The 43,677-nt window shown below is 66.6% G+C and carries 44 protein-coding genes; 23 read left to right on the top strand and 21 right to left on the bottom strand.

Annotated elements, in window-relative coordinates:
* Positions 1 to 189 precede the first annotated feature (189 nt).
* The 3 genes from pdxR to BG61_RS30670 are packed head-to-tail and all read right to left on the bottom strand — an operon-like array spanning position 190 to position 3,422.
* Positions 190 to 1,641, bottom strand: a complete 1,452-nt coding sequence (gene pdxR / locus BG61_RS30680) for a MocR-like pyridoxine biosynthesis transcription factor PdxR (RefSeq protein WP_035928156.1) — start codon at positions 1,639 to 1,641, stop codon at positions 190 to 192.
* 46 nt (positions 1,642 to 1,687) lie between these two features.
* Positions 1,688 to 1,969: a helix-turn-helix domain-containing protein gene (locus BG61_RS30675; protein WP_035928153.1), complete on the bottom strand. Its 282-nt coding sequence runs from the start codon at positions 1,967 to 1,969 to the stop codon at positions 1,688 to 1,690.
* 43 nt (positions 1,970 to 2,012) lie between these two features.
* On the bottom strand, positions 2,013 to 3,422 hold the full coding sequence (locus tag BG61_RS30670) for an aminotransferase-like domain-containing protein (RefSeq protein WP_035928150.1): 1,410 nt from the start codon (positions 3,420 to 3,422) through the stop codon (positions 2,013 to 2,015).
* 163 nt (positions 3,423 to 3,585) lie between these two features.
* Between BG61_RS30670 and BG61_RS30665 the strand changes: the two genes are divergently transcribed.
* Positions 3,586 to 5,898, top strand: a complete 2,313-nt coding sequence (locus BG61_RS30665) for an FdhF/YdeP family oxidoreductase (protein ID WP_035928146.1) — start codon at positions 3,586 to 3,588, stop codon at positions 5,896 to 5,898.
* Positions 5,899 to 6,094: 196 nt separating this feature from the next.
* A complete protein-coding gene (locus BG61_RS30660) occupies positions 6,095 to 7,126 on the top strand; it encodes a LysR family transcriptional regulator (protein WP_370818049.1) in 1,032 nt (343 codons plus the stop codon).
* A gap of 6 nt (positions 7,127 to 7,132) precedes the next feature.
* Here BG61_RS30660 and BG61_RS30655 read toward each other — a convergent pair whose 3' ends face one another.
* A complete protein-coding gene (locus BG61_RS30655; protein ID WP_035928143.1) occupies positions 7,133 to 7,429 on the bottom strand; it encodes a YciI-like protein in 297 nt (98 codons plus the stop codon).
* Between BG61_RS30655 and BG61_RS43005 the strand changes: the two genes are divergently transcribed.
* Together BG61_RS43005 and BG61_RS30650 are read left to right on the top strand one after the other, a co-directional pair.
* The gene (locus tag BG61_RS43005; RefSeq protein WP_161783717.1) at positions 7,424 to 7,600 is read left to right on the top strand and encodes a hypothetical protein; all 177 of its coding nucleotides are present in this window, start codon (positions 7,424 to 7,426) and stop codon (positions 7,598 to 7,600) included. The genes BG61_RS30655 and BG61_RS43005 overlap by 6 nt on opposite strands.
* 134 nt (positions 7,601 to 7,734) lie before the next feature.
* A complete protein-coding gene (locus BG61_RS30650) occupies positions 7,735 to 8,610 on the top strand; it encodes a lipid A biosynthesis lauroyl acyltransferase (RefSeq protein ID WP_035928140.1) in 876 nt (291 codons plus the stop codon).
* On the opposite strand, the gene BG61_RS30645 is transcribed toward BG61_RS30650, so the two are convergent.
* Positions 8,607 to 9,095 carry a hypothetical protein gene (locus tag BG61_RS30645; protein WP_035928138.1) on the bottom strand — a complete coding sequence of 163 codons (489 nt, stop codon included), beginning with the start codon at positions 9,093 to 9,095 and terminating at the stop codon, positions 8,607 to 8,609. The two genes, BG61_RS30650 and BG61_RS30645, sit on opposite strands and share 4 nt — an antisense overlap.
* A gap of 256 nt (positions 9,096 to 9,351) precedes the next feature.
* Here BG61_RS30645 and BG61_RS30640 point away from each other — a divergent pair, with 256 nt between their 5' ends.
* Complete coding sequence (locus tag BG61_RS30640; RefSeq protein WP_035928136.1) at positions 9,352 to 9,606, top strand: GlsB/YeaQ/YmgE family stress response membrane protein; 255 nt, start codon at positions 9,352 to 9,354, stop codon at positions 9,604 to 9,606.
* 148 nt (positions 9,607 to 9,754) lie between these two features.
* On the opposite strand, the gene hutI is transcribed toward BG61_RS30640, so the two are convergent.
* The 3 genes from hutI to BG61_RS30625 all read right to left on the bottom strand — a co-directional run bounded on the left by hutI (position 9,755) and on the right by BG61_RS30625 (position 13,700).
* On the bottom strand, positions 9,755 to 10,960 hold the full coding sequence (gene hutI / locus BG61_RS30635) for an imidazolonepropionase (protein ID WP_035928134.1): 1,206 nt from the start codon (positions 10,958 to 10,960) through the stop codon (positions 9,755 to 9,757).
* Between the two features lie 18 nt (positions 10,961 to 10,978).
* A complete protein-coding gene (gene hutU, locus BG61_RS30630; protein ID WP_035928204.1) occupies positions 10,979 to 12,667 on the bottom strand; it encodes a urocanate hydratase in 1,689 nt (562 codons plus the stop codon).
* Positions 12,668 to 12,845: 178 nt separating this feature from the next.
* Entirely contained in the window at positions 12,846 to 13,700 is an 855-nt protein-coding gene (locus BG61_RS30625) for a LysR family transcriptional regulator (RefSeq protein ID WP_174479752.1), read from the bottom strand.
* A gap of 80 nt (positions 13,701 to 13,780) precedes the next feature.
* On the opposite strand from BG61_RS30625, the gene BG61_RS30620 reads away from it, so the two are divergent.
* Positions 13,781 to 14,785 carry a zinc-dependent alcohol dehydrogenase family protein gene (locus BG61_RS30620; RefSeq protein WP_169743327.1) on the top strand — a complete coding sequence of 335 codons (1,005 nt, stop codon included), beginning with the start codon at positions 13,781 to 13,783 and terminating at the stop codon, positions 14,783 to 14,785.
* Here BG61_RS30620 and BG61_RS30615 read toward each other — a convergent pair.
* Entirely contained in the window at positions 14,782 to 15,291 is a 510-nt protein-coding gene (locus BG61_RS30615; protein WP_370818048.1) for an Lrp/AsnC family transcriptional regulator, read from the bottom strand. The genes BG61_RS30620 and BG61_RS30615 overlap by 4 nt on opposite strands.
* Positions 15,292 to 15,373: 82 nt before the next feature.
* Here BG61_RS30615 and BG61_RS30610 point away from each other — a divergent pair, with 82 nt between their 5' ends.
* Entirely contained in the window at positions 15,374 to 16,000 is a 627-nt protein-coding gene (locus tag BG61_RS30610; RefSeq protein WP_035928130.1) for a LysE family translocator, read from the top strand.
* Positions 16,001 to 16,030: 30 nt separating this feature from the next.
* Here BG61_RS30610 and BG61_RS30605 read toward each other — a convergent pair whose 3' ends face one another.
* From BG61_RS30605 to glgC, 4 genes are all read right to left on the bottom strand, one after another.
* On the bottom strand, positions 16,031 to 16,300 hold the full coding sequence (locus BG61_RS30605) for a hypothetical protein (RefSeq protein WP_035928127.1): 270 nt from the start codon (positions 16,298 to 16,300) through the stop codon (positions 16,031 to 16,033).
* Between the two features lie 2 nt (positions 16,301 to 16,302).
* Positions 16,303 to 17,124 (bottom strand): hypothetical protein, encoded by an 822-nt coding sequence (locus BG61_RS39460; RefSeq protein ID WP_129572074.1) that lies wholly within the window; start codon positions 17,122 to 17,124, stop codon positions 16,303 to 16,305.
* 181 nt (positions 17,125 to 17,305) lie between these two features.
* Positions 17,306 to 18,772: a glycogen synthase GlgA gene (gene glgA, locus BG61_RS30595; protein ID WP_035928125.1), complete on the bottom strand. Its 1,467-nt coding sequence runs from the start codon at positions 18,770 to 18,772 to the stop codon at positions 17,306 to 17,308.
* A gap of 41 nt (positions 18,773 to 18,813) precedes the next feature.
* The gene (glgC, locus tag BG61_RS30590; RefSeq protein ID WP_035928123.1) at positions 18,814 to 20,088 is read right to left on the bottom strand and encodes a glucose-1-phosphate adenylyltransferase; all 1,275 of its coding nucleotides are present in this window, start codon (positions 20,086 to 20,088) and stop codon (positions 18,814 to 18,816) included.
* Positions 20,089 to 20,990: 902 nt separating this feature from the next.
* Here glgC and pdxY point away from each other — a divergent pair.
* The 3 genes from pdxY (at position 20,991) to BG61_RS30575 (ending at position 24,442) form a co-directional block, all read left to right on the top strand.
* On the top strand, positions 20,991 to 21,872 hold the full coding sequence (gene pdxY, locus BG61_RS30585; RefSeq protein WP_035928120.1) for a pyridoxal kinase PdxY: 882 nt from the start codon (positions 20,991 to 20,993) through the stop codon (positions 21,870 to 21,872).
* A gap of 264 nt (positions 21,873 to 22,136) precedes the next feature.
* Positions 22,137 to 22,937 carry an SDR family oxidoreductase gene (locus tag BG61_RS30580; protein WP_035928118.1) on the top strand — a complete coding sequence of 267 codons (801 nt, stop codon included), beginning with the start codon at positions 22,137 to 22,139 and terminating at the stop codon, positions 22,935 to 22,937.
* A 56-nt stretch (positions 22,938 to 22,993) separates the two neighbouring features.
* Positions 22,994 to 24,442: a dihydrolipoyl dehydrogenase gene (locus tag BG61_RS30575; protein WP_035928116.1), complete on the top strand. Its 1,449-nt coding sequence runs from the start codon at positions 22,994 to 22,996 to the stop codon at positions 24,440 to 24,442.
* A 109-nt stretch (positions 24,443 to 24,551) separates the two neighbouring features.
* On the opposite strand, the gene BG61_RS30570 is transcribed toward BG61_RS30575, so the two are convergent.
* From BG61_RS30570 to BG61_RS30560, 3 genes are all read right to left on the bottom strand, one after another.
* Entirely contained in the window at positions 24,552 to 24,899 is a 348-nt protein-coding gene (locus tag BG61_RS30570; RefSeq protein ID WP_035928114.1) for a hypothetical protein, read from the bottom strand.
* 272 nt (positions 24,900 to 25,171) lie between these two features.
* Positions 25,172 to 26,059, bottom strand: coding sequence for a 3-hydroxyisobutyrate dehydrogenase (gene mmsB, locus BG61_RS30565; protein ID WP_035928112.1), 888 nt, complete (start codon positions 26,057 to 26,059; stop codon positions 25,172 to 25,174).
* Positions 26,060 to 26,308: 249 nt separating this feature from the next.
* Positions 26,309 to 27,844: a CoA-acylating methylmalonate-semialdehyde dehydrogenase gene (locus tag BG61_RS30560; RefSeq protein ID WP_035928110.1), complete on the bottom strand. Its 1,536-nt coding sequence runs from the start codon at positions 27,842 to 27,844 to the stop codon at positions 26,309 to 26,311.
* Between the two features lie 190 nt (positions 27,845 to 28,034).
* On the opposite strand from BG61_RS30560, the gene BG61_RS30555 reads away from it, so the two are divergent.
* On the top strand, positions 28,035 to 28,997 hold the full coding sequence (locus BG61_RS30555; protein ID WP_035928108.1) for a LysR family transcriptional regulator: 963 nt from the start codon (positions 28,035 to 28,037) through the stop codon (positions 28,995 to 28,997).
* A 122-nt stretch (positions 28,998 to 29,119) separates the two neighbouring features.
* Here BG61_RS30555 and BG61_RS30550 read toward each other — a convergent pair whose 3' ends face one another.
* On the bottom strand, positions 29,120 to 29,710 hold the full coding sequence (locus tag BG61_RS30550; protein ID WP_051672894.1) for a hypothetical protein: 591 nt from the start codon (positions 29,708 to 29,710) through the stop codon (positions 29,120 to 29,122).
* 420 nt (positions 29,711 to 30,130) lie between these two features.
* Here BG61_RS30550 and BG61_RS30545 point away from each other — a divergent pair, with 420 nt between their 5' ends.
* From BG61_RS30545 to infA, 6 genes are all read left to right on the top strand, one after another.
* Positions 30,131 to 31,108 (top strand): M23 family metallopeptidase, encoded by a 978-nt coding sequence (locus tag BG61_RS30545; RefSeq protein WP_035928106.1) that lies wholly within the window; start codon positions 30,131 to 30,133, stop codon positions 31,106 to 31,108.
* Complete coding sequence (locus BG61_RS30540) at positions 31,095 to 31,463, top strand: hypothetical protein (protein ID WP_035928104.1); 369 nt, start codon at positions 31,095 to 31,097, stop codon at positions 31,461 to 31,463. Before BG61_RS30545 ends, BG61_RS30540 begins: the two co-directional genes overlap by 14 nt.
* An 89-nt stretch (positions 31,464 to 31,552) precedes the next feature.
* A complete protein-coding gene (locus BG61_RS30535; protein WP_035928102.1) occupies positions 31,553 to 31,975 on the top strand; it encodes a bactofilin family protein in 423 nt (140 codons plus the stop codon).
* Between the two features lie 182 nt (positions 31,976 to 32,157).
* Positions 32,158 to 33,135: a magnesium/cobalt transporter CorA gene (gene corA / locus BG61_RS30530; protein ID WP_035928099.1), complete on the top strand. Its 978-nt coding sequence runs from the start codon at positions 32,158 to 32,160 to the stop codon at positions 33,133 to 33,135.
* A 497-nt stretch (positions 33,136 to 33,632) separates the two neighbouring features.
* Complete coding sequence (locus tag BG61_RS30525; RefSeq protein ID WP_035928096.1) at positions 33,633 to 33,923, top strand: hypothetical protein; 291 nt, start codon at positions 33,633 to 33,635, stop codon at positions 33,921 to 33,923.
* Positions 33,924 to 34,009: 86 nt separating this feature from the next.
* Entirely contained in the window at positions 34,010 to 34,276 is a 267-nt protein-coding gene (gene infA, locus BG61_RS30520) for a translation initiation factor IF-1 (RefSeq protein WP_035928093.1), read from the top strand.
* Positions 34,277 to 34,524: 248 nt separating this feature from the next.
* On the opposite strand, the gene BG61_RS30515 is transcribed toward infA, so the two are convergent.
* The 3 genes from BG61_RS30515 to zwf all read right to left on the bottom strand — a co-directional run bounded on the left by BG61_RS30515 (position 34,525) and on the right by zwf (position 37,824).
* The gene (locus BG61_RS30515; RefSeq protein WP_035928089.1) at positions 34,525 to 35,415 is read right to left on the bottom strand and encodes a Cof-type HAD-IIB family hydrolase; all 891 of its coding nucleotides are present in this window, start codon (positions 35,413 to 35,415) and stop codon (positions 34,525 to 34,527) included.
* Positions 35,412 to 36,200, bottom strand: coding sequence for an ROK family protein (locus BG61_RS30510; protein ID WP_035928087.1), 789 nt, complete (start codon positions 36,198 to 36,200; stop codon positions 35,412 to 35,414). The genes BG61_RS30515 and BG61_RS30510 overlap by 4 nt, the downstream gene beginning before the upstream one ends.
* A gap of 67 nt (positions 36,201 to 36,267) precedes the next feature.
* The gene (gene zwf, locus BG61_RS30505) at positions 36,268 to 37,824 is read right to left on the bottom strand and encodes a glucose-6-phosphate dehydrogenase (protein ID WP_035928084.1); all 1,557 of its coding nucleotides are present in this window, start codon (positions 37,822 to 37,824) and stop codon (positions 36,268 to 36,270) included.
* Between the two features lie 252 nt (positions 37,825 to 38,076).
* Here zwf and BG61_RS30500 point away from each other — a divergent pair, with 252 nt between their 5' ends.
* From BG61_RS30500 to BG61_RS30475, 6 genes are all read left to right on the top strand, one after another.
* The gene (locus BG61_RS30500; protein WP_035928081.1) at positions 38,077 to 38,916 is read left to right on the top strand and encodes an arylamine N-acetyltransferase family protein; all 840 of its coding nucleotides are present in this window, start codon (positions 38,077 to 38,079) and stop codon (positions 38,914 to 38,916) included.
* A 91-nt stretch (positions 38,917 to 39,007) separates the two neighbouring features.
* Complete coding sequence (locus BG61_RS30495; RefSeq protein WP_035928079.1) at positions 39,008 to 40,711, top strand: peptidoglycan D,D-transpeptidase FtsI family protein; 1,704 nt, start codon at positions 39,008 to 39,010, stop codon at positions 40,709 to 40,711.
* 103 nt (positions 40,712 to 40,814) lie between these two features.
* Positions 40,815 to 41,144: a hypothetical protein gene (locus BG61_RS30490; protein ID WP_035928076.1), complete on the top strand. Its 330-nt coding sequence runs from the start codon at positions 40,815 to 40,817 to the stop codon at positions 41,142 to 41,144.
* A gap of 12 nt (positions 41,145 to 41,156) precedes the next feature.
* Positions 41,157 to 41,438 (top strand): hypothetical protein, encoded by a 282-nt coding sequence (locus tag BG61_RS30485; RefSeq protein WP_035928073.1) that lies wholly within the window; start codon positions 41,157 to 41,159, stop codon positions 41,436 to 41,438.
* A 244-nt stretch (positions 41,439 to 41,682) separates the two neighbouring features.
* Positions 41,683 to 41,991, top strand: coding sequence for a hypothetical protein (locus BG61_RS30480; RefSeq protein WP_035928188.1), 309 nt, complete (start codon positions 41,683 to 41,685; stop codon positions 41,989 to 41,991).
* A gap of 265 nt (positions 41,992 to 42,256) precedes the next feature.
* Positions 42,257 to 42,601 (top strand): hypothetical protein, encoded by a 345-nt coding sequence (locus BG61_RS30475; RefSeq protein WP_063741142.1) that lies wholly within the window; start codon positions 42,257 to 42,259, stop codon positions 42,599 to 42,601.
* Between the two features lie 63 nt (positions 42,602 to 42,664).
* Here the strand turns inward: BG61_RS30475 and BG61_RS30470 are convergent, their stop codons facing one another.
* Entirely contained in the window at positions 42,665 to 43,540 is an 876-nt protein-coding gene (locus BG61_RS30470) for a formate/nitrite transporter family protein (RefSeq protein ID WP_035928183.1), read from the bottom strand.
* Positions 43,541 to 43,677 lie beyond the last annotated feature (137 nt).

The raw sequence follows: 43,677 nt of genomic DNA, 5'->3' as shown, positions 1-43,677 counted from the left end.
CTTGGGCCTTGGGCCTTGGGCCTTGGGCCTTGGGCCTTGGGCATTGGGCCTTGAGCGTTAGGCCCTGAGAGTTGGGCGTTAGGCGTTAGGCCTTGAGCCTTCAGGCCCGAACGGCAAGACCCGAAGCTTCGGCCCCGAAGCATAAGCCCCAGACCTCGCCCCCCAAGCCGTTTGATTCACCCCCCCCGCTCACGCCTTGAGCGTCGGCATCAGCGCGGCGAGCGCGGCGACACCGCCGCGAACCGTCTCGACATCCGTGCCGCCATAACCAAACAGCACGCCCTGCTCGCGCCGCTCGCCCGCGTGGAACGCGCCGATTCCATACAGGCCGATCGACGCGTCGCGGGCCGCATTCACGACCGCTTCCTCCTGCCACGGCGACGCGAGCCGCGCGACGAGGTGGATGCCGGCCGTCGCGGGCATCGGTTCGAACCAGCGGGCAAGCGCGCCCGTGAGGCCGCCGGTGAGCGCCTCGCGCCGCTGCGCATACGCCTTGTGCATGCGTCGCAGGTGCTTCGCGAACTCGCCGTCGAGCATGAACGTGCCAAGCGCCGTCTGCGTCAGCATGCAGCTGTGCCAGTCGCCGGCCTGCTTCGCCCGCCAGAGCGGCTCGCGCAGGGACGCCGGCGGCACCGCGTAGCCGATCCGCAAGTCCGGGAAGATCGTTTTCGAGAACGTGCCGACGTACGCCACCAGCCCCGCGCGGTCGAGGCTCTTGAGCGGTTCCATCGGCCGCCCCTCGAAGCGGAATTCGCCGTCGTAGTCGTCCTCGACGATCACCGCGCCGCGGCGCTCCGCCCACTCCAGCAGTTCGACACGCCGCTCGAGGCTCATCGGCATGCCGAGCGGAAACTGGTGCGACGGCGTCACGTAGACGAGCCGCGCGTTGCGCGGCAGCTTGCGCACGATCAGGCCCTCGCCGTCCACCGGCACGTGGGCGATCTTCGCGCCGAGCGCCGCGAAAAGCGCCCGCGCGGGCGGATAGCCCGGCTCCTCCACCGCGGCGACATCGCCCGGCTGGAGCACGACGCGCGCGATCAGGTCGAGCGCCTGCTGCGCGCCCTGCGTGACGATGACGTCCTGCCAGTTGCACACCACCGCCCGGCTGAACGCCAGATAGCGCGCGATGCCGAGGCGCAGCTCCTGCTCGCCGCCCGGGTCCCGGTACGACGCGACGCCGCCGCCCGAGCGCTGCTGCGTGCGCAGCGCCTGGTTCACGCAGCGCCGCCAGACGTCGTGGGGAAAGAGCGCGCGATCGGTCACGCCGCCCTTGAAATCGAACGTGAGCGGAGGACCGGGCCGCTCCACCGGCATCGCCATCGGCGCCGGCATGCTGCGCCAGACCCCGGCCGCGCGCGCCCGTGCCGACGACGGCGCAGGCGGCGCCGACGGCAGCCGCGCGAGCCCTGCGGTGACGAACGTGCCGTCGCCGGCGCGCGTATGCAGGAAGCCTTCGGCGATCAGCCGCTCGAACACGTCGAGCGTCGTCTTTCTCGACACGCCCAGTTGCGCGGCGAGATCGCGCGTGGAAGGCAGGCGCGCGTTGGCGGCAAGGCGCCCGTCGACGATGCCCGAGCGCAATTGCCGATAGATCTGCCCCGTGAGATCGCGGCGGCCATGCAGCGTGACGTGAATGTCCACTTCGTCCGACCCGTCCAGTGGTTACCCGGAATTCACCATTTTAGGGCTAATGCAGCACGCCACCGGACGCCGCGCCGCCGAACAGTTCCTCGCACAGGCCGCGGCCCGCGTCGCTCAGGCGGACTGTGCCGGTTCCCTCCTCGCTGAACGCCGTCTCGACGATTCCCGCATCGGCAAGCGCCGTGAGCTGGCGGCGCAGGCCGCTCATCGGCAGGCCGGCCTGCTTCGACAGCTTCGCGAGCGACCACGCGCGCCCGGGCGTCTCGTGCTCGGCGCGCCACAGCTGCGAGAGGATCGCAGCGAGCGCGGGATCGATCTGGTCGTTCATCGGTGTCTCCTGTTTCGGATCATCGGATCGTCGAATCATGGCCTCAGGCCATCTGCGCCACCAGTTCGCCGAGCGTCCTGAGGGCGCTTTCCGTCTGCGCGGTCCACTCATAGCTGTAGTTCAGCCGGATGAAATGGCGGAAGTCGTTCTTCGTCGAAAACATGTATCCCGGGCCGATGGTGATGCCGTGCGCGAGCGCCGCCTGATAGAGGCGCATCGAATCGACGCGCTCGGGCAGTTCCACCCACAGCACGTAGCCGCCCTGCGGCGCCGACGTGCGCGTGCCCGCGGGGAAGAACCGCTGCACCATCGCGGTCATGATGCGCGCCCGCTGGCGGTATGCCTTGCGCACCTGCCGCAGATGCCGGTCGTAGCCGTCGTGGCGCAGGTAGTCGGCGACCGCGACCTGCGGCACGGACGGCGTCGTCAGCGTGTTCAGGAACTTGAGCTTCTCGACCTGCGCGCGATACCGCCCCGGCATCGCCCAGCCGATCCGGTACGACGCCGTCAGGCTCTTCGAAAACGACGCGCAGTGCAGCACGAGGCCGTTCGTGTCGAAGTTCTTGAGCGTCGAGGCAGGCGTGTCGCCGAAATACAGCTCCTGGTAGACGTCGTTTTCGATCACCGGGATGCCATGCGCGGCGAGCAGTTCGACGAGGCGCTTCTTCCTCGCGTCGGGCATCTGGAAGCCGAGCGGATTCTGGAAGTTCGGCATCACCATGCAGGCGGCCACCGGCTGCCTGCCGATGATCTCCGCGAGCGCGTCGATGTCGATGCCATCGGCGGGATGCGTCGGCACTTCGATCGCGCGCATGCCGAGGCGCTCGATGGCGTGGAGCATCGCGTAGTACGTGGGCGACTCGACGGCCACCGTGTCGCCCGGCTTCGCGACCGCCTGCAGGCTCAGGTTGATCGCCTCGGTCGCGCCGACCGTGATGATGATTTCGTCCGGATCGACCGGCACGCCGTTTTCCGCGTAGCGCCGCGCGATCTGGCGGATCAGTTCGGGGTTGCCCGGCGGCAGGTCGTCGATCAGGTTCCAGCTGGAATGGCGCCGCGCGATCGCGTTCGCGTACTGGTTGATGCGCCGCCACGGAAAGAGCGAGGGATCGGGATACGGCGAGCCGAAGGGCACGGCGTCGTTCGCGCGGATGCTGCGCAGCGTGGAGAGCACGAGCCGGCTCACGTCCACTTCCGACGCCACCGCGCCCGCCAGCGCCGTCTTGCGCGCGGCGCGGGGCGCGGCGCTCTCGCGCACGAAATAGCCCGACTGCGGCCGCGTTTCGACCACGCCGCGGCTCTCCAGCAGCGCATACGCGTGCAGAACCGTCTTGATGCTCACGCCGTGATGCTGGCTCGCCTGGCGCACCGAGGCGATCCGCTCGCCGGGCGCGAACACGCCGCGCCGCACGGCTTCCTCGATTTCATCGGCGAGTTTTTCGTAGAGGTTCAAGAGGCGGAAGACGCAACGTATCGCAAGTGGAATGACCGGAGTCTATGACAAATATCAACAACTGTATCCCTCGATTTTCGCCTTTTCTGTGTGCCGCGCCGGTTTTGGAACACAGTAGCCTTGAGTCCATCGGCGCAATCGCCTGTTCTCGGCACTCAGGGTCATGAAGAAACCAGAAGCACGCATCGAACCGTACACGCATCCGGCCGCAGGCTGGGGCGCGCTCAAATATGTCGCGATCAACCTCATCAAGGAAAAGGTGACGGGCGGCAACTATCGCACGCTGCTCTCGCAGAACCAGCCGGACGGCTTCGACTGCCCCGGCTGCGCGTGGCCCGATCGCGAACACGCGTCGACGTTCGAATTCTGCGAAAACGGCGTGAAGGCCGTGGCCGCCGAGGCAACCAGCAAGCGCGTGACGCCCGAGTTCTTCGAGCAGCACAAGGTCTCCGACCTGATGGCGCAGTCCGATTTCGAGCTCGAGCAGCACGGCCGGCTGACCGATCCGCTCGTCTACGACGCCAACAGCGACCGCTACGTGCCGATCGACTGGGACCAGGCGTTCGGGCTGATCGCGCGCCACCTGCAATCGCTCGGCGACCCCGACCGCGCCGCCTTCTACACCTCGGGCCGCGCGAGCAACGAGGCCGCGTTCCTGTATCAGCTCTTCGTGCGCATGTACGGTACGAACAATTTCCCCGACTGCTCGAACATGTGCCACGAGGCGACGAGCCGCGGCCTGCCGCATACGGTCGGCGTCGGCAAGGGCACCGTCACGCTCGACGACTTCGAGCACGCCGACACCCTGCTCATCTTCGGCCAGAATCCCGCGACCAACCATCCGCGTATGCTCGGCGAGCTGCGCGAGTGCGCCAGGCGCGGCGCCACGATCGTCTCGATCAATCCGCTCAAGGAGCGCGGGCTGGAGCGTTTCGCAAGCCCGCAGCATCCCGTCGAAATGCTGACGATGGGCAGCACCCAGATCAGTTCGCTCTTCATCCGCCCGAAGGTCGGCGGGGATTTCGCGCTGCTGAAGGGCGTCGCGAAGCGCGTGATCGAACTGGACGACGCGGCCGCGGCCGCCGGCCTGGAGCGCGTGCTGGACGTGGACTTCATCGCCGGGCACACGGTCGGGTTCGACGCGTTCGCCGCCGACCTGCGCGAGGAAAGCTGGGAGACGATCGTCGAGGAATCCGGCGTGCCGCGCGCGGACGTGCTGCAACTCGCCGATGTCTACGCGAAGGGCCGCGCCGTGATCGCCACCTGGGGCATGGGCCTCACGCAGCACAAGAACTCCGTGCCGACCGTGCAGCTGCTGTCGAACCTGATGATGATGCGCGGCAATATCGGCCGGCGCGGCGCGGGGCTCTGTCCGGTGCGCGGGCATTCGAACGTGCAGGGCGACCGCACGGTCGGCATCGAGGAGCAGCCGTCGCAGGCGTTTCTCGACCGGCTCGGCGAGGTCTATCGCTTCGAGCCGCCGCGCGAGCACGGGCTCGACGTCGTGAACACGATCCAGGCGATGCTCGACGGCCGCGTCAAGGTGTTCATCGGCCTGGGTGGCAATTTCTCGATCGCGACGCCCGACACGCCGCGCACCTGGGAAGCGATGCGCTCGTGCGACCTGACCGTGCACATCACGACGAAGCTCAACCGCAGCCACCTCGTGCACGGCCGCGACGCGCTGATCCTGCCGACGCTCGGGCGCACCGAGATCGACCTGCAGAACGGCATCGCGCAGGGCGTGAGCGTCGAGGATTCGATGAGCATGGTGCACATCTCGTACGGCATGAACAAGCCGGCGTCGCCGAACCTGCTCTCGGAGATCGCGATCGTCGCGCGCATGGCGCACGCGACGCTCGGCAGCGAGAAGGTGGACTGGCTCGCGCACGCGAACGACTACGCGCTGATCCGCGACGGCATCGCGCAGGTGATCGAAGGCTTCGAGGACTACAACGAGCGGCTCAGGCACCCGGGCGGCTTCCATCTGGGCGTCGCGTCGCGCGAGCGGATCTGGAAGACGGAAAGCGGCAAGGCGCAGTTTCTCGTCAACCCGATTTCACTCGACACGCCGATCCACCGCGCCCGCGCCCGGCACGGCGAGCGCCTGATGACGCTCATGACGACGCGCTCCCACGACCAGTACAACACGACGATCTACGGGCTGGATGACCGCTATCGCGGCGTGTACGGCCAGCGGCGCGTGCTGTTCGCGAACAAGGAGGATCTCGCGATGCTCGGCTTCGCCGCGGGCGAGCGCGTGGACATCACGAGCGTGTGGGACGACGGCGTGAAGCGCCGCGTGGACGGGTTCCTGCTCGTCGAATACGACATCCCGCGCGGCTGCCTCGGCGCGTACTATCCGGAGACGAATCCGCTCGTGCCGCTCGAGTCGGTGGCGGACGGCGCCGGCACGCCGACCTCGAAGTCGATTCCGGTGCTGCTCACGCCCTCGGTGGTGGCGATCGCCGCGTGAGAGCGCGCGGCGGCCGCGCGGCTGCCGCGACCCACGACAGAACTAGGCAATAATCTGCGACTTTTGTGTATTCACGCGAGGCGTCCCGGTGCTTAGGATGTGACCATCGCCGGCGACCGTCGACGCCTCGCACCTCGCGAACGGCGGCGGCCCGTCACATCCGTATTCATTCATCACCGGACAGGAAACTCACGTGATCGATCGCGTCCATGCGATGCGCGTCTTTACGCGTGTCGTCGATACGAACAGTTTTTCGCGCGCCGCCGAGTCGCTTGGCCTGCCGCGCGCAAGCGTCTCCACGACCATTCAACAACTCGAAGCGCTCGTCGGCGTGCAGTTGCTCGCCCGCACCACCCGGCGCCTGAACCTGACCGTCGACGGCGCCGCCTACTACGAGCGCTGCGCCCGGATTCTCGCCGACATCGACGAGCTGGAATCCGGCTTTCACACGGGCGAGGACCGCCTGCGCGGACGGCTGCGCGTCGAGATGCCGGACACCGTCGCGACGTCGGTCGTCGTGCCGGCGCTGCCGGACTTTCATGCACGCTATCCGCACATCGACCTGTCGATCGGCATCAGCAACCGGGCCGTCGATCTGGTCGGCGAAGGGGTGGACTGCAGCGTGCAGTTGGGCGAATTGCCCGATTCGGGCCTGATCGCGCGGCGGCTCGGCAGCTTCGAGCACGTGACGTGCGCGAGCCCCGCGTATCTGGAGGAGCACGGCACGCCCGCGACCCTCGACGACCTCGCGGGCCACGTCGCCGTCAATTGCGTGTCGGACCGCACGGGGCGGCCCGTCGACTTCGATTTCGAAGTGAACGGCAAGACAGTGACCGTGAAGATGCCCGGCTTCGTGCAGGTGACGAACGAGCACGCCTATCTCGCATGCGGCGTGCAGGGGCTCGGCCTGATCCAGCCGCCGCGCATCGCCGCGCTGCCGTATCTGCGCTCGGGCCAGTTGCGCGAGGTGCTGCCGCAGTGGAAGTCGATGCCGATGAAGGTATCAGTGGCGTTCCTCAAGACCCGGCAGGCGACGCCGCGTGTGAGCGTGTTCGTCGACTGGCTCGCAGACCTGTTCGAGCGCTCGCAGCAGATGGAAGACGCGCTGACGAAGCTGTATGGCGCCGCGCGGCGCCCGCTCGGCGCCGCGCCGCGTGCGCCCCGGGCGTCGCGTGCATCTGATGCGCGCGGCGAGAACGAAGAGGCGCAGACCGCCGACGAGGGCTGAGCCGCCTCACCGCACCGGATTGGCCGCCGTCGCGCCGACGACGGTGTTCCACCGGCGCACTTCCCAGTGCGTGACGAGCCCGTTGATCACATACGGATCGTTGCGCGCGAACGATTCGGCCGCGGCGGGCGAATCGGTGTGAAACAGCAGCATCGCGCGGTCGACGGGCTCGTCGAGCGCGCCGGCGAGCACGATCTCGCCACGCTCGACCGCCTCCCAGGCGAGCGTGAGATGGGCGTCGCGGAACGCGACGCGGCGTTCGAGGTAGTCGGAGCAAAGGTCGTACATGAGCAGGTAGTGCATGGCGAATTCTCCGTTCGGGCCGCGTCGGGCGGCGCGGTTCTGATTATCGCGGGTCGCGGCAAGCTCGGGCAAGCGCGCGACCGGAACGCTTCAAACGGCCCGTTTCAAGCCATCTTCTCCGGCATTCCCGCGCAATGTGAGATCATGTCGCCTTCCGCGGCGCCATTCTGATCCCGCCGCATGTCATCCGTCACGCCTCGCCCTTCTCCGTCTGGCCCGCGCCAATTCGACGAAGCCCGTTTCCGCACCTTCGCACTTCCGCGATTCCAGAGCGCCCCCGCCGCGCCTGACCTCAAGGAACTCATTTGAACAGAATCGGCTTTGCGTTCCTCGTGGCCCTGCTGCGCATGTTCGCCGTTCTCCCTTACGGCCTCGTCGCGCGCTTCGGCGCCCTGCTCGGCGCGTGTCTCTACGCCATTCCCAGCCGCCGCCGGCGAATCGTCCTCGTGAACCTGAGGCTGTGCTTTCCCGGCCGCACCGAAAGCGAGTACGAACAACTCGGCCGCGCCCATTTCCGCCACGTGGTGCGCAGCTATGTCGAGCGCGGCGTGCAGTGGTTCGGCTCGGCGCGCGACATCGAACAGCTGGTGCAGCTCGAAAGCCGCATCGATCTCGACGACCCGAATGCGCCGCCCACCATCTTCATGGGCTTTCACTTCGTCGCCATCGAGGTGGGCTGCATGCTCTATTCGATGAAGCTGCCGATCGCCTCGCTCTACACGCCGATGTCCGATGCGCGCATGTGCGCACTCGCGAGGTCGCAGCGCGGCCGTTTCGGCGCCGACATGATCAAGCGCTCCGACAGCGCCCGCAAGGTGCTCAAGCTGCTGCGCGCGGGCAAATCGGTGATGCTCGCGGCCGACATGGATCACGGCGTCGAAAACTCGGTGTTCGTGCCGTTCTTCGGGGTGCCGGCCTGCACGCTGACGTCGGTGTCACGGCTCGCGCGGCTCGGCGGGGCGCGTGTCGTGCCGTTCGTCACCGAAGTGCTGCCCGACTATCAGGGCTACAAGATGACGATTTTCGAGCCGCTCGCCGATTTCCCCTCGGAGGACGACACCGTCGACGCCCGCCGCATGAACGCGTTCCTGGAAACCCAGGTGCTGCGCTTTCCGGACCAGTACTACTGGGTGCACCGGCGGTTCAAGCATCGTCCCGAAGGCGTGCCGGCCGTGTATTAGCCGGGCCGCTGGAAGTCGCCTTCCACCCAGGCCTGCGCGCTCGCGTGGCTCAGCTTGAACCCCGCCGACACGCGCGCCTGCGCGAGCTGCGCCCCGAACGGATCGAAGGCCTTGAGATCGGCGTAGGGATCGTCCTCGTCGGGAACGATGTCGAGCGTGACCGTCACGTCTTCGCCGCGCACGTTCACCGTGATGTTCTTGTGCAGCATGGCGTGGCGCTGCTGCTCATGGCGGCGCAGCACTTCCGACGCCGTCTTGACGAGCGTGCGGAACGCCGCCGCGTCGAGCGGCTTCGGGTTCTTCTTGTCGCGGCCCATCGTCCACGGGCCGACGAGCGCGGGCTCCGCCTCGCCATCCTTGATCATCTCGACGGCCCAGCCGTCGTCGTCCTCGTTCTTGATCACACGTGCGGTCCAGCCGTCGTCGCGCCACAGGCGGTCTTCGTGGACGGCTTCGGCGGACGGGTCGAGTTCGGAATCGGTCATATTTAGTTGAATTCGGTGCAGGAAGCCATCGGTCAGGCGCAAAGCGGTTGCGCATCCGAGCCGCGAATTCTACCCTGCGCGTCCACGCGGCATCGTCCGGGCATCGAAGGATCGGCCGACCGGACGATGCGGCGGCAAGCGCGGCGGCTGCGGGCACGGACCCTGCATCCGCATCCATACCCAAACCCCGGCTGCCGTGCTACTTTGCATCTACCGGGACGCCCCCGGGCAGCCAAACTCTGAAAGGAGCAACCGCATGCTTGCATTCATCGGGACTTTGATCGTCGGACTGGTTGTCGGGCTCATCGCGCGAGCGGTCAAACCGGGCGACGACAAGATGGGCTGGATCATGACCATCGTGCTCGGCATGGCCGGCTCGCTGATCGCGGGCTACGTGGGCCGCGCGCTCGGCTGGTATCACCCGGGGCAGCCGGTGGGGTGGATCGCGTCCGTGATCGGCGCCATCGTGCTGCTGGTCCTGTGGGGTCTCTTCACGAAGCGGCGCGCCTGATCGACTGATGGCGTGATCGCCGGGCGTTCTCAGCCCCGCCGTCACACTGCCGTCCCACTGCGGTCCCACTGCCGTCACGCGACGGCAACAAAAAGCCTCGTCCGGAACCACTCGGCTCCGGACGAGGCTTTTTTTAACCTGAACCGCTTCAAACGCGGACTTCGTCCCCGCTGCGCACCACCCGGTTCGGCAGCGCGCCGCCGAGCCAGTAGGCCAGTTCGGCCGGCCGGCCGATCCGCCACGCGACGAAATCCGCCGCCTTGCCCGCCTCGAGCGATCCATGCGTTTCGTCGAGCCCGAGCGCGCGCGCCGCGTGGATCGTGACACCCGCGAGCGCCTCCTCCGGCGTCATGCGAAAGAGCGTGCAGCCCATGTTCAGCATCAGCCGCACCGAGAGCGCGGGCGACGTGCCCGGGTTCAGGTCGCTCGCGAGCGCGACCGGCACGCCGTGGCGGCGCAGCGCATCGAGCGGCGGCAACTGCGTCTCGCGCAACATGTAGAACGCGCCTGGCAGCAGCACGGCGACCGTGCCCGATTGCGCCATCGCGGCGGCGTCGTCGTCGGTCATGTATTCGAGATGATCCGCCGAGAGCGCTCCATAGCGCGCCGCCAGACTCGATCCATGCAGCGACGACAACTGCTCCGCGTGCAGCTTCACCGGCAGGCCGAGTTCGCGCGCCGCCTGGAACACGCGCTCGACCTGCGCGGGCGAGAACGCGAGATGCTCGCAGAAGGCATCGACGGCATCGACGAGGCCCTCCCGGCCAAGCGCCGGCAGCATCTGAGCGCACACGTAATCGATGTAGTCGTCCGCGCGGTTCGCGAACTCCGGCGGCAGCGCGTGGGCCGCGAGGCACGTGGCGCGCACGGTGAGCGGCAACTGTGCGGAAAGGCGCCGCGCCACCTTCAGCATCTTGCGCTCGTTCTCGAGGTCGAGGCCGTAGCCCGATTTCACCTCGAGGGTCGTCACGCCTTCGCGCAGCAAACCCTGCGCGCGTGCCTTTGCGCTCGCGAAGAGCGCGTCCTCGCTCGCTTCGCGCGTCGCGCGCACCGTGCTCGCGATCCCGCCGCCGCCCGCCGCGATCTCGGCGTAGCTCACGCCTTCGAGGCGCTGCTCGAATTCGCCGCTGCGATCGCCGCCGAACACGAGATGCGTGTGGCAATCGATGAAGCCGGGCGTGACCCAGGCGCCTTCGAGATCCGTCGTTTCGTGCGCGCCTTGCGGCGGCATCTCGCCGCGCGGCCCGATCCACGCGATGCGCCCGCCTTCGGTCACGATCGCCGCGTCCTCGACGATCGAATACCGGCCGCCCTTCATCGTGGCGGCGTGACAGTTCTGCCAGAGTCGTTTCATCGGCGGTTCGCCCGTGGTTCAGCGCTTCGGTGCCGCGCCGCCGATCATCGGCAGATCGAGCCCCTTCTCGCGCGCGCATTCGATCGCGATGTCGTAGCCGGCGTCCGCGTGGCGCATCACGCCCGTGGCCGGATCGTTGTGCAGCACGCGGGCGATGCGCGCGGCGGCCTCGTCGGTGCCGTCGCAGACGATCACGACGCCCGCATGCTGCGAGAAGCCCATGCCGACGCCGCCGCCGTGGTGAATCGACACCCACGTCGCGCCGCTCGCGGTGTTCAGGAGCGCGTTGAGAAGCGGCCAGTCGGAGACGGCGTCAGAGCCGTCCTGCATCGACTCCGTCTCGCGGTTCGGGCTCGCGACCGAGCCGGAATCGAGGTGGTCGCGGCCGATCACGACAGGCGCCGACAATTCTCCCGAGCGCACCATCTCGTTGAACGCGAGGCCGAGCTTCGCGCGCTGGCCGAGCCCGACCCAGCATATCCGCGCGGGCAGGCCCTGGAAGCTGATGCGCTCGCGCGCCATGTCGAGCCAGCGGTGCAGATGGGCGTCGTCGGGGATCAGTTCCTTGACCTTCGCGTCCGTCTTGTAGATGTCTTGCGGATCGCCCGAAAGCGCCGCCCAGCGGAACGGCCCGACGCCGCGGCAAAAGAGCGGCCGGATGTACGCGGGCACGAAACCGGGGAAGTCGAACGCGTTCTGCACGCCCTCTTCCTTCGCCATCTGGCGGATGTTGTTGCCGTAGTCGAAGGTCGGGACGCCCGCCTGCTGGAACGCGAGCATCGCCCGCACGTGCACGGCCATCGACTGCTTCGCGGCCTTCACGGTGCCCGCCGGGTCGCTCTGCGCGCGGTCGCGGTACTGCGCCCACGTCCAGTCCTTCGGCAGATAGCCGTTGAGCGGATCGTGCGCGCTCGTCTGGTCGGTGACCATGTCCGGGCGCACGCCGCGGCGCACCAGTTCAGGCAGGACGTCGGCGGCGTTGGCGCACAGCGCGATCGACACGGCGCGGCCTTCGGACGTGTAGCGCTCGATGCGCGCGAGGGCGTCGTCGAGGTCGGCGGCCTGTTCGTCGACGTAGCGCGTCTTCAGGCGAAAGTCGATGCGGCTCTGCTGGCATTCGACATTGAGCGAGCACGCGCCCGCGAGGGTCGCCGCGAGCGGCTGCGCGCCGCCCATGCCGCCGAGGCCCGCGGTCAGCACCCAGCGGCCCTTGAGGTCGCCGCCGTAGTGCTGCCGCCCCGCTTCGACGAACGTTTCGTACGTGCCCTGCACGATCCCCTGGCTGCCGATGTAGATCCAGCTGCCGGCCGTCATCTGGCCGTACATCGCGAGGCCCTTCGCGTCGAGTTCGTTAAAGTGCTCCCAGCTCGCCCAGTGCGGCACGAGGTTCGAGTTCGCGATCAGCACGCGCGGCGCGTTCTCGTGCGTCCTGAACACGCCGACGGGCTTGCCCGACTGCACGAGCAGCGTCTCGTCGGCTTCGAGGCGCTTGAGCGTCTCGACGATCTTGTCGTAGCACGCCCAGTCGCGCGCCGCCCGGCCGACGCCGCCGTACACCACCAGTTCCTTCGGATTCTCGGCAACTTCGGGGTCGAGATTGTTCATCAGCATGCGCAGCGGCGCTTCGGTCAGCCAGCTTTTGGCATTGAGCGTGGTGCCGCGCGGCGCGCGGATCTCGACATCGCGAAAACGGGAAGATTGGTCCACGGAGAACTCCTGCGCTTGAGGTTGATTGGCCGGCCGCGAGCAGCCGTACGTCGATAGGCGCATGTTCTTGTATATACAAGTTTGCGTGTATTAGGGAATTCCCGATCGTGCGTGCGCCCTATGACAGAAGCGCCGCGCGGCGTCAGGCGGCTTCTTGTATAGACAATAAGGCGAGCAATCAGACGTTCGCCAGCCGGTCGATGACGAAATCGAGCAGCGCCCGCAGCCGCGCGAGACGGCGCAGGTCGCGGTGATAGCCGAGCCAGACGTCCCGGCCCGGCGGCGCTTCGCCCAGGTCGATGCGCGCGATGCCCGGCGTACTGTCGCCGAGCGGGCACGGCAGCACCGCGAGGCCGCCGCCCGCCGCGCACATGCGCGCCTGCGCGCCGCGGTTGTTGCTGCCGAACGCCACGTGCGCGTTCGGCAAGAGGCGCCTCAGCCACGCGACGTCGGGCAAGGTGCCGAACGCGCTGTCCATCGTGACAAGCGCGGTGCCGGCGCCGTCGCCCGGGCGGGGCGGCGCCGCGCCCGGGAGGCCGTAGAGCGCATAGTCGATGTGCATCAGCCGGCGCTGGATCACATCGGCTTCGTCGAACGGCGTGATGCGAAACACCAGATCGGCCTCGCGGCGCGCGAGGTTGTAGCGCCGGGCGTCGGTGAGCAGTTCGATGGAGACCTTCGCGTTCGCGCGCAGGAAATCCGCGAAAGCAGGCGTGAGCACGTGAATGCCGAACCAGTCCGACGACGACACCCGCAGCATCCCCGTCAGATGCCGTTCCTTCCCCGCCAGTTCGCGCTCGAAGGCGAGCGCTTCGTCCTCCATGCGCTCAGCGCAGGCGAGCACGGCGGTGCCTTCGTCGGTGAGCACGAAGCCGTCGCTCGTGCGCTGAAAGAGCGTCTGGCCGACCGCCTGCTCGAGCGCGCGCAGGCGGCGGCCCATCGTCGGCTGGGTCTGGCCCGTCTGCCGGGCCGCCGCCCCGAGCGTGCCCGTGCGGGCGATCGCGAGAAAAATGCGGATGTCGCTCCAGTCCATCACCGTCCCATGCAAAAACGTTTGATCGACGTTCATTATCGTGGATTTACATGCGATTCGGCATGGTCGAAGATGCACTCATGTCATCTCCTTTCGAGGCAACGATCATGAAGGCACTGGTGCTCAATCGCTACAACGGCCCGCTCGAACTCGTCGAGCTGTCCCGCCCGTCACCGCCGCGCGGCGAAGTGCTCGTGCGCATCAAGGCAAGCGCCGTCAATCCGCTCGACACGAAAATCCGCGCCGGCGCCGCTGCGCACGCGAAGCACCCGCTGCCGGCGGTGCTCGGCATCGACCTGGCCGGGGTCGTCGAAGCGGTCGGCGCGGATGTCACCGCGTTTCGCCCCGGCGACGAGGTGTACGGCATGACGGGCGGCGTCGGCGGTCTGCAGGGCTCGCTCGCGCAGTTCGCCTCGGTCGACGCCGACCTGCTCGCCGTGAAGCCCGCGAACCTGTCGATGCGCGAGGCCGCCGCGCTGCCGCTCGCGTTCATCACGTCGTACATGGGGATCGTCGACCGGGCGCGGCTCCAGCCCGGCCAGACGGTGCTCGTGCAGGGCGGCGCGGGCGGCGTCGGGCACGTGTCCGTGCAACTCGCGCGGGCACTGGGCGGCGAGGTGTTCGCGACCGCCAGCGCACGCGACGCCGCGACGATCGAGCGCTTCGGCGCGACGCCGATCGACCGTGCCACGCCGGTCGAGCAGTACGTGGCGAAGCACACGCGCGGCGAAGGCTTCGATCTCGTCGTGGATACGGTGGGCGGAGCGGCGCTCGACGCGTCGTTCGCGGCGGTGAAGCAGTTCGGCCACGTGGTGAGCGCGCTCGGCTGGGGCACGCACGCACTCGCGCCGCTGTCGTTTCGCGAGGCCACCTACTCGGGCGTCTTCACGCTCGCCGCGCTGCTGACGGGCCGGTATCGCGCGCACCACGGCGAGATATTGCGCGAGGCAACGAAGCTCGCCGAGCGCGGCCTCATCACGCCGCTCATCGATCCGCGCCGGTTCGACCTCGCCACGGCCGGGGCCGCGCACGAAGCGCTGACGTCGGGCCCGGCGCGGGGCAAGATCGTCGTCGATATCGGCTAGAGCAGCGGCAGGCCGGTGTCGCGCTTGACCTCGCGCAGCGACAGCATCGATTCGACGGCCGTCACGCCGGGCAGCGCGCGCAGCACGTCGCGCATGAAGATGCCGTACTCGTCGAGATCGCGCGCCGCGACCTGCAGCAGATAGTCCGCGCTGCCCGAGATGTTGTGGCACGACACAATGCGCGCGATGCCCTGGATTTCGCGCTCGAAACGGTCGGACAGCGTCCGGTCGTGGATGCTGAAACGCACCTGCGCGAACGCGATCACGCCGAGGTCGAGCGCCTTTCTCGACAGCACCGCGCGATAGCCCTCGATGTAGCCGTCGCTTTCCAGCCGCTTCAGGCGCCGGGCGCACGGCGTCTCGCTCAGGCCGACGCGCTCGGCGAGCTTCGCCACCGGGATGCGGCCGTCCAGCTGGATGGCGGCCAGAATCGCGCGGTCGATCTTGTCGAGGTCGCTCACGATGGTTTCCTCCTGCTTTCTTTGATTTTTAGCGCTTTCCGCCATGAATGGCGTTCCGGATAGCTCAATATGCCAGAAAACGCTCGTCGATCGGCGGCAACATGGAGTCTTCTGAACGGAGGTCATCATGGTTTCGCTTCATCTGCTCGCAATGTTCGTCGGCACGCTCGCCGTCGTGTATGCGCTTCCCGGGCCGGACATGGCGCTCGTGCTGCAGACGAGCGCGACGCGCGGCCTGAAACACGGGTTCGCGACGGCCGGCGGTCTCGCATTCGCGCGCGCAACGCATGTCACGCTCTCGGCGCTCGGCGTCGCCGCCCTGCTGCGCAGCGCGCCGTGGCTCTATGAAGGCATACGGATCGCGGGCGCGCTTTATCTCGGCTACGTGGCGGTGCAGATTTTCCGTTCGCCTTCGTTCGGTCTCGGCGACGGCACGCACAACGCCTCCGACTTCACGCTGCGCACCGCCGCTCTCAAGGGCGTGCTGAGCAGCATCCTGAATCCGAAGGCACTGCTTGTCTGTTCCGTGCTGCTGCCGCAGTTCGTGCATCCGGAAGCGGGCGCGGCCTGGTCGCAGATGGTCGAACTCGGCGTGGTGCTCGTGGCGTTCGGGGTGGCGTTCGATGTGACGCTCGCCGTGGGGGCGGTCAGGATTTCGGGATGGCTGCGCGTTCATCCGCGGGCGCAGGTCGTGCAGCGGTGGGCGTTTTCGGGGGCGCTCGCGGCCTTTGCGGTGCGGCTTTCGCTTGATTGACGCCTGGTCGGGCGCTGGATTGGCGAGCAGTCAGTCCATGGGGCTGTCGGTCGTGATCTGTAGGCGTGCGCGCAGCTCCGGATAGCTTGCCGCAAGGATCATATAGATCATCCCGCCCAATTTCCGCGCGTCCTCATCTTTGATTGGCGCCTCCGAGAACGCCTCGGCGTCAGGAGGCACGCTGATCCCCGAAGCACGATCGATTGCCGCCTGAACATGCGACCGCAATACCGTGCAGTTGCGCATCGTCTGCGTGTCGGCGTCATAGTAGGTGATACATACTGGCTCATAAGCTGCCATGCTCAATATCCTCGACAACGTTGGTAGTGTTCAAAGGCTCGTTGCTTGCAGAACAAGTAGGTCCGCATGTCGCCGCCGAACAAGGCCTTCGCAGCTTGGCATTCAGCCATGTCGAAAGCATATTGCGCGTCGCATTCCGCCTCTTCCGCTTCGCTGACGCCGCGCGCCGCCATATCCATGACGTCGTCTGATAGCGTGCTCTCGCCCAACTCGAAGCCTTCCGCATCGCCAAGCGGCGTTGATTCTGCCCGCGCAAAGCCTTCCGACAAGTCAGGCACACCGTAGCGGCTGATCCATCCCGCTTTGGCGAACATGGGAAGAAACAACGCAGGCGCGCCGCGAACCGCCGCGTGCATCATGGCCTGATTGTTTGCGTCGTGCCAAATGTCCCAATCGGCCGCTGACGTGTCGGGCACTTCGGGCCAGGGCTCTTTTTCAAATGGTACTTCGTCATCGTTGTCCACGCCCCGGAAGCCTGACTGCTTTCGCACGTGCGGCGCGACGTAGCCGCCGCAAAACTCGGGTTCGCGCTCGACAATGAACACCTCACCTTTCCAGACTGCTCGACGCAGCGCATCGAGCGTATGGTGCGCGTTGCCTTTGCGAAAGTGCGGGAACGAGGCGATCAAAAAGTGCTCGACGCGATCAACCAGTTCGGCATTTCGCTCCCACACGTCCGGATAAACCGCGTCGAGCATCTTGCGGCCCGCGTCAGCGGCCGCTTTCCTTTCGGGATCGGGATTGAAGAGCGAGCCGATGCGATAGCAGCTCGCGAGGTCCATCGTGTAGCGGCGTCCGCCATAGTGGGTCAATAAAGCGGTCATATTCCCTTTCAGAAACACGAGCCGCTAACGAACGCATACGGTGACCTCACGCCGGGATGGCGTTTTTGGGCGCCGCGACTCGAATCCCGCCCGAAGGGAAATGATCATACTTATTCCCCCCAGGGCCGAAACGAGTCAATTCCGAAACCGCAACCGTGCGTAGTCGGCCCGGCCGCCCTCCCTACCTCCGCACGATGTCCCCGTAGACCTCCCCATACCGCAACGCCGCCGCTTCCCAGCCGAAGTTCTGCGTCATCGCCCGCCGCACGACCGCCTTCCAGTCCGTGCGGCGCGATCTCAGCGCGAACGCCCGACGGATCGCCGCGACGATGCCGTCGCGATCGAACGTCTCGAAAACGCAACCGGTCGCCAGCTGATCCGCGAGATTTTCGAGCGACGCATCCACGACCGTGTCCGCGAGGCCGCCCACGCGATGCACGAGCGGCAGCGACCCGTACGCGAGCGCATAGAGCTGCGTGAGCCCGCACGGCTCGAAGCGCGACGGCACCATCACGATGTCGCTGCCCGCGATGATCGCGTGCGACAGCGTTTCGTCGAACCCCAGCTCCACCGCGACCGCACCCGGGTGCGCGGCCGCCGCGTTCTTCATGCCGGTTTCGAGCGCCGGGTCGCCGGTGCCGAGCACGGCCAGTTGCCCGCCGCGCTGCACGATGTCCGGAATCGACGACAGCAGCAGATCCAGCCCCTTCTGCTCCGTCAGCCGGCTCACGACGCCGAACAGCAGCGCGTCGTCGCTCTTCGCAAGGCCCATGCGCTCCTGCAGCGCAGCCTTGCATTTCGCCTTGCCGGCGGGCTTCGCCGCCGTGTAGCGCGTGTCGATCGTCGTATCCGCCGACGGATTCCAGATCGCATAGTCGACGCCGTTCAGAATGCCGCTGATGTCGTGCGAACGCGTCTGCAGGAGCCCGTGGAGGCCCGCGCCCTGCGCCTGCGTCTGGATTTCCCGCGCGTAGGTGGGACTCACCGTGGTGATGCGCTCGGCGTAGAACAGCCCCGCCTTCAGGAACGACACGTGTCCGTAGAACTCGACGCCATCGATCGAATAGAAGTCGTGCGGCAGTTGCAGCACGCCGAAGTGCTCCGCCGCGAACGTGCCCTGATACGCAAGGTTGTGCACTGTCATCACCGACGGCACGCGCGGCCTGCCGCTCTGCCGCTCGAACGCGCGCAGGTACGCGGGCGCGAGACCGGCGTGCCAGTCGTGCGCGTGCACGATGTGCGGCGTCCAGCCGGGATCGGCGCCCGTCGCGATGCGCGCCGCCGCCCAGCCGAGGAGCGCGAAACGGCGGTCGTTGTCGGCGTAGGGATGGTGCGACGCGTCCAGATACGGATTGCCCGGCCGGTCGTAGAACGCATCGGCGCGCACGACGTACACCACGACGCCGTGCGGCGCGAGCACGCCGCGCTCGAGCCGCACGGCGCCCGCGCCGAACACGGCGCCCAGGTCGGCCACGGGTTCCAGATCCGCGAGGCCGCCCAGCACGGCGGGAAATCCCGGCAGGAGCACCCGCGCATCCGTGCCGAGCTGCGATTGCGCGGGCGGCAACGCGCCCACGACGTCGGCGAGTCCGCCGGTTTTCAGCAACGGATACATCTCAGCTGCGACATGCAGCACGCAAACGGTCATCGGCGCTCCCGTCGATTATTTTTGTCGGTATGGCGCGAAGGCTAGCGCTCGGACAGCCGCCGCAACGCGTCCTGCGTGACGAGCGTGATGCCGTTCTCGGTGCGGAAGAAGCGCTCGGCGTCGTACTCGGGGTCCTCGCCGATCACGAGCCCTTCCGGCACCGTGCAGCCGCGGTCGATCACCACGCGCTGCAACCGGCACGACGGCCCGATCGTCACCTGCGGCAACAATACTGCATCGTTGATGTTACAGAACGAATGCACCCGTACCGCGGACGAGAACACCGACTTCGACACCTGCGAGCCCGATATCACGCAGCCGCCGCACACCAGCAGATTGGTGATGGCGCCCTGCTGGCCGTTCAGGTCGCGCACGAACTTGCCCGGCGGCAACTGCTCCTGGTTGGTCCAGATCGGCCACTTGCGGTCGTAGAGGTCGAGTTCCGGAATGGTCGACGCGAGGTCGAGGTTGGCCGCCCAGTAGGCGTCGACCGTGCCGACGTCGCGCCAGTACGCGGGCGCGTTGGGATCGCTGTCGGACGTCACGCACGACATGCCGAACGGATGCGCGATCGCCCGCCCGCTCGTCACCACGCGCGGAATGATGTCCTTGCCGAAGTCGTGATCCGTGTTCGACGCCGCGATGTTCTCCTCGAGCAGCTGGAACAGGTACTTCGCGCTGAACACGTAGATGCCCATGCTCGCGAGCGCGATGTCCGGCTTGCCGGGCATCGCGGGCGGATCGGCGGGCTTTTCGAGGAAAGCGGTGACGCGGCGCTCTTCGTCGACGTGCATCACGCCGAACGCCACCGCCTCCATGCGCGGCACCTCGATGCAGCCGACCGTGCAGTCCGCGCCGCTCTCGACGTGATCGAGCACCATGCGCGTGTAGTCCATCTTGTAGATGTGGTCGCCCGCCAGCACGACGATGAATTCCGGCGCGATCGAACGGATGATGTCGAGGTTCTGGAACACGGCGTCGGCAGTGCCGCGATACCAGCTCGAATCGACGCGCTGCTGCGCCGGCCAGATGTCGATGAACTCGTTGAATTCGCCGCGCAGGAAGCCCCAGCCGCGCTGCAGGTGGCGCAAGAGCGAGTGCGCCTTGTACTGCGTCACCACGGCGATGCGCCGGATGCCGGAATTCAGGCAGTTCGACAATGCGAAGTCGATGATCCGGTATTTGCCGCCGAAATGGACCGCGGGCTTGACCCGCTTGTCGGTGAGCGGCCCGAGCCGGGTGCCGCGCCCGCCAGCGAGAACGATTGCCAGCGTGGACTTCTGCAAATCGGTGCGATTCTTTGCCTGCGTCTCCATTCGAGCCTCCTGATTTGACCTGCGATTTTTGGTATCGGTCTGTCGATTGCCACCCGTATTCATCGTATGAAGCGAGGCCACCGCGCTCTCGCGGCGCGTGTTGGGGCATTATCCGGCCCGTTGCGGAATCAGTGTGCCGGCTATACGCGGTATTTCCCGCGTGCTTTCCAGCGGCGTCGGACGCCGCATTCGATCGCTCGACTGAATATTCCGTATTCCAAACATGGGCGTGCCGGCAGGCGGCAAGCGCCGGCGGGCGAGGCGCGCAGCAATCTGGTTTCCAGCAAGCGACGTGCCGTTCGGTGCCGCGCCCGGCGACGCCATGCCGAAGACGCTATTGTCTGTCCGCCCGGCCGCTGCGCCCCGTCCGATCGCCAATGATCCGTTCGCTACCGCACCGTCCCGTAGCGCGGCCGGACGCAGCTGCGCTTCGCCTGTCAGGCGCAACATCAACTCACGCTGGAATTCAACTTTTAATCCGTGTTTTCCAGTAATTGCATGGCTTTAAATCCGGCTTTTAGTTAATGCGCGGGTTGATTAGTATCAATCAATCGGTTTCCGTACTTTTTTCGTCGTGGTTTTGTACCGTGATTCTCGCGCCGTGCGGGGCAGCCGGACGCCCCGCGCTGCGCGGTTGCGGTGTTGCAACGGCGCGACCGTTGCGGCTGTGCAATAAACGCATCGCTCGACAACGCCGCCTTGTCAATTTATAACGGCTCGCAGTGCCATAGTGCGTCGCGGCACGGCACAATACGACGGATACACCGCACGGCCCGCTTCGGGCCGTGTACCGGACGTTTCATGCACTTAAGAACCTGACGAACCTCGCGCTGCCTGCCCGAGACTTTTGAACCTATCGCGCATCGGACCGCACGGGTCGCCGCCTGCATCGGAATCAGATCATGAACAACGTCCTCAGCATTCAGTCGCATGTGGTCTTCGGGCACGCGGGAAACAGCGCGGCGGTGTTTCCGATGCGCCGCCTCGGCGTCAACGTCTGGCCGCTCAACACGGTGCAGTTCTCCAATCACACGCAATACGGGCGCTGGACCGGCAGCGTATTCGACGCGGACGAGCTGCAAAGCGTGATCGAGGGCATCGGCGCCATCGGCGTGCTGGCGCGCTGCAATGCCGTCCTGTCCGGTTATCTGGGCGCGACCGAGCAGGGACGCGCGGTCGTCGAAATCGTCAAGATGGTGAAGGCCGTGAACCCGCGGGCGCTCTTTTTCTGCGACCCGGTCATGGGCGCGACGGGGGGCTGCACGGTCGAGCCGGGCATCGAGGACTTTCTCGTCACGACGATGCCCGAAGTGGCCGACGCGATGATGCCGAACCACCTCGAACTCGAAAAGCTGGTCGGCCGCACGATCGAGACGGTGGAGGAAGCCGTGGACGCCTGCCGCGAAGTGCTCGCGCGCGGCCCGCGGATAGTGCTGGTCAAGCATCTGATCGACCGCAACAGCCGCGCCGACACGTTCAACATGCTGGCCGTGAGCGAGACGGAGGCGTGGTTCGTGCAGCGGCCGCTCTATCCGTTCGCGCGGCAGCCGGTTGGCGTGGGCGACCTGACGAGCGGCATTTTCGTCGCGCGCACGCTGCAAGGCGATTCGCTGCGCGACGCGCTCGAACACACGCTCGCGGCCGTCAACGCGGTGGTGCGGGCGACTTACGACGCGGGGCGGTACGAGCTGGAAATCGTCGCGTCGCAGGACGAGATCGCGCATCCGACCGACCGCTTCCCGGCAATCCGGGTGACAGGGCAGGAAGTCGGACGGTGGGCGTGAGCGGGCGGATGACCGGCTCACGCGCGTTGGCGTGGCGCCGCTTCGTGCCGCCGCGAGCCTGAACGTCACACGCACCGTACGGCGGCTCCAACGGCCGTCTGGAGCCTTCCCTCCCGGCGCTCGAAATCGCGGCTGACTGCGGCTGTCGATTGGCGGCCTCCGCCCTTTCCGACCACCCTGCAACGAAAGCCCGTGGGTCCGTGGCTTGCTTGGGGCGAAGCCACGAACCGCAATCCGCGGTCATCGCCCCGATCGAGGACCGCCATGACCCAGGATCTTCAAGGCCAGATCGCTCTCGTGACCGGCGCAAGTTCCGGCATCGGCTTCGGCGTCGCACAGGCGCTCGCCGATGCCGGCGCCGCCGTCGCGATCAACTATCACTCGCACGGCGAAGCGGCGGAAGATCTCGCCGCCGACATCCGCAAGGCCGGCGGACAGGCATTCGCCGTCGGAGCCGACGTCGCCGACGAAGCCCAGATCGACGCAATGTTCGACTCCGTCATTCAGCATTTCGGTACGATCGATATCGTCGTTGCGAATTCCGGGCTGCAAAAGGACGCGCCGTTCGTCGACATGACACTCGCGGACTGGCACACAGTAATGAACGTCAATCTCGCGGGCCAGTTCCTGACCGCGCAGCGCGCGGTGCGCGAGTTCCTGCGGCGCGAGCCGCGTCCGGTTTCGATGGCGCTCGGCAAGATCATCTGCATGAGCTCGGTGCACGAGCTGATTCCGTGGGCCGGCCACGTGAACTACGCAGCGTCGAAGGGCGGCATCCAGATGATGATGAAGTCGCTCGCACAGGAGGTCGCGCCGCACCGCATCCGCGTCAACGCGATCGCGCCCGGCGCGATCCGCACGCCGATCAACAAGGCGGCGTGGGACTCGCCGCAAGCGCTCGACAAGCTGCTGAAACTGGTGCCGTACGGACGAATCGGCGAACCCGGCGACATCGGCCGGGCCGCCGTGTGGCTCGCCTCGGACGAAAGCGACTACGTGGTCGGCACGACGCTCTTCGTCGACGGCGGCATGTCGCTTTACCCCGGGTTCGCCGACAATGGCTGAATCTTGCCGCATCGCGCGCCGCATCCCGCGCAGCCAGACAACCAGGGAAATAGGACATGAAAACGACCAGGGTGGATGTCGCCGTGATCGGCGCGGGCACGGCCGGCATGGCCGCCTTTCGCGCGGCGCGCTCGGCGGGCCGCCATACCGTGCTGATCGAAGCCGGCGAATTCGGCACGACCTGCGCGCGCGTCGGCTGCATGCCGTCGAAGCTGCTGATCGCCGCGGCGAACGGTTTGCATGAAGCGCGCGCGCTCGCGCCGCGCGGCATCGAAGGCACGCACGCGCTCGAGGCCAACGGCGCCCAGGTCCTCGACTACGTGCGCCGCGAGCGCGACTACTTCGTCGCGAGCGTGCTCGAAGAAACGGATGCGTTCGCCCCGGAGTCCGTCGTGCGCGGCCGGGCGCGCTTCGAGCCGGGCACGCCGGCGCACCACGTTCTCGCGATCGACGACGAACGGCGCATCGAGGCGCGCAGCGTGGTGATCGCGAGCGGCGCGGTGCCCGCCGTGCCCGATGCGTTCAGGGTGTTCGGAGAGCGGCTGATCACGAGCGACGACATCTTCGAGCTGAAGACCCTGCCGAAGCGCGCCGCCGTGTTCGGCGCGGGGCCGATCGGGCTGGAGCTCGGTCAGGCGTTCGCGCGCCTCGGCGTCAAGGTGTTCATGTTCGGCCAGGGCGGACGGATCGCGGGGCTGTCGGATACGCCCGTGCGCGATGCGCTAGTGGCGGCGCTCGCCGGCGAGTTCCATTTCGACCCCGACGCGAAGATCCTCGACATGTCGCTGCGCGACGGCACGCCGACGATCCGATTCACGTCGCGCGACGGACGCGAGCGCACCGAGCAATTCGACACGGTGCTCGTCGCGACCGGCCGCGCGCCGGCCTTGAAGCCGCTGCAACTCGCGAATGCCGGCATCGCGCTGAACGACAAGGGCGTGCCGCGCTTCGACGAAACCTCCATGCAGTGCGGCGACAGCAGCATCTTCATCGCGGGCGACTGCGACGGCACGCGGCCGTGGCTGTCGGACGCGGCCGACGAAGGCAAGCTCGCCGGCGACAACGCGGCGCGCTTTCCCGACGTCCAGCACGTGAAGCGCAAGGTGCCGCTGTCGCTGGTGTTTTGCGAGCCGCAGGTGCTGATCGCCGGCGCATCCTACGACGACCTGGACAAGCAGATGACGGTGACGGGTTCCGCGTCGTTTGAAACGCAGGGGCGCAGCCGCGTCATGCGGCAGAACCGTGGACTGCTGCACGTGTACGCCGACGCGAAGACCGGCAGGCTGCGCGGCACGCAGGCGTGCGCTCCGGCCGCCGAACATCTGGGCCATCTGATCGCGTGGGCGCTGCAGCTGGAACTGACCGTCGACGAAACGCTCAGGCTGCCCTTCTATCATCCGGTCGTGGAAGAGGGCTTGCGCACCGCGCTCAAGGACGCGAACAGGAAGTGCTACGAGGAGCGCGCGGAAACGGCGCCCGCCCTGCCGGGCGCAGCGGGCTGCTGAATCCCGGGCGCATCAAAGAACACAACAAAAGAAAAAGGCCGGTTGCATTGCAACCGGCCTTTGGCGTTCCGAACCATTCCGAACGAACGAGTCGAGTTTCTTTCAGCGATCAGATCGCATATTGCAGCGCGAGATCGAAACCGAGCACGACCAGCGAGCAAAAAATTCCGAGCATAAGATTGCTCAGACGATGCCCCAGATCATGATGCTTGGTGAGCCACGCGCCCGCGAGGAACGCGATTTCGACGATCACTTGCATGGCGAACACAGCGAGCATCAGCGCGAACTCGTAGCCCATCGACCGGAAGTTCATGAAGTTGAAGCCGTTGACTGCCACCCACGACCCCACACGCCACACTTCGTATGCCAACAGAAGCAACGGGAACAGATAGCTGGCCACGTAAGTAGGCACCGTGGCATGCCGCAATTCCATGTTCAAGTGACGGGTTACTTGCATAGCGTTCTCCTTTTTTGCCGCGCGAAAGCCGGCGATTTGCCGCATTCCATCGCTCCTGCCCGCACGTTCCAGGCGTCTTTGGGGACGCTTCGGTTTGAACGGCGCAAGAACGTCGTGCTTTCAGAATAGGACAAATTTAGGGAAAGCGAATCATCGTATTCCCGATGCCCACGCTGGTTAAGGCGCAGCGAGACGCGTTGTGCAGTGCAGCTTAATAAAGCAGTTATATCCTGACCCTTTTTCGGCACGCACGTGCGTGCCGAAAAAGGTTTCTACTCCTTCCCATAGAGCTTGATGATGCCCGAGAAATCCAGGTCGCCTAGCCCCTGCTGGCTCATCGACTGATACAGCTGTTGTGCCAGCGCGCCGAGGAAGACGGGCTGCTTCGCCTGACGCGCGGCATCGACGGCGAGGCCCAGGTCCTTGAGCATCAGATCCGCGCCGAATCCTCCCGAATAGCCGCGCGACGCGGGTGCATTCGGCAGAATATTCGGATAGGGATTACACGTATCCGAACTCCAGCAGCGCCCCGTCGACGTGTTGATGATGCTTGCCAGCTTGGTCGGGTCGATGCCGAGCACCTCGCCGAGCTTCATCGCCTCCGCGACGCCAATCATCGAGATCGCGAGCAGCAGGTTGTTGCAGATTTTCGCGATCTGGCCGGTGCCCGTTTCGCCGCAGCGCACCATGTTTTTGCCCATGCCGGCGAGCACCGGTTTCAGCGTTTCGAAGAGAGCTTCGTCCGCGCCGACCATGAAGGTGAGCGTGCCCGCCTGTGCGCCGACGACCCCGCCCGATACGGGCGCGTCCGCGAACGAATTGCCGTGTGCGCGCGCTGCGTCCGCGACGAGCCGCGCGGTCGCCGGGTCGATCGTGCTGCTGTCGATGAGCGGGACGCCCGCGCGCGCGCCTGCGAGCACGCCGTCGTCTTCATTGAGATAGACCGCCTTCACGTGCGCCGCGGCTGGCAGCATCGTGATGACGGTTTCGCTCGCCTCGGCGGCGGCGCGTGGCGACGCTGCGACCTTCGCGCCTGCCTTCTGCGCGTCTTCCAGCGCTGCCGGTGACAGATCGAAAACCGTCAGCGCGTGACCTGCCTTCAGCAGGTTCGCCGCCATTGGTCCGCCCATGTGTCCCAGTCCGATAAAGCCGATTTGCATCGCGGTCTCCTGTCGACCAGAGTTGGCGCTTCAGCGCCTTACTCTGGTCCCATGCAACGCAGTTGCGGTCGACCAGAGTTGGCGCTTCAGCGCCTTACTCTGGTCCCATGCAACGCAGTTGCGGTCGGCCAGAGTTGGTGCTTCGGCGCCTTACTCTGGCCCCATGCAACGTAGTTGCGGTCGACCAGAGTTAGCGCTCCAACGCCTTACTCCGGCCCCATCCAACGTAGCTACCCCTTTCCCGACCTCTCACCGCAGCGAAATCGTCGTATTAACGCCGTCGTTGACGGTGGCGTCGTCGAACCAGCGCGCGGTCACGGTCTTGGTCTGCGTGTAGAACTGCACGACCTGCTTGCCGTAGGGCCCGAGGTCGCCGAGCTTCGAGCCGCGCGAGCCGGTGAAGCTGAACGACGGCACCGGCACCGGAATCGGAATGTTGATGCCAACCTGCCCGATGTCGATTTCGCTCTGGAACCTGCGCGCGGCCGCGCCGCTTTGCGTGAAGAGCCCGACGCCGTTGCCCATCGGATTGCGGTTCACGAGCGCGATGGCTTCCTCGAGGCTCGCCGCTTCGAGCACGCAGAGCACCGGGCCGAAGATTTCCTGCTTGTAGATCGTCATCTCGGTGGTGACATTCGAGAAGATCGTCGGGGCGATGAAATTGCCCTTTTCATAGCCCTTCACGGTTACGCCGCGCCCGTCGAGCGCGAGCGTCGCGCCTTCCTCCACGCCCTTCTCGATCAGCCCGAGAATGCGCTCCTTCGCCGTGCGGGACACGACCGGCCCGAGATCGGTGGCAGGCTCGGTGCCACCGTTCACCGTGAGCCCGCGCGCGCGCTCGACGAGGTCCGGCAGCCACTCTTTCGACGCCCCCACCAGCACCACCACCGACGTCGCCATGCAGCGCTGCCCCGCAGCGCCGAAGCCCGCGCCGGCGAGCGCGTTGAGCGTCTGCTCCTTGTTCGCGTCGGGCAGCACGACCGCGTGGTTCTTCGCGCCCATCATCGACTGCACGCGCTTGCCGTGCTGGCTCGCGAGGTTGTACACGTGCGTGCCGACGTGCGTCGAGCCGACGAACGAAATCGCCCTGATATCGGGATGCGTGCAGATCGCATCGACCACTTCCTTGCCGCCGTGCACGACGTTCAGCACGCCCGGCGGAATGCCCGCCTGCACGGCCAGTTCGACGAGTTCCATCGTGGAAAGCGGGTCCTGCTCCGAGGGCTTCAGGACGAACGTGTTGCCGCAGACGATCGCCATCGGGAACATCCAGAGCGGAATCATCGCGGGGAAGTTGAACGGCGTGATGCCTGCGCAGACGCCGATCGGCTGGCGCAGCGTGTACGTGTCCACGCCGCCCGCGACGTTCTCCGCGAACTCGCCCTGCTGGAGCGTGCTGATCGAGCACGCGTGCTCGACGACTTCCAGCCCGCGGAAGATGTCGCCTTCGGCGTCGGGCAGCGTCTTGCCCTGCTCGGCGGTGAGCGTCTGGGCGACCCGCTTCATGTTCTGCCGCACGAGGTCCTGGAACTTGAGCATCAGCCGCATGCGCGCGCCGAGCGGCGTCGTGCGCCAGGTCTGAAACGCCTTGTGCGCGGCGGCGACGGCGGCGTTCACTTCCTCGGTCGTCGCAAACGGCACGCGGCCGATCACTTCCTGCGTCGCGGGATTGACGATGTCGCGCCATTCGGTGGACTTCGACTCGACGAATTCGCCGTCGATCAGCAGTTTGGCGGTGCGCACGCCTTGAGCGGCTTGCGCCGGGTGTTCAGCAGCGATGTTCACGGATGGCTCCTTTCAGGACGAGACACGACGGACGGGGAGATGACGCGCGGCGGCGGACGCCTGGGATGGCGCCGGAGGGAAAAGGCATGTCGTCTCCGTTTTTTATGCCCGCTGACCGAGCGGCAGGTCGATAGCATTGAGTATAGTTATGCAAATCTCCATCAAGTATCGATAAAAATACCCGACAGACATGCAAAAAAGCATCAAGCCCGATCCCACGAAACTGAACTGGGACGACCTGCGCTTTTTCCTCGAAGTCGCGCGGACGCAGCGCGCGAGCGGCGCGGCGAAGCGTCTGGGGGTCGATTACACGACCGTCGCGCGCCGCGTGCGTGCGCTGGAAGACGCGCTCGGCACCCTGCTCTTCGACAAGTCGCGCAGCGGAGGATTCGTGCTGACCGCGGAGGGCCAGCGGCTCGTCGGATATGCCGATTCGATCGAGACGACCGTGCAGTCGGCGACCGAGCAGATCGCCAATACCGGACACGCGCTTTCCGGGCATGTGCGGGTCGGATCGACGGAGGGTTTCGGCTGCTTTTTCCTCGCGCCGCAGCTCGCGCGCTTTCAGGACGCGCACCCGAACATTTCCATCGATCTGCTGCCGGTGCCGCATTTCGTGAGCCTGTCCAAGCGCGAGGCGGACATCGCGGTGACACTCGAGCGTCCCGAGCAGGGGCAGTACGTCTATACGAAACTGTGCGACTACCGGCTGAAACTCTACGCGACGCCCGGCTATCTGGCGCGCCACGCGCCGGTGGAATCCGCCGACGATTTGCGAGCGCATCGCTTCGCGAGCTATATCGACGACCTGGCGTTCAGCTACGAACTGCTGTATCTCGAACGCGCAGTGCCGGGCGCGGAGTCGCGCTGGCGCAGCACGAGCGTGATCGCGCAGTACTTCGCGGCGCTGCAGGGGCGCGCGCTCGCGATCCTGCCGTGCTTCATGGCCGCGCAGGACCCGCGGCTCGTGGCCGTGCTGCCGGATGACATCGTGGTGACGCGCGGGTTCTATCTGTCGTGCCGCGAGGATCTGCGCAAGCTCAAGCGCATCACGGCCGTGTGGGACTTTCTGCGGGCGGCGGCGGAGTCCAATCGCGCGCTGCTCATGGGTGACAGCGGCGAGATGGTGTGGGTTCAGCCCGGCGTGGTCTGAACACAGAACGCCTGAATGAAGCGGCGACCGGGGTGGCGCATGCCGGGTCCCGGTTGCGGGTGTCTTGCGGGTGTCTGGATGCGGTGAACCGTTCACCGCATCGGCTGAAACGGCAGCTTCGCCTATTGCACCGGCGTCACGGCAACGGAGACGGCTTCCGTATACGCGATCGTCACCTGCTGACCCGCCTTCACGTGCGCGAGCCTGGCGCGGTCGTGGACCTGCACGTCGAGCAGATTGCCCTGCGGACCTTTCAGGCTGACGAGGCCGCTCTTGTGATCCACCTTCACGATGTCCGCGACCACCGTCAGATGGCGCGCGATCTCGCCCGACGGCTTCGCGCCGGCGGGCGCGCTCGCGACGGTTTCCGTCTCCGTCGCGCTGCGCACGTCGCCCTTCGAGAGCGCGACGATCACACTACGCGTGAGGCGCACGCGCACTTCGTCGCCTACGTTGATCTGCGAGAAGTTCTTGGCGTCGGGGCCGACCGCGAAGGTGGTCCGTCCGCCATTCTTGTCGAGCACGGATACTTCGCGCGTCTCGCGGTTCACCGACTCGATCTTGCCCGTCGCCTCGACCAGGCTCACGCCTTCGATCGGCTGCGCTGCTGCCGCCTTGACGGCCGCAGGCTGCGCCGCGTGGGCGATGGAGATGATCGCGGGAGAAATCGAAATGAGCGCGCCGGCGACGATGGAAATGGTCTTTTTGTGCATATGTCCTCGAGTCGTGAAAAGGTGCTGCGGGTTGAAGTTCCGGGCGGAGTCCGGTTTCGCGAATCCGTCCGTGATCCGAATTATTCGACTACCGAATCTAAAGGGCGCAGTTTGTTTTTCGAGACAGCGTTTGTCAACGCCGTGCCTTGATTCCTCGTCACTTCGTACCCTCGCCTGAAAGCAATGGGGAAAGCGCCCCTGTGCCGCCTTCCGTTTTCCCGTTCACGCTACTTGTATTGCAATCCTTATAATTTGAGATGAGCGTCGCCGGACCCGTTGCATAATCGCCGGCTGATTCATCCTTGTCGCCGTGGCATGCCGCGGCGTTTTCCCCGACGTGACGCTCACCTCCTTCCAGCCGGCCTTTCGCCTCGCGCGCGCCGCACGCGCAATCCACTCCGCTCCGGGCGAGGCCCGCTGATGGCGTTCGTCATCTGGTCACGGCGATCGGTGTCGCGCCAGCGCGTGCGCTTCGTGGAAGCGCGCACCGCCCGCGCGATCGCGGTGATCGCGGTCGTCGCGCTGATCCTCGCGGCGCTCGCGCTCGGCATCGCGATCGGTTCGACGCTCGGCCGCAGTCACGCCGCCGAGGAAGGCGCGCAGCTCGCGCGCCGCTCCTACGAGCTGGAGGAGCTCGGCAAGATCAGCGCGACGCTCGCGCAGATCGAGCCGCGCGTCGGGCAACTGAGCGCGCAGGTGAACGAACTGCGCGAATTCGACGATCATCTCGCCGCGTCACGCAAGTCCACCGGCCCCGATGTGCACCTCGTGCCGCCGCTGCCGGACAGCGCCGAGGCGCCGCCGCTCGACGGCGCGGGCGGCCCAGCGCTGCCGCCGCGCGTGTGCGACGCCGCCCGCGCGGCGAGCAGCGGCAGCGCGCAGCAGCAGTTGAAGCGCACGCAGAAGGCGATCGATTGCCTCGGCGACACGCTCTCGCAACTGCAAGCCGTCGCGAATGCACACTTCTCCGCCTACATGGCGTTCCCGGGCCGCGACCCCGCGCCGGGGGCGCGCATGGGCTCGCCGTACGGCAACCGCGCCGATCCGTTCAGCGGGCGCGGGAGCTTTCATCCCGGAATCGACATGGTCGCGCCGGCGGGCGCTTCCATCGTCGCGACCGCCGGCGGCCGCGTGATCCTGTCCGGCCCGCACGGCGGCTATGGCAACGCCGTTGACATCCGCCACGGCGACGGTGTCGTCACGCGCTACGCGCATGCGTCGAAGATCCTCGTGCGCACGGGCGACATCGTGATGCCGGGCCAGAAGATCGCCGAAGTCGGCTCGACCGGGCGCTCGACCGGCCCGCACCTGCACTTCGAGGTGATCGTCGATGGCGCGCAGGTCGATCCGAAACCCTATCTCGCGCTTTTCAGGCTGATGTCCCATGCAGAGAGTTGACACGAAGCGGGCGACGCACCGGCTCACCCGCCATACCTATTCGCTGTCCGCGCGACGCGGCCCGAACCTGCTGCTCGGCGGCATCGCCGCGGCCTGCGCGGTGTCGGCGCTCGTCGCGGCCGGCTTCGCGCTCAAAGGCTCGCGCGAGTACAACGCGCGGGTCGAGGCGACGTGCGCACCACCCGTGTCCGAGCGCGAACTGCGCGACGAACTCGCGCGGGCCCGGCTCGCGGGCGATCACGAAGCCGCGACGCGCGCCGCGCTCGAGCAGCAGGCCGCTGCGGCGGCCGCCGAACTCGCGCGCCTGCGCACGGATCTCGCGTTCTACCGGCGTCAGCGCCGCGGGTCCGATTGAATGCGCCGGAATGCGCCGGAATGCCGCCCGGAGTGCGGCCGTCCCGGCAGCAGTCGAAGCAACCCCATCCCAGCAACCGAAGGTTCCACATGTTCACGAAGAAGAAATCCGCGGGCGTAAGCCATGCCAAGCTCGCCACGCTCATCGCTCACGACGTCCACATCAAGGGCGATCTCGAATTCAACGACGGCCTGCGCATGGACGGCCACGTGACCGGCAACGTCGCGGGACGCGCGGGCGAAGAAACGCTGCTCGTCGTAAGCGACCAGGGATCAATCACAGGCAACGTGAGCGCGTACGACATCGTCATCAACGGCACGATCACCGGCGACGTGACCGTCGAGCATTTCGTCGAGCTGCAGTCGAACGCGCACGTGAACGGCAACATCTACTACCAGCAGTTGCGCATGGACGTCGGAGCGTCGGTGGAAGGCAAGCTGACCAAGCGCGACAGCCCGGCCGCGGCAAACGCGATGCCGCGCGACACGAGTGCCGGCCTCGCAACGGACTGAGCGAACCAGCGCAATCACAAGCATCGCAACAGGCCGACACGGCGTGCGTCGCAGCGCGCGCTTCTGGTCGGCGATTCGGGACAAATCCGCTAAGATGCCAGGGAAAGGCTGCCCGCACGGCGCCGTCGCGACGGACGCGCCGATGCGCTGCCTTTCCCCACCGTCATTCAGGGCAATCACACATGCTGGTCAATTGCGCGGCCTATCAGAACGGCCGCAAGCTCGCCGACGTCCAGATCGACGAAATCAATGCTTACCGGGACCTGCCCGACTGCTTCATCTGGGTCGCGCTGAAGGAGCCCGGCCCGGGCGAACTCGCGCACATGTCGCAGCAGTTCGGCCTGCACGAACTCGCCGTCGAGGACGCGCAGCACGGCCATCAGCGGCCGAAGATCGAGGAGTACGGCGATTCGCTCTTCGCGGTGTTCCATACCGTCGAGTTCGACGACGAAGGTGAACTGCTCGTCGGGGAAATCAATGTGTTCGTCGGCAAGAACTACGTGCTCTCGGTACGCAACCGGACGACGCAAGGCTTTCAGGATGTCAGGTCGCGCTGCGAGCGCGAGCCGCATCTGCTCAAGCACGGTCCTGCGTTCGTGATGTACGCGCTCCTCGACAACGTCGTCGACCGCTATTTTCCCGTGCTCGAAACGCTCGCCGCGGAACTCGACGAAGTCGAGGAACGGATCTTCGAGCGCAACGGCTCGGCGGCGGCGCGCGCGGTGATCGAAGACCTGTACTCGCTCAAGCGCCGGCTCGTGCTGCTCCAGCACCACACCGCGCCGCTTCTGGAAGCCGTCAGCAAACTGTATGGCGGCAGGCCGCCCGGCGTGTGCTCAGGCATGCAGGACTATTTCCGCGACGTGTACGATCACCTGCAGCGCATCCTGAAGACCATCGAAGGGCGCCGCGAAATGATCGTCACGGCGATCCAGGTGAATCTCGGCCTGATCTCGCTCGCGGAAAGCGAAGTGACCAAGCGCCTCGGCTCGTTCGCGGCCCTCTTCGCCGTGCCGACGATGATCGCGGGCATCTACGGCATGAACTTTCACCGCATCCCCGAGCTGGACTGGGCTTACGGCTACCCGGCGGTGCTTGTGGTGATGCTCGTCGTCGACGTGACGCTCTACTGGAAGTTCAAGAAGGCAGGTTGGTTATAATGGATGCTTCGATGCGTTGAACGCGTCCCTTTTTGCGGCATCGAGAGGCGGGCTACCGGCGGCAGCGGAACTTTTTTCCGGTTTCGGCTGTCAAACACAACCGTGGTATGAAAACAGGCCACGATTCACCCGGCAGTAGCGAACCACCCAGCATTTCAGCGCCCGCCTGGCTGCACGCCCGGGCTTGCAAACAGGCGCTGAATGTCATCGCCCCGGCAATGTCGGCGCAGGTATCCCCGGCATTCGTCTTCAAGTTTTGGCTCAGTTTTGAGCAATAGCGACGCCGGCGGTCATGTGACCGCCGCGTTCTTCATCACCCGCAGCCTAATGAGCGACTGCGCCACGAGGCGCCGCGCTTTTTGTTTTTTGCTCGCGACAACGAGGCTGGCAAACGCCGCTTGCAGCCGTCCGCAACCCGGGACGCCCTGCGGCGGGCACGCGCATTCGCTGCGCACGTGCGGTGCAAGTGAGCGAGCGCAACACAGGACATACGGAACATGAAAGAAACGGTCAAGACGTACAAGGGCTATGAGATTCACCCGCTGATCTATCCGCGCGGCGCGCGCGACGGCATCGCCGTGCGCGCGGCGGATGCCGGCTACGAGGCGTCCGTGCGCATCCGCCGGGCCGTGCCCGAGGGCGAGGAAGCCAAGGGCGACAGCCGCGTGTTTCGCGTCACGCAGCCGGGCGCGTTCGAAAACGGCGGCCAGGCGCGCCGTGCCTGCATGCAGCACGCCGAGAAGCTGATTGACGGTCAGATCGACGGCCAGACGGTCGCCGATCTCTGATTCGCCACTGAAATCCGCTGACGCGGGAGCGCAAAGCGCCCGCGTCACCTACAATCTCATTATTACTATCCATAGAGGAGCTTTATATGGCGAAAGAAGAACTCATCGAACTAGACGGCATTGTCGACGAAGTGCTTCCCGATAGCCGCTACCGCGTGACGCTCGACAACGGCGTCGTCGTGGGTGCCTACGCTTCGGGCCGCATGCGCAAGAACCACATCCGCATTCTCGCGGGCGACCGCGTGACGCTGGAACTCTCGGTGTACGACCTGACCAAGGGCCGCATCAACTTCCGGCACAAGGACGAACGCGCAGGCGGCGGAGCTCCGCGGCCGCAAATGCGTCGTCGCTGATGCCACATCGTTGAGCGGACAAGCGCTCAACCGGCCAACGCCACGAAGAGCACGTTTCGACGCTGCCATCGCATGCTGCAAGCCAGCCGTGCGAGCGCGTCGATGCCGCTCTCCGGTTTCCTTCCCGTTTTTCTCTGCTTTCCCTCGCTTTCCCCGTTTCATCGCATCCTGCGGGCGGTCCGACGACCTGCAAGCCGGTCCAGGCTCATCCGCCCAAAACACGCCGGCGCCTGCCCTGCTTCCCCGCGTCAACCCGCGGGCGCGGCGCGCGCGGCTAGCAGCGCGTCGATCGCGACGGCGAATCCCTCGTCGTCATTGGCCGCCGACACGAGCCCCGCACGCGCCTGCACGGCATCGGAAGCCTGTCCCATCGCGATGGCGAGCCCGGCCATGTCGAACATCGGGATGTCGTTGGACATGTCGCCGAGCACGGCCACGCGCCCGAGCGGCACGCCTGCGAGCCGCGCCAGTTCCTGCACGGCGACGCCCTTGTGGGCGAGCGTGCTCGTGATGTCGAGGTAGTAGTTCTGCGAGCGCGCGGCAATCGCGCGGCCTTCCAGCGTCGCCTGCAAGCCGGTTTCCACGCGCGCGAGCAGCGGCTCGTCCACCGTCGAGCCGACGATCTTGTCGACCGCGTCGAGATCCACCTCATCGAAACTTCGCACCAGCACGCCTTCGTAGCCCACGGTGCGCGTCTCGAGCGCCAGATAGGCGGCCTTCGGATTGGTCAGATACCAGACGTCGCCGATGAACACCCACGCGTCGATGCCCTCGCGCGCGAGGCCGGCAAGCGCCGTATCGACGGCATCGCGCGGCAGCTTGTGCGCGCCGAGCACCTCCCACGTGCGCGGCGCGACGATATTGCCGCCGTTGTACGCGGCGAAAGGCAGATCCACCGCGAGCCTCTCCACGATCCAGCGCATGCCCGCGCCCGGCCGGCTGCTCGCGACCGTGAACTTGACGCCCGCCGCGCGCAGGCGGGCGACGGCGTCTTCGGCGGCGCGGCTCATCGACTTGTCGGTGTGCAGCAGCGTGCCGTCGCAATCCGTGATCACGAGGTCGATCTGCGCGAGCATGTCGAAGGCCGCCTGGCCGGCGCCAGGCACGGGCCGCAATCCGAACCGGCTGTTCGCATTCATTCGAACGCCCCCGTGCGCTGGTTCGCCGCGGGAAGCTGGCGCGACTCGCGCACCGAGCGAGGATGCCAGAGCTTCGCGCCCCCCTCGATGCCCGCCGCATTCGACACGACCGCCACGTTCGGCGGCAGCTCGAACTTCAGGCGTGCGGCGTTGCCGCCGCCGATCCAGAGCCGGTCGTAGTTCACGAGCGACGCGAGCACGCCGATGATCTTCTCCACGCGCCGGTTCCAGCGCTTGTTGCCCGCCTTCATGCGCGCCTCGTTGCCGATGTACTCGTCGTAGGCCTTCTTTTTCGCGACCGGATGATGGGCGAGTTCGAGATGCGGCATCAGTTCGCCGTCGCGAAAGAGCGCGGTACCCGCGCCGGTGCCGAGCGTCAGCACGAATTCGATGCCGTGCCCTTCGATCGCCGCGAGCCCCTGCATCTCGGCGTCGTTGATCATGCGCACCGGCAGCCCGCCCAGGCGCTTTGCGAGCATGTCGGCGACCGGCACGTCGTGCCACCCCTCGTCGCCGAAATGCGGCGCCGTCAGCACGCGGTTGTTGCGCACGACGCCGGGAAAGCCGATCGACATGTGCGTCGCCGGCGGCTTCATGAGCGGCTCGACCAGCTTCGCGAGCGTCTCGACCAGCTGCTCGGGCGTGCATGGATGCGGGGTGTCCACGCGCAGCCGCTCGGTTTTCATCTGACCATTCGCATCGATGATCGCGGCCTTCAGCCCCGTGCCGCCGACATCGATTGCGAGAATCCGCTCTGCCTTGCTGCTTCCTTTTCCTGTCGCCACGGCGAGTCCCCTTTCTTGTTGGTTCAGTGACCCTTCAGTGCCCTTCAGTGCACCCTTCAGTTCCGCTTCAGTTCCTCTGGCCCGTGCCGGACAGCGACCGCCACGCGCGGCCGTCGGCGGCGAGGAGCGCGTCGGCCTCGGCCGGCCCCTCGCTGCCCGCCGCATACCCGTGCACGGGAAGCGGCCCGTCCTTCGGATGCAGCACCGGATCAGCCACGGCCCAGCTCGTCTCGATGCTGTCGGCGCGCTGGAAAAGCGTTTCGTCGCCGAGCATGCAGTCGTACAGCAGCGTCTCGTAGCCGACGTTCGGCCGTTCCGTGAAGAAATCGCCATAGCTGAACGACGACTGCGCCGCGCCGATCTGCATCACGGGCCCGGGCACCTTCACGTTGAAATCGAACGACGTGCCGTGCGCCGGATCGATGCGCAGCGTGAGCACGTTGGGCGTCAGCCTGTCGACGGGCGTATCGCGGAACAGCCGGAACGGCACTGTCTTCAATTGCACGCAAAGCTCCGTGCGCCGCGCGGCGAGGCGCTTGCCCGTGCGCACGTAGAACGGCACGCCGGCCCAGCGCCAGTTGTCGATATGGACGCGCGCCGCCGCGTACGTCTCCGTGCGGCTGTCGGGCGCGACGTCCGGCTCCTCGCGGTAGCCCGGCCCCGCCGGGCCCTTCTCGTACTGCCCGAACACGACATCGCGTGCGGCGAGCGGCTGGATCGCGTCGAACACTTCGGCCTTCTTGTCGCGGACCGTCTCCGCGTCGAAGGAATTCGGCGGCTCCATCGCGATCATGCCGAGCAGCTGGAACAGGTGGTTCGGCACCATGTCGCGAAACGCGCCCGTCTGCTCGTAGAAGCCCCCGCGGGCTTCCACGCCGATCGTCTCGGCCGCCGTGATCTGCACGTGATCGATGTACTCGCGCCGCCACATCGGCTCGAAGAGCGCGTTGGCAAAGCGCACGGCGAGGATGCTCTGCACCGTGTCCTTGCCGAGAAAGTGGTCGATGCGGTAGATCTGCGGCTCGCTCGCATAGCTCAGGATCTGCGCGTTGAGATCGCGTGCCGAGGCGAGATCGGTGCCGAACGGCTTCTCGATCACGATGCGCCTGAAGTTGCCGCGCTCCTCCTTCAGCAGCCCCGCGCGCCCCAGATGCTCGACGATCGGCCTGAAGAACCGCGCGCTCACCGCGAGATAGAAGACCACGTTGCCGCTCGGCGCCTGCGCGAGCAGTTGCCCGAGGCTTTCGAACGTCGCGTCAGATTCGAACTCGCCCGCGAAGTACTGCAGGCGCTGCACGACCCAGTCCCACGACTTCTCGTCGAGCTGCGACGTGTGGAACGTGCTCGCGCGGTCGGCGGCGAAGCGGCGCAGCGACTCGGTCAGCTCGGTGCGCCACTCTGCCGTCTCGCGCTCGCCGTGGTTCACTCCGACAATGCGCATGCCGTCGTCGAGCAGGCCGTCCGCCGACAGGTTGTAGAGCGCCGGCATCAGGAGGCGCTTGGTGAGGTCGCCGCCCGCGCCGAAGATGACGAGCGTGCAGGGCGGCGCCGGCCGCTTGCCGGCAAGGGGCGCGGCATTCGCCGCGGAGGCGTTCGGGTCGGGTTCGGCGGGTTCGGTAGGCATGGCGATCCGTCCTCTTGAGGGGGTGGACTGGAGAAACAGGCGCGCAAAACAGTACTTGGGAAGACTCCGCGCAACGCGGCACAGTTCAAAAAGCCCCGGATGTCGCGCCGGACGCACATCGGCGGGCCGTCATCCGTATGCTTTTTGTAATTTCTAACCTTTCGTGTCGTAAAATGTGCGCCATTCCGGTGCCTTCGTGACTGCGGCCCGGCTGCGGCCCGGCTGCGACCTTTTACGGACACCCATTCGAAAATGAACGCACATTCTCCGCGGATCGACCTCGACGCGTACTTCGAGCGCATCGGTTTCGACGGCCGGCGCGAGGCGTCGCTCGAAACGCTCTCCACGCTGCATCTTCTGCATCCGCAGGCGATTCCCTTCGAGAATCTCGATCCGCTGCTCGGCCGCCCGGTGCGCCTCGATCCGGAATCGATCCAGAAGAAGCTCGTCGCGGCCGGACGGGGCGGCTACTGCTACGAACACAATCTGCTGTTTCAAAGCGTAGTCGATGCGCTCGGTTTCCGTACGCGCGCACTCGCCGCACGCGTCGTGTGGGGCCGCGCCGCCGATGCCGGAATGCCGCCGCGCACGCACATGCTACTGCTGGCCGATCTTCCTGGCGGCACTTATCTCGCGGATGTCGGCTTTGGCGGCATGACGCTCTCGGCGCCGCTCGCGCTCGAGCCCGGCCGCGCGCAGGAAACGCCCCACGGGCTGTTCAGGATCGACGCCCTCGACGACGCGCACTTCCTGCTCCAGACAAGGCTCGAAGACACCTGGATGCCGGTCTACCGCTTCGATCTCGAGCCGCAGTTCGCCGCCGATTTCGAAATGGCGAACCACTTCGTCGCGACCCATCCGGCGTCGAGTTTCGTGCGCAACCTGATGGTCGCGCGCCTCGGTCCGAACACGCGCTACGGCCTCCTGAACCGGCGTCTGAACGTCTACGGCGCGAACCGCGAAACGCGCGAAATCGCGAGCGTGGCTCAGTTGCGCGACCTGTTGCAGACGCGCTTCGGCATTCGTCTGCCCGACGCCGCCGGCGACGTGAGCACGGCCGAACTCGACGCCGCGCTCGCGCGCCTGCCCTGACGCGGCGGCAACCGCACTGACCAGACGAAAGCCCCGGGCACACGAAAACCCTGACGCACGACAACCCTAACCGCACGACGACAAGACCACGATGTTCAAGAAGAAGACCCGGGGCGGCGACGCGTTTCACACGCCCCACAAGAATCCGATGCTCGATGCCCGCCTGCCCGCATGGCGCTCGAAGCTCGTCGTGCTGCTGATGTTCGCCGCGTTCGCCACGCTCGCCGGCCGCGCGCTGTGGGTGCAGGTGATCAACCAGGATTTCTACATCAACGAAGGCCAGAAGCGGTATCAGCGCACGCTCGAGCTGGAAGCGACGCGCGGGCGCATCGTCGATCGCAACGGCGCCATGCTGGCCGTGAGCCTCTCCACCTACGAAATCTGGGCGACGCCGAAGCTCTTCAACGCCGGGCAAGCGGCCGACATCGCGCGCCTCATCGACATGCCGCCGAAGGAACTGATGCGGCGGGTGAACGCGGGCCGATCGTTCGTGCTGCTCAAGCGCCAGGTCGATGCCGACACCGCCGCCAAGGTCGCCGACAAGGGCCTCGCGGGCGTCACGCTCGTACCCGATACGAAGCGCTTCTATCCGGAAGGGGAGTCGGCGGCGCATGTCGTCGGCTTCACGAACAACGAGGACAACGGCCAGGAAGGCATCGAGCTCGCGGCCAATTCGCGCCTGACGGGCGAACAGGGCCAGCGCGAGGTGATCCGCGACCGGCTCGGGCGCGTGATCTCGGAAATCGGCGAAGCCGAACTTCCGCAGAACGGCGAGACGATCCAGCTGACCATTGACCGGCGCATCCAGCAGCTCGCGCACACGCAGCTGAAGGCGGCGATCGTGCGCCATCAGGCGCGCGCCGGCAGCGTCGTCGTGCTCGACGCGCGCAACGGCGAGATTCTCGCACTCGCGAACTATCCAACCTTCGACCCGAACGACCGCGCCCGCCTGACGGGCGAACAGTTGCGCAACCGCGCCCTCACCGACACGTTCGAGCCCGGCTCGACGATCAAGCCGCTCGTCGCCGCGCTGTCGATCGATGTGGGCATCGCGCGGCCCGACACGCGCATCGATACGTCGCCGGGCAGTTTCAAGCTCGGTCCCAACGTGATCCACGACACCTCGAACCACGGCGTCATCACGGTGTCGCAGGCGGTGCAGATGTCGAGCAACATCGCGCTCACGAAGCTCGCGCTGCAGCTCAAGCCCGAAACGATGTGGGAGAAGTATCGCCAGTACGGCATCGGCAGCGCGCCCGAACTCACGTTTCCGGGCGCGGCAACCGGGCGGCTGCGCGCCCATGAACGCTGGAAGCCGATCGAGCAGGCGACCATGGCGTACGGCTACGGCCTGTCGCTGTCGCTCTTGCAGATCGCGCAGGTCTACACGGCCTACGCGGGCGACGGCCGCTTCCACCCCGCCACGCTCGTGCTCGACGACAGGAAGCGCGCACCGGTCGCCGTCACGAAGCCGACGACGGCAACCGCCATCCGCTACATGCTCGAAATGGCGATGGGACCCGACGGCACGGGCCGCGCAGCGGCCGTCGCGGGCTACCGTGTCGGCGGCAAGACCGGCACGGCGCGCAAGCAGATCGGCCGCGAATATGCGAAGAACAAGTACCGCGCGTCGTTCGTCGGCATGGCTCCGATGAGCGATCCGCGCGTGATCGTCGCGGTGATGATCGACGAGCCGTCGGGCGGCTCCTACTACGGCGGCACGGTCGCGGGGCCGGTGTTTTCGGGCGTCGTCGGCGGCACGATGCAGCTGCTCGGCGTGCCGCCCGATGCGTGAGCGCGGCGCGGCGGGCGCGGGGCTTGCTGCCGGGTGTCTGTCGGAATCGTAAGGGGGCTGTGCTCTAATGGCGTGTTCAGAACCGGATCATTGCAGAAAGACCATGAAGAAACTCGTAGCCGTGCTTGCGCTACCCTTGCTGCTCAACGCCTGCGCGGAATTTCACAACGCCGATGCCGGCCAGCCCGAGGTCGAGAAGGCGTCGCAGAATTCCGTCGACAGCATCGTGCAGTGCATCAGCGACGAAGCGAAAAAGCACGACGCCACCTTCAAGAAGACGCCGATTCCGCAAGGCGTGATGCTCGAATTCGGCGAGTCGAACGTGGTCAAGGTGCGCTTCGACAACGGCGAGACGTCGTACCGCTTCTACCCCGGCCAGCGCCATGCGTCGAACATGTGGATCGAAGGCGCCGGCAAGAAGTGCGCGCCGTAGGCGCCATCGACCATGCGCTCCACCAAGGCCATCCACGCCGTCGAACGGCTCAGAACGCGCAGCGGCAATCCGCAATACGCGGCCGTGAGCCTGAGCGGCGGCCTCTTCTATCTCGTCGACCGGTCCGGGAGCGGCGACCAGAAGGTGTCGGGCCCGCTGCCGCTCGACGCGTTCGTCGCGTTCGTCAATGCGCTGAAGCCGGAGAAACCGCGCAGGGTCAGCAAGCTCGACCAGGCGATGGAAGAACAGATCCGCCAAAGCGGCAAGGCGCGCGGCAGTTCCGGCGAGCACTGAGCCGCACCCCCCGCGCCACCCCCTGTTGCGCCGCACGATGCGGCGCGCCCCGCAAACGCCCGACCAATGTGCGATGCCAGACGGAGCTTCACGCCCCGGGTTGCGTACATTTTTGCAAACGGTCGCATAAAGCAAAGGGCCGCCTGCCACGACGATCGAGCGTGCGGGCGAACGGGGTGCCTGCGCGGCTTCGGACGATTCTCAAGTCGTCTGCTGCCGCGTGGCTGAAATGGTGACGTACAACATGAAAAAAAAGAAATCCGAGACCTCGGGCAGTCTGCTGCCCTCGGCGATGGCCGATGTCGAGCTCCAGCACATCGAGCGCGCGCTCGCGCAACTGCGAACCATGAGCAATCACGCGTCGGGCACGCTCAACGTCGAGTACTGGCGCGAGCGGCTGACCGCCGTCAGCGCGGGACACGCGCTGGTGCCCGCGCAGAAGCGCCGGATCGAGGCGCTGCGCACGGCGCTCGACACGGTCGCCAAACGCCCCCGCGACGCGACGTCCCCGCGCCGGAGGACGACCAATAGGCTTTGGGCGAAAGCGGCCTGATTCCGCCGCTTTCGCCACTCGCGCTGCGGCGCGACCCTCCTGCCGCCGTCGCGTGACTGCGGCGCCCTGATTCTGTTCGATCCGCTCGTCGGCATGACGGGACGGAGCCACCGAAAAACCCGCCGGACGGACAACCCCGCGCCGGGTGAAAGCGCGTGCCGCGGAAACCGGCGGACGCGACAGTCGCGGCGTGTTCGCACGCGCGCCAGCTTTCAGGCATCTTTCGTGCTGTACGAAAAGGTACCGCGCCTTTTCCGGAGTTCCCATGCTGAACGTTCCCTGCGTCCATTTCGTGTCCCCGTCTGAAAACGTCCGCCAGCCGCGTCGCATCGCTTCGATGGCGCTCGGCTGTGCCATCGCCGCATTCAGCACCTGCGGATTCGCCCAGATCACGGCCGGCAGCGGGTCCGGGCAACAGGAAAGCCGCGCGACCGAAAGCGGGGCGAAAGCGTCCGTCGCGGGATCGGCGGTTCACGAATCGCACGCGCCGCAGAGCAAGGACGCGGCCGGCAAGAGCCGGGGCGCCACCGCCGGCAAGGGTCACAAGACCGAAGGCGCCGGCGGCTTCAGCGACGGCCTATACGGCACCGGCGCCGGCAGCAACAAGTAGCCGGTTGCCGCATCGGACGGCACCGGACGAGGGCGCGCAGCGACACTGCGCGCCCTCGCCGTTTCAGGCGCGCTCCGCGGCTTTCGCTTCCTGCCGCTGCGGCAGGCTGGTGATTTCCGGCGCAATCGCCGCGTGGTTCACGATCGCGACGAGCGAGATGCCGCCAATCATGTTGCCGATGAACGTCGGCACGAGGAACACGAGAAAGTAGTCGGAGACGCTTGCCGAGCCGATCATCACCGCGTACGACGCCTCCACCGACCCCGCGATCACGTGCGACAGCTTGCTCACCGCGACCGTGTAGGTGATGAGCAGGATCGTGAGAAGCCGCGCGGAGCGTGCGCTCGGCAGCAGCCAGACCATCAGCGCGATCAGCCAGCCCGCGAACATGCCGCGCACGACCGTGACGCCGAAGCTGCCGGTGAGCGGCGTTTGCGCGACCTTCGCGAGCGCCGCGCCGACTTCCGGCGCGAATACGCCCTGAATCTGCAGGATCGACGCGAAGATCACCGTTCCGATCAGGTTGAACACGAGGACGATCGACCAGAGCCTGAACGTCTTCAGCAGGGTCGCCAGGTCGCGCCGCGTCAGCACGGGCAGGACGGCGGTCAGCGTGCTTTCGGTGAAAAGCTGCTGCCGCCCGAGAATCACGAAGACGAAGCCGATCGTGTAGCCGAAGCTCGACACCAGCCCGCGCCACGACGATTCGGGCAGCGCGCTTTCCAGGATCGACTGGACGAGGAACGAGAATCCCATCGACAGCCCCGCCGCGAGCGCCGACCAGATCAGCGCGGGCGCGGTGCGCTCCATTGCCGCTTCGCCCTCCTCGCGCACGATCTCGTGGATCACGAGCGCCTGCGGCGTGGAGTGCTGCGCGGCCTGCTCCTGCTCGTCGCTGCTGAGATTGGGGGAATTGGAACCGGCTTGCTGTTCTGGCATGGAGATCTCCCGGGTGCCCGCCAACGAGTCGGCGCGTGAGTGAAACCGTCCGGGCGGCGGGCGGCTGTCCCGTGAAAGGGACGCATCATCGAAGCAGGAAAGATGCCATGGGGGCGGCAGGGGCGGCAGGGGCGGCA

Origin of the sequence: Caballeronia glathei, assembly GCF_000698595.1 — a bacterium.
Taxonomy (GTDB): domain Bacteria; phylum Pseudomonadota; class Gammaproteobacteria; order Burkholderiales; family Burkholderiaceae; genus Caballeronia; species Caballeronia glathei.
Note: the sequence above shows the minus strand (reverse complement) of the source record. Positions and strands in the feature narration are given on the sequence as shown.

Bases quoted from the DNA above. Each gene is read 5' to 3' on its own strand.
- BG61_RS30640 (WP_035928136.1), top strand. From the start codon at position 9,352: ATGCTTGCATTCATCGGGACTTTGATCGTCGGACTGGTTGTCGGGCTC.
- BG61_RS30645 (WP_035928138.1), bottom strand. From the start codon at position 9,095: ATGACCGATTCCGAACTCGACCCGTCCGCCGAAGCCGTCCACGAAGAC.
- BG61_RS30610 (WP_035928130.1), top strand. From the start codon at position 15,374: ATGGTTTCGCTTCATCTGCTCGCAATGTTCGTCGGCACGCTCGCCGTC.
- pdxY (WP_035928120.1), top strand. From the start codon at position 20,991: ATGAACAACGTCCTCAGCATTCAGTCGCATGTGGTCTTCGGGCACGCG.
- BG61_RS30500 (WP_035928081.1), top strand. From the start codon at position 38,077: ATGAACGCACATTCTCCGCGGATCGACCTCGACGCGTACTTCGAGCGC.
- BG61_RS30555 (WP_035928108.1), top strand. From the start codon at position 28,035: ATGCAAAAAAGCATCAAGCCCGATCCCACGAAACTGAACTGGGACGAC.
- BG61_RS30515 (WP_035928089.1), bottom strand. From the start codon at position 35,415: ATGAATGCGAACAGCCGGTTCGGATTGCGGCCCGTGCCTGGCGCCGGC.
- BG61_RS39460 (WP_129572074.1), bottom strand. From the start codon at position 17,124: ATGACCGCTTTATTGACCCACTATGGCGGACGCCGCTACACGATGGAC.
- BG61_RS30545 (WP_035928106.1), top strand. From the start codon at position 30,131: ATGGCGTTCGTCATCTGGTCACGGCGATCGGTGTCGCGCCAGCGCGTG.
- BG61_RS30490 (WP_035928076.1), top strand. From the start codon at position 40,815: ATGAAGAAACTCGTAGCCGTGCTTGCGCTACCCTTGCTGCTCAACGCC.
- BG61_RS30615 (WP_370818048.1), bottom strand. From the start codon at position 15,291: ATGGCGGAAAGCGCTAAAAATCAAAGAAAGCAGGAGGAAACCATCGTG.
- BG61_RS30625 (WP_174479752.1), bottom strand. From the start codon at position 13,700: ATGGACTGGAGCGACATCCGCATTTTTCTCGCGATCGCCCGCACGGGC.
- BG61_RS30480 (WP_035928188.1), top strand. From the start codon at position 41,683: ATGAAAAAAAAGAAATCCGAGACCTCGGGCAGTCTGCTGCCCTCGGCG.
- BG61_RS30620 (WP_169743327.1), top strand. From the start codon at position 13,781: ATGTCATCTCCTTTCGAGGCAACGATCATGAAGGCACTGGTGCTCAAT.
- BG61_RS30605 (WP_035928127.1), bottom strand. From the start codon at position 16,300: ATGGCAGCTTATGAGCCAGTATGTATCACCTACTATGACGCCGACACG.
- BG61_RS30580 (WP_035928118.1), top strand. From the start codon at position 22,137: ATGACCCAGGATCTTCAAGGCCAGATCGCTCTCGTGACCGGCGCAAGT.
- BG61_RS30535 (WP_035928102.1), top strand. From the start codon at position 31,553: ATGTTCACGAAGAAGAAATCCGCGGGCGTAAGCCATGCCAAGCTCGCC.
- corA (WP_035928099.1), top strand. From the start codon at position 32,158: ATGCTGGTCAATTGCGCGGCCTATCAGAACGGCCGCAAGCTCGCCGAC.
- BG61_RS30470 (WP_035928183.1), bottom strand. From the start codon at position 43,540: ATGCCAGAACAGCAAGCCGGTTCCAATTCCCCCAATCTCAGCAGCGAC.
- infA (WP_035928093.1), top strand. From the start codon at position 34,010: ATGGCGAAAGAAGAACTCATCGAACTAGACGGCATTGTCGACGAAGTG.
- glgC (WP_035928123.1), bottom strand. From the start codon at position 20,088: ATGGAGACGCAGGCAAAGAATCGCACCGATTTGCAGAAGTCCACGCTG.
- BG61_RS30575 (WP_035928116.1), top strand. From the start codon at position 22,994: ATGAAAACGACCAGGGTGGATGTCGCCGTGATCGGCGCGGGCACGGCC.
- BG61_RS30495 (WP_035928079.1), top strand. From the start codon at position 39,008: ATGTTCAAGAAGAAGACCCGGGGCGGCGACGCGTTTCACACGCCCCAC.
- BG61_RS30665 (WP_035928146.1), top strand. From the start codon at position 3,586: ATGAAGAAACCAGAAGCACGCATCGAACCGTACACGCATCCGGCCGCA.
- BG61_RS30540 (WP_035928104.1), top strand. From the start codon at position 31,095: ATGCAGAGAGTTGACACGAAGCGGGCGACGCACCGGCTCACCCGCCAT.
- BG61_RS30550 (WP_051672894.1), bottom strand. From the start codon at position 29,710: ATGCACAAAAAGACCATTTCCATCGTCGCCGGCGCGCTCATTTCGATT.
- glgA (WP_035928125.1), bottom strand. From the start codon at position 18,772: ATGACCGTTTGCGTGCTGCATGTCGCAGCTGAGATGTATCCGTTGCTG.
- mmsB (WP_035928112.1), bottom strand. From the start codon at position 26,059: ATGCAAATCGGCTTTATCGGACTGGGACACATGGGCGGACCAATGGCG.
- BG61_RS30675 (WP_035928153.1), bottom strand. From the start codon at position 1,969: ATGAACGACCAGATCGATCCCGCGCTCGCTGCGATCCTCTCGCAGCTG.
- zwf (WP_035928084.1), bottom strand. From the start codon at position 37,824: ATGCCTACCGAACCCGCCGAACCCGACCCGAACGCCTCCGCGGCGAAT.
- BG61_RS30475 (WP_063741142.1), top strand. From the start codon at position 42,257: ATGCTGAACGTTCCCTGCGTCCATTTCGTGTCCCCGTCTGAAAACGTC.
- BG61_RS30570 (WP_035928114.1), bottom strand. From the start codon at position 24,899: ATGCAAGTAACCCGTCACTTGAACATGGAATTGCGGCATGCCACGGTG.
- BG61_RS30485 (WP_035928073.1), top strand. From the start codon at position 41,157: ATGCGCTCCACCAAGGCCATCCACGCCGTCGAACGGCTCAGAACGCGC.
- BG61_RS30525 (WP_035928096.1), top strand. From the start codon at position 33,633: ATGAAAGAAACGGTCAAGACGTACAAGGGCTATGAGATTCACCCGCTG.
- hutI (WP_035928134.1), bottom strand. From the start codon at position 10,960: ATGAAACGACTCTGGCAGAACTGTCACGCCGCCACGATGAAGGGCGGC.
- BG61_RS30655 (WP_035928143.1), bottom strand. From the start codon at position 7,429: ATGCACTACCTGCTCATGTACGACCTTTGCTCCGACTACCTCGAACGC.